Raw genomic sequence first — 48,477 nt, forward strand, 5'->3', positions numbered from 1 at the left:
AAGTTACTCGAAACTTAAAAAAACGAAATCGAACGAAGTGGATGGATTCCCGCCTGCGCGGGAATGACGAGTCAGAAGTTACTCGAAACTTAAAAAAACGAAATCGAACGAAGTGGATGGATTCCCGCCTGCGCGGGAATGACGATTGATACGTTTCGATATAGTGGATTAACAAAAATCAGGACAAGGCGACGAAGCCGCAGACAGTACAAATAGTACGGAACCGATTCACTTGGTGCTTCAGCACCTTAGAGAATCGTTCTCTTTGAGCTAAGGCGAGGCAACGCCGTACTGGTTTTTGTTAATCCACTATAATTTATTGAAGATGGCTGAAATTCAAAGTTACAGAAATTTATAAACAAAAAACAGCAACCCGCCGCCGTCATTCCCGCGAAAGCGGGAATCTAGTCCCTTGACCTTAAGATAATCTTTAATTCGTCATTCCCGCAAAAGCGGGAATCCGGAAGCGAAAAGCCGCAGGAATTTGTCGGAAAAAACAGAAACCTCTCCGTACACCCGAAATGTTTCAGACGGCGCATCTTGGGGCGGATAAAAACCCGACCCGATATTTTTTATAATTTTCAATAAGTTTTCATTGAGCAAATGAAATTTTATTTTTCAACTGACAGAAAGAGGATGTTATGAAGTTTTTAGACCGTGAGGCAAGCATTGCCAAGCCGGGTTTCAACCGTTGGCTCGTACCGCCCGCAGCATTGGCGGTGCACCTTGCCATTGGGCAGATTTACGCCTATTCCGTATTCAACGCACCGCTGACCAAACTTATCGGCATAACCGAATCGGCGGCCGGAGATTGGAAGCTGACGACCGTAGGTTGGATTTTCAGTATCGCACTCGCGATGCTGGGCGCGTCGGCCGCCCTGTTCGGCACATGGATGGAACGGGTAGGGCCGCGCAAAGCCATATTTGCCGCCGCCTGCTGTTTCAGCCTGGGCTTCTTCGTATCCGCATTCGGCGTGAGTACGCACAACCTCTTCCTGCTTTATTTGGGCAACGGCGTCATCGGCGGCGTAGGCTTAGGCTTAGGCTACATCGGGCCGGTTTCCACACTGATGAAATGGTTTCCCGACAAGCCGGGTATGGCGACCGGTTTGGCGATTATGGGTTTCGGCGGCGGTGCAATGCTGGCCTCGCCGCTTTCCGTATCACTGATGAACGCCTTTTCAAACGCCGCTTCGGTCGGGGTTGCCGAAACCTTCGCCGTATTGGGTCTGCTTTACCTCGCACTGATGATGTTCGGCGCGTTTACCATCCGCGTACCTGCCGACGGCTGGAAACCTGAAGGCTATACCGCGCCGAAAACGCAAAACAAGCTGGTCAGCAGCAATCATGTCAACGTGTCCCAAGCCATGAAAACGCCGCAGTTTTGGCTGTTGTTCTGGGTATTGTGCCTGAACGTAACCGCCGGCATCGGCGTATTGGGTCAGGCATCTGTGATGATTCAGGAACTCTTTTCCGAAACCTCCGCAGGCAGGCATGCGGCAGTCGGCGCAGGTGCGGCGGCAGGCTTCGTCAGCCTCCTTAGCCTGTTTAACATGGGCGGACGCTTTTTGTGGTCGAGCGTTTCCGACAAAATCGGACGCAAAAACACCTACACCATCTTCTTCGTACTCGGTTCGCTGCTGTATTTCGCCGTTCCCTCCATCGGCGAAGGCGGCAGCAAAGCCCTGTTCATCATCGGCTTTTGCGTGATTATTTCCATGTACGGCGGCGGATTTGCCGCCATTCCCGCCTACCTGAAAGACCTGTTCGGCACCTATCAGGTCGGCGCGATTCACGGGCGCATCCTGCTGGCCTGGTCAACCGCCGCCGTCATCGGCCCGGTACTGGTCAATTACATACGCCAAAGCCAAATCGACAGCGGCATACCGGCGGCACAGGCATACAGCGTAACCATGTACATCATGGCGGGCCTGCTGATTATCGGTTTGTTGTGCAACCTCGCCGTCAAATCCGTACACGAAAAACACCACGAAAAAGACATCAAAACCGCCGCACGCAGCGGCAACCCCGATGACGAAACCGCCATATCCGACGCTTACCTTGTGGGCGAAAAAGTTTCCGGCGGCGGCATATCGGTCTGGTGGCGTTGGGCATTGGCCGTCATACCACTCACCTACGGCGTGGTGATGGTCTTTGTCAAAGCACTCGACCTTTTCTCCTGAAAACGCCCGAATAAAATGCCGTCTGAAACAGCAGATGTTTCAGACGGCATTTTTGTGTTTTGGTGGGTTTAGGCTTTTTTGCGGCGGTATTCTCCCGGCAGCAGCATTTCCGCCCATTTGAGGATGTTGGCGACTTCGGCGGGGTTGAGTTCGTAGAACTGTCCGCGTTTGAGGCGGTTGGGCAGTCCGATGGGGCCGAAGCCGACGCGCACGAGGCGGCTGACGGTGAGGCCTTGGCTTTCGAATATGCGGCGCACTTCGCGGTTGCGGCCTTCTTTAATTACGACGTTGTACCATTTGTTCGCGCCTTCGCCGCCTTGTTCGTAGATGCGTTCGACTTTTGCCAAGCCGTCTTCGAGCATCACGCCTTCTTCGGTGAGGCTGCGCATTTGTTCGGTGGTCAGTCCGCCCAGTACGCGCACGGCGTATTCGCGTTCAACTTCGAAGCTGGGGTGGGCGAAACGTTGGACGAGTTCGCCGGAGGTGGTGAGGATCAGAAGGCCGCTGGTGTTGATGTCCAAGCGTCCGATGGCGACCCAGCGGCTGCTGGCGGCCTGCGGCAGACGGTCGAAAATGCTGACGCGGCCTTGCGGATCGTCGCGGGAAACGATTTCGCCTTCTTGTTTGTAATACAGGATGATGCGCGGTAGGCGGTCCGCCCATTTGAGCTTGATGATGCTGCCTTTGACGGTAACGTGGTCGTCGGGGGTGACTTTGTCGCCCAGTTGCGCGGTTTTGCCGTTGACCGTTACCCAGCCGTTGTTGATCCATTCTTCCATTTCGCGGCGCGAGCCGACGCCGGACGCGGCGAGCACTTTTTGCAGGCGTTCGGGTTCCATGCGCGATAGGTCGCTGCGGCGTTCTTTCAAATCGCGTGCGTGTTCCATAATTTTTTGGTTGGGATTGCGGACGACGAGTTTTTTGGCTTTGGCGGCGCGCTGTTTGGGGGCGTTTTGTGGCTTGATGCCGTCTGAAGCTTTTTGTCCGTAAGGTTGGGATGCGGTTTTGCCCGTTTCGTTTTTGGGACGGGCTTTGCTTTTGGAAGGTTTGGCGGTTTTCTTGGCAGACGGGGCTGCGCCGTCGCGCCATTGGCGTTTGCTGGTGGGCTGTTTGGACATCATTTTTCCTAACTCGCCTGATAAGGCGGTTCTTCTGCGGCGTGTGCGGCAGGATGGGTTGATAAAATGCCGCCCTCGGTCGGACGGTTCGCTATTGTACCTGATGCGGCGTGTTTGCGGATGAAATCGTCGCTGCGGCTTTTGGGACAAAGTTTGTGCAACGGTTGAAATCGGTTTGTGTGCGGGGGTAGAATCTTTCAAATGATATAGTGGATTAACAAAAATCAGGACAAGGCGACGAAGCCGCAGACAGTACAGATAGTACGGCAAGGCGAGGCAACGCCGTATTGGTTTTTGTTAATCCACTATTAAGAGGAGCGGTAAATGGATTTGCACAATATTCGGGAAGATTACAGCAAACGGGAATTGTCGGAAGGCGATTGCGCCGACAATCCGATCGAGCAGTTTGAGCGGTGGTTGGAGGAGGCGGTACGCGCACAGGTCAACGAGCCGACGGCGGTCAATGTGGCGGCGGTCGACGGACGCGGCAGACCCAACAGCCGTATGGTGCTGCTGAAGGAAGTTAATTCTGAAGGTTTTGTTTTCTTTACGAATTATCACAGCCGCAAGGGGCGTTCGCTGGATGCTCATCCATTTGCGGCGATGACGTTTTTCTGGCCGGAGCTGGAGCGTCAGGTGCGCGTGGAAGGGCGTGTTGAAAGGCTGGCGGAGAAGTTGTCGGACGAATATTTTGAGAGCCGCCCGTATCAGAGCCGTTTGGGTGCGTGGGCAAGCGCGCAGAGCGAGGTAATTCCGAACAAGGCGGTATTGGTGGCAAAGGCGGCGGCGGTCGGACTCAAACATCCTCTGCACGTTCCCCGTCCGCCGCATTGGGGCGGCTATATTGTGATTCCCGATTTGCTTGAGTTTTGGCAGGGCAGGCCGAGCAGGCTGCACGACCGCATCCAATACCGTTTGCTGGATGGCGGCTGGATACGCGAGCGGCTGTCGCCTTGAACAGGAAAAAACATATGCCGTCTGAAAACCGGAATCGGGCTTCAGACGGCATTTTTTATGGGGAAAATACGGACGGGAAGTTTTTTGTGTTCCGAACGGAAAGCCTGAATCCTCTTTTGAGGTTATCTAAAACAAGATTTAATTCAGTCATAAGCTTCTCATGATGAAAAATGTAAACATGGTTTTCTATAACTTATTCTATTAATTATGTATTCAATAAACTCAAATCATCATTTGTTGGAATGGTAAGGTGATTTTCATTATTTCTAAATTCCCCATTAACATATTCTGAGAATGCACATGTTTTGCAGCAATAAACTAATCTATTAGTCTCGATTTCCTTCCATAAATCAAAACCATAGGTGCCATGGCAAATATTACATTCCATATCTGGTTCTTGAATAATAAATAAATTCTCTAAAAAATTTTGTAGCGATTGATAAATATATGAATTATTTCTTTGCATGGAAATATCTATTTGCCGTTTAAGAGCTTTTAAATCGTAAAAACTAATTAGTGATTTTTTTATCGGATAATTAGGGATATCTAAAATTTCTATATTCATAAATTTAGAAATATTTGAATGGTGATCTAAAAATTCTTTCTCTAAACTAGGATAATCATGTAACCATTTAAGAATTAAAGTTGCGAGTAAGATATGATCTACATTATTACCTATACCCTCTATTTTTTCTTTTAAAGAAAGTATTATTTTTTTTGCATAATTACTGCCTTTTACTATACCGGGGAATTATGATGAGGACGGCGTGAATGCGTCGGAGAAAAACAAGTTTTCCGGCAGCTTATGCTGTTGCACAAACAGATTCTTTGCTTGTTCGGTCATAGCCGGAGAGCCGCAGGCAAATACTTCGTATTCCGACAGGTCGGGATGGTCTTGTGCCGCGATGTCTTGTACGTGCCCTTTTCTTCCTTGCCAGTCCTCTCCGGGGCGGGACAATACGGGGGTGAAGCGGGCGTTTTTCAGACGGTCTGCCAACCCTTGTGCTTCTTCGAGGGCATACAAATCATCTTGATGACGCGCACCCCAGTAAAGATGGACGGCGCGGTTGCTGTCTTGGCGGATAAGGTCGAGCAGGATGCTGCGGATGGGGGCGTAGCCTGTGCCGGTTGCCAGCAGGATGACGGGTTTGCCGCTATCTTCCTGCAAGGTAAACGAACCGAGCGGGCCTTTAACGCGGACGATGCCTTTTTCTTTGACTTTGGGTTCGCTGCCGAAAATCATTTCCGAGCAGATACCGTTTTCGCGCCTGCGGATGTGCAGTTCCAAAATGCCTTCTTGGTCGGGCGAATTGGCGATGGAGTAGCTGCGGCTGACGTTGCCCGGCAGCAGTAAATCAATGTATTGCCCGGCATAGAAGGCAAACGGCGGGGCTTTGGGCAGGGCAAGTTTCAAGAGGGCGACATCGTGTTTGAAAACCATACTTTCGATGCGTGCTGGCATGGTGCGGACGGGGAGGGCGTTGGGGTTGTAGCCGGGGATGTTGAGGCTGATGTCGCTTTGCGCGGTGGTGCGGCACATCAAAATCTTGCCTTGCGCTTTTTCTGCTTCGGATAAAGCCTGTTCGGAGTGTCCGCCCATTTGAATATCGCCGCTGACCAGTTCGGCTTTGCATTGCCCGCAGACACCGTTTTTGCAGGAATGGGGCAGATTGAGGTTTTGACGGGCGGCAGCGGCCAAAACGGTTTCTCCGTCGTTGGCGACAAAGGTGGTTTGGTCGGGCAGTGTAATGGCGTGGTTCATGGAATATTGTTTTTTATGCTGTTTTAATGTGGTCAGACTGTGAAAGTGCCGTCTGAACGTCGGATCTGGGTTTCAGACGGCATCTTGCTTATCAGGCAAGTTTGGCTTTGATCAGCTCTTGAACCTGCGCGGGATTGGCCTTGCCTTTGCTGGCCTTCATCACTTGCCCCACAATCGCATTCAGGGCTTTTTCGTTGCCGGATTTAAACTGTTCCACGGCTTTGGCGTTGTTGGCCAGCACTTCGTCCACCATGGCTTCAATCGCGCCGGTATCGGTCATCTGTTGCAAACCGTGTTTTTCAATGATTTCGGCAATGGTGGCTTCGGGTTCTGCCCACATGGCTTCAAAGGCTTTTTTCGCTAACTTGCTGCTTAATGTGCCGTCGGCGATTTTGCCTACCAGCGCGGCGAGGCGCGGAGCGGTAATCGGGCTGTCGGCAAGTTCCATGCCTTCTTTGTTCAGCGTGGCGGCGAGTTCGCCGTTCATCCAGTTGGCAGTCGGCTTGCCTTGTCCGCTTGCTTTGGCGGCTTCTTCAAAATAGGCGGCCTGTGCGCGGCTTGCGGTCAGCAGGCGCGCGTCGTATTCGGACACGCCGTAATCCGCCACGAAACGCGCTGCCATTTCTTTCGGCAGCTCGGGCATTTCTGCTTTGGCTTTTTGCATTTGGGCGTCTGAAATGATGACGGGCAGCAAATCAGGGTCGGGGAAGTAGCGGTAGTCGTGCGCATCTTCTTTCAGGCGCATTACGCGGGTTTCGCCTTTTTCAGGATCAAACAGCATCGTCGCCTGCTGTACTTTGCCGCCGTCTTCCAAAATCTCGATTTGAGCTTCCACTTCATAATTAATCGCCTGCTCCAAGAAACGGAAGGAATTGAGGTTTTTAATCTCGCGGCGTGTGCCGAACTCTGCTTGGCCTTTCGGGCGAACGGATACGTTGGCATCGACGCGGAACGAGCCTTCCGCCATATTGCCGTCGCAAATGTCCAGCCAGGTTACCAAGCTGTGCAAGGCTTTGGCGTAGGCAACGGCTTCGGCGGCGGAACGCAATTCCGGTTCGGATACGACTTCCAATAAAGGCGTGCCGGCGCGGTTCAAATCGATACCGGTCGTGCCGTTCAAGCCTTCATGCACGGACTTGCCTGCGTCTTCCTCCATATGGGCGCGGGTTACGTTGATGGTTTTCACATCGTCACCGACCACGATTTCCAATTTGCCGTGTTCGACAATCGGCAAATCCAACTGGCTGATTTGATAGCCTTTGGGCAAGTCGGGATAGAAGTAGTTTTTACGGTCGAACACGTTTTTCCGGTTGATTTTCGCATCCAAAGCCAAACCCAATTTGATGGCTTTTTCAACGACTTCTCGGTTCATTACCGGCAGTACGCCCGGCAAAGCACATTCCACCACGCTGGCGTGCGCGTTGGGTTCTGCGCCGAATGCGGCCGATGCGCCGCTGAAGATTTTGGATTTGGTGTTTAATTGGACGTGGATTTCCAAGCCGATTACGGTTTCCCAGGTCATAAGAGCTTCTTTCTTTAACATATCAATTCGATGGACGGTTCGACGGGCCGGCTTCCTGTCCGGATGCCGTCTGAAGCGCGTCCTGCCCCTTGTTGAAACAGGCGGTCATTTCCGCAACCATCTCATCCAGCATTTGGTAACGCTTGCGGTACATCGAGCGTTTTTTGCTTTCGATGTCGGCAAGGTCTTTGCGGGCGGGGGTTTGGGGGAGATGCCAGTAGCCGTCCCGCTCCAAACTTGCGCCGTATTCCTGCCAGAATGCGTCGTAATTCATTTTGACGCGCTTTTTAAGTTTCCAGCGTAATTTGACCTGATGTTTTTGTGCAATGCCTATCGCGCCGTCCAAGCCGAGTACGGCGGCGAAATATTGCAGTGCGGTTACCATCAGTTGTTGGGGACGCAAGCCGTGAAGTTGTTTGGTTATGCGGCGGACGGTGTCTTTGGCTTCTTCACCCGCCGGCCCTTGTACGGAGGCTGCCAGCAGGTGTGTGCCGACAAAGGCGAAGGTCGCCATATACAGCCGGTTGTTTGCTTCATCGCGCAAAGATAAAGACCACGCGCCTTCTTCGACGCAGTTGTCGTTGCGGTTGAGCCACAAGCTGATGCCGTCTGAAAGGTGCGCCAAGACCAGATGGAAGCGGTAGTCTTCCATTTGGTGCAGAATGTCTGTGCCGAACAGTTTTTCCGCCATGAGAAAATCTGCCGTCATCGCATCTAAACGGCGTTTGCAGTTAAAACGCCTGTCAACAAATTCGCGCAGCAGCGGATAAGCATCCTGCGGGCAGTGGAGGAACAGCCCCTGACGGATAGGGGAGGCGTTGACAAACTGCTCGAAGGCGTAAATTTCTTTTTTTCCGAAAAATTTTCGCAATGTGTATTTTAAATGTTGCAGCCGATATAAAGGGGCATAGCTGTAAACGGTGCGAAAATCGGGGAAGGTAAAGGTGCGGTTCTGCTTCATTCGGGTCGTTTGCCGTGCCAATCGCTGTTGAGTTGGATTTGATGCGCCGCACCGAGGATTTTGGCTTCGGCGAAGTAGTTGCCGATAAGCTGTACACCGATGGGCAGTCCGCCGCCGCTGAAGCCTGCGGGCAGGGTCAATGCGGGCAGTCCTGCGAGGTTGACGGCGATGGTATAGATATCGCTCAAGTAGGTTTCAACCGGCGAAGCATCCGCTCCGATTTTGGGGGCGGCAGTGGGTGCGGTCGGCGCGAGGATGAGGTCGCACCGTGCAAATGCCGTCTGAAAATCATCGGCAACAAGGCGGCGCAGTTTTTGGGCTTTGAGATAGTAGGCATCGTAGTAGCCGTGCGACAGTACATAAGTGCCGATCATGATACGGCGTTTGACTTCGCTGCCGAAACCTTCGGCGCGGGTTTTGCCGTACATTTCTTCCAAATCGCTGAATTGGGCGGCGCGGTGTCCGTAGCGCACGCCGTCGTAACGTGAAAGGTTGGTACTGGCTTCTGCGGAGGCGAGGACGTAGTAGGCGGGGATGGACAGCTTGGTTTGCGGCAGGGAAACTTCGACCAATTCCGCGCCTTGGGCTTTCAGCAAATCAATGGTGTTTTGCAATGCCGTCTGAACATCGGGTCTGTTGCCTTCGCTGAAGTATTCTTTGGGCAGGCCGATTTTCAAACCTTTGAGCGGTTGGTTCAAATCGCGGGTGTAGTCTTCTTTTTCGCGCTCGAGGCTGGTGGAATCTTTGGGGTCGAAACCTGCCATCGCGTTTAACAGAATCGCGCAGTCTTCGGCAGTTTGCGCCATCGGGCCGGCCTGGTCGAAGCTGGAGGCGTAGGCGACCATACCGAAGCGGGAAACCGTGCCGTATGTGGGTTTGATGCCGGTAATGCCGCAGTGCGATGCGGGTTGGCGGATGGAGCCGCCGGTATCCGAACCGAGTGCGGCAGGGGCAAGGCGTGCGGCAACGACGGCTGCTGAACCCCCTGACGAACCGCCGGGGACGTGTTCGTGATTCCACGGGTTTTTGGCCGCGCCGTAGAATGAGTTTTCATTGGTCGAACCCATAGCGAACTCGTCCATATTGGTGCGGCCGAGCGTTACCATGCCTTCGTCGAGCAGGTTTTGGACAACGGTGGCGGTGTAGGGGGAGATGAAGTTGTCGAGCATTTTAGAAGCGCACGCGCTGCGCCAGCCGGTTTGGCAGAAAATGTCTTTGTAGGCGACGGGTACGCCGGTAAGCGCGGAGGCGTTGCCCTGCGCGATGCGTTCGTCGGCGGCACGGGCTTCTGCGAGGGTTTTATCTTGGTCGATAGTGATATAGCCGTTAAGGGCGGGATTTTTTTCGGCAATGGCGGCGAGGTATTCGTTTGCCAGTTCGACGGCGGAAATCTGTTTGGACTGCAACAGGACGCTTGCCTGTTTCAATGTGTATTGTGTCATAAATCTTCCATCCCTAAAGGGTTTCAGGCGGTATTTTTTCTGATGCCGTCTGAAGCATATTCGGATTATTCTTCGATAACTTGCGGTACGATGTACAGACGGTTGCGTACTTCCGGTGCGACCGCCTGATATTCGGCGGCGCGGTCGGTTTCGGTTACTTCGTCTTCACGCAGGCGCAGGGCGGCTTCGTGCGGGTGCGCCATCGGTTCGATGCCGTCTGTGTTAATGGTTTGCATCTGTTCGACCATAGCGAAAATGTCGTTTAATTCTTGAAGCGATTTTTCTTTTTCTGCCGCAGTCAGGTGCAGTCGGGAGAGTCGGGCGATTTTGTCTACGTCGGCAAGTGTCAGTGCCATGAAAAGCATCCTTGTCTGATGGTAAAGATACCGTCGTTCGGGTATGATGGGGCGTATTGCTTGAATTTTTAATTATAACGGAAAAATCTGTTGTAGCGGCAATTTGCGGCATCGAATGCCTGCCGCACGGGTTTGAAGGAGGGGAATAATGGGATTGGGTGTGGAAATCGGCAAGCTGATTGTGGCTTTTTTGGTGCTGATTAATCCGTTTAGCGCGTTGTCGCTTTACCTTGACCTGACCAACGGGCACAGTACGAAGGAGCGCAGGAAGGTCGCGCGGACGGCCGCCGTTGCCGTGTTTGCCGTGATTGCGGTATTTGCGCTGATCGGCGGTACGCTGCTGAAGGTTTTGGGCATCAGCGTCGGTTCGTTTCAGGTCGGCGGCGGAATTTTGGTGTTGCTGATTGCCATTTCGATGATGAACGGCAACGACAATCCCGCCAAGCAGAATCTCGGCGCGCAGCCGGAAACGGGGCAGGCGCGCCCCGCCCGCAATGCCGGAGCGATTGCCGTCGTGCCCATCGCCATACCGATTACCATCGGCCCGGGCGGTATTTCAACCGTGATTATTTATGCATCGGCGGCTAAAACATACGGCGACATCGCGCTGATTATCGCGGCCGGTTTGGTGGTCAGTGCGATTTGTTATGCCATTTTAATCGTTGCCGGGAAGGTCAGCCGCCGGCTGGGCACGACGGGGCTGACGATTTTAAACCGCATTATGGGTATGATGCTGGCGGCGGTATCGGTGGAGATTATTGTGTCGGGACTGAAAACGATATTCCCGCAACTGGCAGGTTGATTCGATGTTTCACAGTGTCAATGTATTTACGGGCGAAACGCTTTACCGCCGCCCCGCCCAAGATTATGCGGAGTTTGAACGGCAACTGGCAGGTTTGAAAATGCGCGGCGGGGCGTTCGCGCAACTGGGCGTAACCGAACGTGCCGCGCGTCTGAGGCGGTTTGCCGACCGTTTGGAGGCGGAGAAAGAGCGTTTTGCGGAAATGGTGTGTGAGGAAGTCGGCCGCTGCCTGCACGAATGCCGCGCCGAAATCGGCAAGTCTATCGAGCTGATACGCTATTACGCCCGCCTTGCCCCCGAACTGCTTGCCCACAAAACCATTGCGACGCAGGCGAGTTTGAGTCAGGTAAGGTTTGAGCCTTTGGGCGTGGTGTTTGCCGTTATGCCGTGGAATTACCCCGTCTGGCAGGTATTGCGCTTTGCCGTACCTGCCGTTTGCGCGGGCAATGCGTGCGCCGTCAAACCCGCGCCCAGCGTGGCACGCGTCAGTCAGGCGTTGTTCGATTTGGTTTCAGACGGCATTCCTTTGGCAGGCGCGTGGCTGGATGAGGCAGACACGTTCAAGGCGATTAAAGATACCGATGCGATGGCGTTTACCGGTTCGACGCATACGGGGCGCATCCTTGCGGCACATGCGGGCGCAAACCTCAAGAAAACCGTCTTGGAGCTCGGCGGCAGCAACGCCTTTATCGTGATGCCCGATGCCGATTTGGAACGCGCCGCCGCAGAAGCCTGTTATTCCCGTTTCCGCGATGCGGGGCAATCGTGCAACGCCGCCAAACGCATCATCGTAACCGAAGCCGCAGCCGATCGTTTTATCCCGCTGTTTCTTGCCGAATGCGCCAAATTGAAAATGGGCGACCCCAAACATCCCGATACCACGCTTGCACCGCTGCACCGAGAAGATTTGCGGAACCGGGTTCACGGGCAGGTTGAAGATGCCGTTTCAAACGGCGCGGTATGCCTGGCCGGGGGCAAAGTCCCACAGGGGCCGGGATGGTTCTACCCCGCGACGGTTTTAGACAGGGTAAATCCTGCCTGCCGGGTTTGGCACGAAGAAGTATTCGGGCCGGCCGCCCTGATTTTGCGTGCTGCAAACGAAGAACACGCCATCGCGCTCGCCAACGATTCCCCGTTCGGGCTCGGTGCCTGCATTTATACCGCCGATACCGAACGCGCCTGGCGGTTTGCCGAAAAAATACAGGCGGGATCGGTGTTTATCAACCGCCATACCAGCAGCGATTTGCGCCTGCCTTTCGGCGGAGTCAAAGATTCCGGTTACGGGCGCGAACTGTCCGAATTCGGGCTGTACGAGTTCGTCAACGTCAAAACCTACTGGCAGAAATAAACAAACCCCGTGCCGCTTCAGACGGCATCGGGGTTTTGATAGATGGGTCAACGGCAGTATTTGTTCACATCGTTATTGTATTTCCGAATCAAATCATCCTTGTTTTTCGCATTTGAATTTCCCACCGCCTTCAGGTTCATTTTTGAAATCCGGCAGTTTTCTTCTTTGTTCTGCTGTTCGGTTTCGGCAATTTTTTTCTTTTCTTTCTCAAGCTGCCCGTTTTTTTCGGCAATATCCTTTTCGTTTTCTTTCGCACTGTCCGCATTCTTATCGACGGCAGGTTTGGGCTTGACCGCCGGTTTGGTTTGGCGCGTCCGTAGGTTGAGGATTTGGCTCTGGTCGGGATGAAGCTGTTTCGGAACATCCGAATAGCTGTTGCCGCCGCCGTCTTTCCAAGTAAAGACGGCGGCTTCGGCAGGCGGGACGGGCAGGAAAGAGGCGAGGGTAAACATAATGACGGATAAAGAAAAGTTCATCGGGGTTTCCTTGATGGTTGACTGCCCGGGCAGAATCGGGATTGGTTCGGGCGGTGTCTTTTCCGGGTTCGGGTCAAAGCAAAGAAGACACTCTGCCTTAATATGGTGCTTTATATATTGGGGTAAAACAGATTCCCAAAAATATCATTGGAATATGCTTATGCTACCGTATATTTCGGCAAAGAAAAAGAAAATTGCAGCCTAGTGTGTATAAAATCCGATGGGCGCGTGCTTCTGCCTTTGGTGTTGAATCGGTTGAATCTGCGGTATTTTGATATTTTTATAGTGGATTAACAAAAATCAGGACAAGGCGACGAAGCCGCAGACAGTACAAATAGTACGGAACCGATTCACTTGGTGCTTCAGCACCTTAGAGAATCGTTCTCTTTGAGCTAAGGCGAGGCAACGCCGTACTGGTTTTTGTTAATCCACTATAATTGATGAAATGCCGTCCGAAAGCTTTGAAAAGGGTTCAGACGGCATTTTGTTCAAACCGGTTTATTTGCGTTGCAATACGGCGGCGAAGAAGCCGTCGGTTTGGTGTTTTGCCGAATCGAGGCGCAGGTATTTGCCGGTATCCAAATCGATTTTCAAACCGGCAAGCAGTTCGGCGCAGTTGACGGGTTCAAACTCGGGATGTTCGGACAGGAAACGTTCGACTTGCAGCTCGTTTTCTTCCGGCAGCACGCTGCAAGTGGCGTACACCAAGCGTCCTTGCGTTTTCACCAGTTTGGAGGCGGCATCGAGGATGCTGTGCTGCTGTTCCAAAAGTTTGGCGACGGTCTCGGCGGATTGGCGGTATTTGAGGTCGGGATTGCGGCGTAAAGTACCCAAACCGGAGCAGGGCGCGTCCACCAACACGCGGTCGGCTTTGCCTGACAGTCGGGCGATACGGGTATCGTGTTCGCTGCTGATGCGTTCGGGGTGGATGTTGGTCAGTCCGGCGCGGGTCATACGCGGTTTGAGGTTGGCAAGGCGTTTTTCGGCGATGTCGAAGGCGTAGATTCTGCCTTTGTTCGCCATTTGCGCACCGACAGCCAAGGTTTTACCGCCGGCGCCGGCACAGAAATCGACAATGATTTCGCCGCGTTTTGCGCCCACCAATAAGGCAAGCAGCTGGCTGCCTTCGTCTTGGACTTCCAGTGTGCCGTCCAAAAACAGTTCGTGTTTGTTAAGCGCGATTTTGTTTTTCAGGCGGATGCCCCAAGGCGAATAAGGCGTTGCCTCTGCATCGCCACTTTCAGCTTGCAATAATGGCAGCACTTTATCTCGTTTGCCTTTCAAGGTATTGACGCGGATGTCGAGCGGGGCAGGTTGGTTGATGCTGCGACCGAAGGCGAGGATTTCTTCTTCGCGCCAATGCTGTTGCAGCTGTTCCACCAGCCATTGCGGCAATTCTGCGGCGGTATTCAGGCCGTCTGAAAATTCGGTTTTACGGGCTTTCAAATTGCCGAGGAACTCTGTTTCTTCTTCATCAAGCAGGTCTTTGATTTGGCTGATGTTGGTACTTCTGCCGAGAACCAGTGCGGCGAGTGCGGCTTTGCGCGGCTGCGCGTGCGGACGGCGCAGGGCGGTACTGATTTTTTGATAGTGGCGCAGCGCGGCAAAGGCGGTTTCGGCGATTTCGTGGCGGTCTTGGCGGCCGAGCTTTTTGTGTTCGCGGAAATAGGCGGAGAGGACGGCATCGGAAGGCTGTTTGAAAGTCAGCATTTCAGCCAAAACTTTGGCGGTATGGTCGAGTTGTGCGGCGTTCATAATGTAATGGGTTCTCTTACTGTGGGTTATTCATAATCAATCTAACGTCCTTAAAATAACAATAGCATCTTTATCATTACTTAGTATTCTATCCGCAATAAGAAAGATGTGTTAAAAGTGCGCAATCGGGATTTGTCTAAATTTCTCCGTTAACTACAAAGGCAGCCTGAAAAAAGTTCTATTTTCAGGTCGCTTGAACAGCATCCGATATAATCACATCAGCGATTTCATTTTGTAATCACTCCCCAAAACATGAGGAAAAAAACAAAATTTATTTTCTTCGTTCAGCATATCTATCCTAAATATGCCATCACTCCATTGAGTTTTTAATTTGTATTTCGCTCTTGTTAAATGTTTTTCTGTTTGCCGATTTCTTTTGCTAATGTAAAAAATACTCTACCACTCTCATTGGTTAAAGTTTTCAAGTATTCATCAACATCAGTAACATTAATAACAACTGTTTCATTTGTATGTTTATTAAATTCTAAATCAATAATAATATTCCCATTAACCAATATTTCATATATATCTTCTTCTTCAGGCAGCATAGACAAACAATAAGCACTTGAAGCTGAAAACTCTTTTTTCAGATACTGAAGAAGAAAAGTATTTTTAATTAAAATATTATTAAATTTATCTAATGATTGCTTGACTTCTTTAGTTGTCCAATTTTTAACATTATTCTTCATTGTATTCTACCTGGGGTCGTAGTTATTAAATTACCATACTTATTTGTTTGGATCGTCATAATATTAGTTGGCATGTTGTTGTTATATTTATCATATCCAATATCCTTATTAACTCGGATGACTCTTTCATAAATTGTATGGGAAATGAGATTTCCATCACTAAGCCTCTCAATAGATATACGCGTTAATGTTGGGAAAGGGTTTCAGACGGCCTTCATAATGCGTTCGATTTCGTGCCAAAAGCCGTCGGGGCGCAATTCCAAAACGGCAATCAAGCCTTGGTCGATACGGCGAATTTCGGCTGCGTTCGATGTTTCAGTTTCGGCGACACGCGCAGGTGGGAGATAGGCCATACGGTCGAGCAGATGGTAGCGGGCTTCTTGGCATTCACACGTATATTCCGCCCAGTCTTGAATATAGATGCCGCGCCAGCCGTATGGGTTAAGTGGCGGCTCAAAAGCATGGAAACCTTGTGGAAAAAATCCGATGCCGCGCACGACGGACGCGGGTTTTACGTCAAGCGGCAAACCGTGCCGCCGCAAGGTTCGGATGCCGTCTGAAGTGTGCGGCAGACCGAGTTGGGCAGTCAGCTTGGCGGCTTTTCCCAACAGCGTGTCTTTGGGGTTGAGTCCGCGCATGTCTTCGGGTTTGCCCGTGCCGCTGCCGTAGTATTTGCAGGTCAGCTCGATATGGTAGGGCTTGCCGTTAAGCCTTGCCACAAAATCCGCCGCGCCTTGCGTATTGCCGTCCGAACCGGAAACCGTGAGGTTGTGCGCGAGCAGTTCGGCGTGCGGCGCGTTGGCAAACCAAAATGCCGACAGTTCTTCGGCGTAAATGCCCAAGCGGTGTCCGAACGGGGCGCGTCGGGCGAGGTGTTCCGTCAGCGGCGCGGGATCGGTATCCAATGCCAAAAGGTAACGGAAACCGCGTTCCCCCAGTAGTTCGCGCATGCCCAATTCGCAACCGCTTTGCCACAAAGGCGGCGCGGTTAGCAGCGAGGCTAAATCCCGCACGGCAGGGTCGGTCAGTTTCCACCACAGGGCATCGAGGGCGTAGTTCATGGTTTTCCTGTTTCTGTATTTTGATTTTTCCTGAAATGCCGTCTGAAAAGCGGATTCAGACGGCATGTGCTTAGGATTGCCCGTCCTTCAGACGCTGTTGCAGCGTATTGAAAAAACCGCGCAGGATATCGATGTCCTCCGTTTGCGTGTTAGCACGACCGAACAGGCTCTGCATACGGCGCATCAGGCGTTCGCCGTTGCGGCGGTTGAAAAAGCCGATGTCGTTCATCACGCTTTCCATATGGGCGACCATACCTTTAATTTGTTCGTGGGTCGCGGCGTGGTCTTCCTGTTGCAGGTGGGTCATGGGCGAATCGGTTTGGCTGAAGATTTCGTAGCACACGACTTGCACTGCTTGGGCAAGGTTGAGCGAGAAATAGTCGGGGTTGCCGTTGATGGTCATCAGGCGGTTGCACGCACGGACTTCTTCGATGCTCAAGCCGAAAGTTTCGTTGCCGAACACGAGTGCGACCTGTTCGCCGCGTTGCGCCGCCTGCAACAGCTCGGGAACGAGTGCGCGCGGCGTTTGCAGCGGGGCGGTGATTTCGCGGCGGCGGCTGGTCAGGGCGCAGGCGATGGTGGTGTCGGCAAGGGCTTCGTCCAAAGAAGCGGCAATGGTGGCATTTTCCAAAACGTCTGCCGCGCCGGAAGCGAGGATGAAACTTTCTTCAGGCAGTGTAAAACTTTGCACGTCATCGGGATTGAAAACGGGCGGGTTTTCCGTCATCGGCGTTGCCATCAGATTGGGGGCGACGATGGTCAGTTTGTGCAGACCCATTGTTTTCATCGCGCGCGCGGCAGAGCCGATGTTGGCGGGATGGCTGGTACGCGTGAGGACGATGCGGATGTTGCCGAGATAGTCGGGCAGGGCGGGTTTGAGGGCAGTCATGTTCGGTTTTCGGTCGGAATGGAATAGGGTATAATGCGCCGTCTTTTTCATTCGGACGGTCAAATGCCGTCTGAACTGTTCTTTAACAACGTCGGAAATTTAACGTTGCGCTTGAAGCAGACACGCGTCAGGCGGTATTTTACCCGATTTGGCAGTGTTTACCCCAACCAAATAAACTCCGATTTTGCCGCTCCGAAGGACTGCGCGTCCGAACCGGCGGTATGCCACCCTTAAGGAAATCTGATGAATCCGTTTTTGAATACAGCCTTTAAAGCCGCCCGCCGTGCCGGTCAGATGATGATACGCGCCGCAGGCAACCTCGATGCCGTCAAAATCGACAGCAAAGCCTTCAACGATTTTGTTTCCGATGTTGACCGCAATTCCGAAATCATCCTGGTTGAGGCTTTGAAAGAAGCCTATCCGCACCACAAAATCACTTGCGAAGAAAGCGGCTCCCACGGCAAAGCCGCAGCCGAGTACGAATGGATTATCGATCCGCTCGACGGCACGACCAATTTCCTTCACGGACATCCCCAATACGCCATCTCTATGGCACTCCTGCACAAAGGCGTGTTGCAGGAAGCTTTGGTGTACGCCCCCGAACGCAACGACGTTTATATGGCTTCGCGCGGTAAAGGCGCGTTGCTCAACGACCGCCGCATCCGCGTTTCCAACCGCATCGAATTGAACCGCTGCCTGATCGGTACGGGTTTCCCCGTCGTCGATCAAAGCATGATGGACAAGTATCTGGCGATTCTGAAAGACTTTTTGGCAAAAACCGCCGGCGGACGCAGGGAAGGCGCGGCTTCTTTGGATTTGTGCGCCGTAGCAACAGGACGTTTTGACGGCTTTTTCGAGTTCAACCTCAAACCTTGGGATATTGCCGCCGGTGCATTGATTGTCCAAGAAGCAGGCGGCATCGTAACCGATATGACGGGTGAAGACGGCTGGCTGGAAAGCGGCGATATTGTCGCCGCCAATCCTAAAGTGCTGGCGCAAATGTTAAAAATCATTTCCGCACACGTTTAATCCGAGTCTTTCCCGAAGGAGGGGAAGAATAGAATGCCGTCTGAAATACCCGACCGTATTTCAGACGGCATTTTGCTTTTAAGCGGAACAATCTTTTGGTCGGATATTGTCGGTTCGTTAACTTTTCCTTTATTGCCGCCTAAAGCGCGGGGTGACGGCACACCCTGCCGGTGTGGTATAAAGTACACACTTGAAAATAGAAATAAACCGATATTTGGTAGGCAGATAGATTAAGCGTATGGATTCGTTTTGTAATGGGTTTGATTATCAAATATAATGCGCGCACAAAATATCCTTTGGGTTTTATCTTTTCCAATTCAAATTTGAACAATCAATAAGGAGAGCGTTTTCATGAACAAAAAACTTGCCTTAATGCCGTTGTTGATTTTGAGCGCGTTTTCGTCTGCCGCCGACAATGTTCCGCAGCAGGGCGAACTCGGACAGGTTCATGTCCGCGCCGATGCCAAACGCGTCAAAGCCGCCCGTTCCTACTCCATCGCCAGCGACGGCGATTTGCGCGACCGCGTGAACTTGGGTTTGTTGGGTAAGGCCAACGCCTTTACCGCGCCAATTACCGTCGTCAATTACGATCAAAAAGTGCTGGACGACAACGCTTCGCGCACACTGGTGGATACGGTTGCCAAAACCGATGCTTCCTCCATGCAGTTCGGCGGCGAGAGCAATACGATTCAAGGCGTATATGTACGCGGTTTACAGCTTGATGCGCGCCAGTTCAGCGTAAACGGTTTGGCAGGGCTTTATTCTTATTATCATACGCCGACTGCCGGTGTTGCTTCGGCACAGCTGATTAAAGGAGCTTCAAGCTCAACGGTCGGTATGGATCCGGAAGGCGCGGCAGGTTCTTCGGTCAATATTGAAACCAAAAAAGCATCCGATGGGGGTAACCGCAAAATCGGTTTGGCAGTGTTCGCTAAAAATCGTACCGAAGGTGCAATCGATGTCGGTCAGCGTTTCGGCGAAGACAAACAGTTCGGTATCCGATTCAACGGCAAAATCCGCCAAGGTGAAACTGCCCGCAAAGGCTACAAGGAAGACAATCAGGAATTTGCCCTGAATACCGATTATCGTGGCGAAAAACTGCGCCTGTCTTTCGATTCTATGTACAACCACCGCAATACGGAAGGCGGCCGTGCGCGTGTTCAGGATATGCAGAATCTGGATTTTGCCATGCCGTCTGCACCAAGCGGCAAAACGCTCTTGGTTCCCTCATGGCAGGAACAGACCACCAAAACCGCAACCAATGCCGTAACCTTCGAATACGATACCGACTACAATACGCAGTTCAGCGGCGGTTTGGGCTATATGGAATCCGTGTATAAAGGTTCGTTTACCCAAGTCATCATGAAAAAACGAGCCAACGGCGGGCATTTGGGCAACTATACCGCACAGGAGGCGCAACCTTTCAAATTCCGTTCGCGCACGACCAGCGGCAATTTGAAAGCGCGCGGTGAATTTGAAACCGGTCCGGTCGTACACAACTGGTCGGCTTCCTACGACTACATCAAACGCCACCGCGACCATGACCAGGGAACGCGCAACGGCGATGCCTTGGATACCAATATCTACCATCCTGTTTTCCCTGCAACGCACAGGGATAACCCGGCAAATGTCCAAGGTACGGAGCATACAACCTACGAAACACCGAGCCTGGCTGTTTCCGATACTTTGGGTTTCGTCAACAATACCATCCGAATGACTGTCGGCGGACGTTACCAATGGGTAAAACAGACCGCACATCCGAACCTGACCGGCAATGCGGTAACCGATGCAAACCGCCGTCATACTGCGGTAAAGTTCAGTAAGAAACGTTTCAGCCCGATGTTTGCAGCGGCTTGGGTGCCTAATACCGGTATGGTCGTGTACGGCAACTATATGCAGGATTTGGAACCGGGTGCGACCAACGAAGATACCGGCGAGATGTCCAAGCCGCGTGTCAGCAAACAGGTTGAAGTGGGCGTGCGCAAAAACTGGGGCGATGCCGTAATCAGCCTAAACGCCTTCCAAATCGTCCGTCCGGGCTATTGGCGCAACACGCAAGAGCAACACGGTAAGGAAATCAACCGTGGTATCGAGTTCAATGCCTATGCAAACCTGATGGGTAAAACGCTGCGTCCAAGTTTCGGCATGATGTACCTGAAAGCGCGTTTGAAAGATTATCCGCGCTATAACAATACCCTGACCAACGGCAATCAGGTTGCCAGTCCGCGCGTGATTGCGAAAGCCGGTATCGAGTGGGATACGCCGTTCGTACAAGGCTTAACTTTGAAAGGCAATGTCCAGCACTACGGCAAGTCTTTCCAAGATACCGAACGCCGATATAAACTGCCGTCCTACACTTTGGTTGACGTAGGCGCGCGCTACAAAACCAAGCTGGGCAAAAATACTTTGACCGTCAGCAGCTCGGTAGAAAACCTGTTCAATAAAAACTATTGGCAGGTACAGCGCGGGCAATACGACCGCAGCTTCGCCGTCGTCGGTATGCCGCGTACTTACTGGCTGAAAGCGGAATTGGATTTCTGATTTCCCCACATCCGGAAAATGCCGTCTGAACAGGTTTCAGACGGCATTTCTTTTAAAGAAATATGGCGGGATATGCTTAAATAATGCTATTCTAGCGTCTTTGAAACCTGCTTGTTTAAAGTGATGAAAAAACCTTTGATTTCGGTTGCGGCAGTATTGCTCGGCGTTGCTTTGGGGACACCTTATTATTTGGGTGTCAAAGCAGAAGAAAGCCTGACGCAGCAGCAAAAAATATTGCAGGAAACGGGCTTCTTGACCGTCGAATCGCACCAATATGAGCGCGGCTGGTTTACCTCTACGGAAACGACGGTTATCCGTCTGAAACCCGAGTTGCTGCATAATGCGCAGAAATACCTGCCGGATAACTTGAAAACAGTGTTGGAACAGCCGGTTACGCTGGTAAACCATATCACACACGGCCCTTTTGCCGGCGGATTCGGCACGCAGGCGCACATTGAAACCGAGTTCAAATACGCGCCTGAAACGGAAAAAGTTTTGGAACGCTTTTTTGGGAAACAAGCCCCGGTTTCCCTTGCCAATACCGTTTATTTCAACGGCAGCGGTAAAATGGAAGTCAGTGTTCCCGCCTTCGATTATGAAGAACTGTCGGGCATCAGGCTGCACTGGGAAGGCCTGACGGGGGAAACGGCTTATCAAAAAGGTTTCAAAAGCTACCGGAACGGCTATGATGCCCCCTTGTTTAAAATCAAGCTGGCAGACAAAGGCGATGCCGCGTTTGAAAAAGTGCATTTCGATTCGGAAACTTCAGACGGCATCAACCCGCTTGCTTTGGGCAGCAGCAATCTGACTTTGGAAAAATTTTCCTTAGAATGGAAAGAGGGTGTCGATTACAACGTCAAGTTAAACGAACTGGTCAATCTTGTTACCGATTTGCAGATTGGCGCGTTTATCAATCCCAACGGCAGCATCGCACCTTCCAAAATCGAAGTCGGCAAACTGGCTTTTTCAACCAAGACCGGGGAATCAGGCTCATTTATCAACAGTGAAGGGCAGTTCCGTTTCGATACGCTGGTTTACGGCGATGAAAAATATGGCCCGCTGGATATCCATATCGCCGCCGAACATCTCGATGCTTCTGCCTTAACCGTATTGAAACGCAAGTTTGCACAAATTTCTGCCAAAAAAATGACTGAAGAACAAATCCGCAATGATTTGATTGCGGCAGTCAAAGGCGAGGCTTCCGGATTATTTACCCATGACCCGGTACTAAACATTAAAACGTTCCGTTTCACCCTGCCTCAGGGAAGAATTGATGTGGGCGGAAAAATCATGTTTAAAGACATGAAGAAGGAAGATTTGAACCAATTGGGACTGATGTTGAAGAAAACCGAGGCAGACATCAGAATGAGTATTCCTCAAAAAATGTTGGAAGATTTGGCGGTAAGTCAGGCAGGCAATATTTTCAGCGTCAATGCCGAAGATGAGGCGGAAGGTAGGGCAAGTCTTGACGACATCAACGAGACCTTGCGCCTGATGGTGGACAGTACGGTTCAGAGTATGGCAAGGGAAAAATATCTGACTTTGAACGGCGACCAGATTGATACTGCCATTTCTCTGAAAAACAATCAGTTGAAATTGAACGGTAAAACGCTGCAAAACGAACCGGAGCCGGATTTTGATGAAGGCGGTATGGTTTCAGAGCCGCAGCATTAATGGTTCAAATGCCGTCTGAAATGTTCAGGCGGCATTTTGTTGTATTGGAAACTGCCGTTTTCAACCATTCCTTCAGATAAGCCGTGTCGGATTCGTTTTTATAGTGGATTAAATTTAAACCAGTACGGCGTTGCCTCGCCTTGCCGTACTATTTGTACTGTCTGCGGCTTCGTCGCCTTGTCCTGATTTAAATTTAATCCACTATAGGCCGGAGGAAATATTTTAATCCGCTGTAAAATAGAAAATGCCGTCTGAACATTTCAGACGGCATTTTCTCAAATAAACCTTATCGGCTGTTTATTCAGTCGGATTTATTTTTTCTTTTGCGGAGGCAGGTCGGTACAAGTACCCAATGCCACTTCCGCAGCCATACCGATGGATTCGCCCAAGGTCGGGTGCGGGTGGATGGTTTTGCCGATGTCTGCCGCGTCGCAGCCCATTTCGATGGCAAGGCAGACTTCGCCGATCATATCGCCACCGTTCGGACCGACAATGCCGCCGCCGATGATGCGGCCGGTTTCGGCATCAAAAATCAGCTTGGTAAAGCCGTTGTCGCAACCGTTGGCAATCGCACGGCCGGAAGCCGCCCACGGGAAGTTGGCTTTGGTGATTTTGCGGCCGGAGGCCTTGGCGGACAATTCGGTTTCGCCCACCCACGCCACTTCGGGAGAAGTGTAGGCAACGCCCGGAATGACGCGCGCGTCGAAGTAGGCTTTGTGGCCGGCGCAGTTTTCGGCGGCAACGTGGCCTTCGTGAACGGCTTTGTGCGCCAACATCGGCTGACCGACGATATCGCCGATGGCGTAGATGTGCGGCACATTGGTACGCATTTGTTTGTCCACTTCGATGAAGCCGCGATCGGTTACGGCAACGCCTGCTTTTTCCGCGCTGATGAGTTTGCCGTTGGGCGCGCGGCCGGCGGCAACCAATACGGCATCGTAGCGTTGCGGCTCTTTCGGTGCGTTCGCGCCTTCAAAGGTAACGTAAACGCCGTCTTCTTTCGGCTCGACGGCAACGGTTTTGGTGTTGACCATAATGTTGTCAAAACGGTATTCGTTTTGTTTTTGCCATACTTTCACCAAGTCGCGGTCCGCACCTTGCATCAGGCCGTCCATCATTTCAACCACATCCAGACGCGAACCCAGCGTGCTGTAAACCGTACCCATCTCGAGGCCGATAATGCCGCCGCCGATAATCAGCAGTTTGCCCGGTACTTCTTTCAGAGCCAATGCGCCGCTGGAATCGATGATGCGCGGATCTTCAGGGATAAACGGCAGTTTGGTTACGCGGCTGCCTGCTGCAATGATACAGTTTTTGAAGGCAACGATTTTTTTCTCGCCGGTAGGCGTTGCTTGTTCGTACACGTCGCCGGCAGTCAGCGATACCTCCAAGTGGTGCGGATCTAAGAATTGGCCGTCGCCTTGGATAACGTCCACTTTGCGGCCTTTCGCCATACCTGCCAAACCGCCGGTGAGGCGGGAAACCACGCCGTTTTTGTAGGCGCGCAGCATATCGATGTCGAGTTCAGGCTCGGGGTATTTGATGCCGTTTGCAGCCAAGTGGCGCACTTCGTCGATAACGGCGGCATTGTGCAACAGGGCTTTGGAAGGGATACAGCCGACGTTCAGGCAAACGCCGCCCAAGGTTTTATAACGTTCGACGATGGCGACTTTCAAGCCTTCGTCGGCAGCGGCGAATGCGGCAGAATAACCGCCGGGGCCGCCGCCCAATACGACTACGTCGTATTCGGCATCGGCAGAGCCGCCGAATTGCGCGGTTTGCGGTGCAGGAGCGGCGGCTTTGGGTGCTTCTTGTGCCGGGGCGGCAGCCGCTTCGGCTTTAGGAGCGGCAGCCGCGCCTTCGGCTTCAACGACGACAATCAAGCCGCCTTCGGAGATTTTGTCACCGACTTTGACTTTCACTTCTTTGACCACGCCAGCAACTTCGGCAGGTACGTCCATAGTCGCTTTATCGGTTTCCAAAGTAATCAGGGTATCGTCAACGGCGATGGTGTCGCCCACGTTTACTTCAACCGCGATAATATCTACATTTTCGTGTCCGCCAATGTCGGGCACTTTTAATTTAACTAAGCTCATGTCTCATCTTTCTGAATGATGTTCAAACTTCCTTTTCAGACGGCACAGGCCGCTATGCCGTCTGAAGCCGATCGGGTTACAGGGTAATGCGGCGGAAGTCTTTCAACAGCTTCGCCAAGAATACGGTGAAGCGCATACCGGCCGCACCGTCGATGACGCGGTGGTCGAAGGACAGGCTCAACGGGCACATCAGGCGCGGGGCAAACTCTTTGCCGTTCCAAACCGGTTTGATTTGGGATTTGCACACGCCCAAGATGGCGACTTCGGGAGCATTCACAATCGGCGTGAAGCCTGTACCGCCGATACCGCCCAAGCTGGAAATGGTAAAGCACGCGCCTTGCATTTCTTGCGGTTTGAGCTTGCCTTCGCGGGCTTTTTTGGACAATTCGGTCAATTCTTGGCTGATTTGTTTCAAACCTTTTTGATCCACGTCTTTGATGACGGGAACAACCAAGCCGTTCGGCGTATCGGCTGCGAAACCGATGTTGAAGTAGTTTTTCAGCACCAGGTTGTCGCCGTCCAGTGAGGCGTTGAATTCGGGGAAGGCTTTCAGCGCGGAAACAGAGGCTTTGATGATGAACGCCAACGGGGACAGTTTCACGCCTTCGCGTTCCCATTCTTTGTTCAGCTGTTTGCGGAATTCTTCCAGCTCGGTCATATCCGCTTCTTCGTGTACGGTAACGTGCGGAATCACAACCCAGTTGCGGGACAGGTTTTGACCGGAGATTTTCTTAATGCGGGACAGTTCTTTAACTTCGACATTGCCGAATTTGGAGAAGTCCACTTTAGGCCACGGCAGCAAGTCCAGACCGCCGCCCAAAGACGCGCCGGCTGCGGCAGGTTTCGCCGCACCGCCCTGCATTACGGATTTCACAAAGGCTTTAATGTCGTCGCCCATGATACGGCCTTTCAAGCCGGTGCCTTTGACTTGGCCCAAATCCACGCCCAATTCGCGCGCCAGTTTGCGTGCGGAAGGGCCGGCGTGTGCTTTGGCGAAAGCGGCTTCGTCGATTTTGGCGGCGGCAGGAGCAACCGGTGCAGGTGCGGCGGCCGGAGTGGTAGGAGCTGGAGCGGCAGCCGGTGCAGGTGCGGCAGCTTGAGCGGCAGGCGCAGGGGCTGCTGCGGCAGAGCCGGCGGTTTCTACTTCGATAATGGCAGAGCCTTCGGACACTTTGTCGCCGACTTTTAAGAATACGGCTTTAACGACACCGGCAGCGGTACAAGGTACGTCCATTGTCGCTTTGTCGGTTTCCAAAGTAATCAGCGTGTCGTCTTCGGCAACGGTGTCGCCCACTTTGATTTCAACGGCGATTACATCCACATCGGTATGGCCGCCGATATCGGGGACGGCTACTTGAACGGTTGCACCGCCTGCGGCAACGGGTGTGGCGGCAGGTGCAGGTTGTGTTTCAGCGGCAGCAGCTGGGGCGGCTTCGGCAGCGGCGGTACCGGTTTCAACGGTCAGAATTACGCCGCCTTCGGAGATTTTGTCGCCAACTTTGACTTTAACTTCTTTCACGACACCAGCCGCATCGGCAGGTACATCCATCGTGGCTTTGTCGGTTTCCAAAGTAATCAGGGTGTCGTCAACGGCGATGGTGTCGCCCGCTTTAACTTCTACGGCGATGATGTCGACGTTTTCGTGACCGCCGATATCGGGGACTTTGATTTCTACGATACTCATTTGAGTTCCTTTAATCTTTTTCAGTTGGATGCCGTCTGAAAACTGCTTCACGCGGCATCGGTACGGTTTGTCTGTTCAAACCATTCGGGCATTCGGTTTTCAGACGGCCTGATGTCTGAATGGGGCAAACAGACCGTCTGAAACATCAATCAGCGTTTCCAGCTAGGGGCTGAATCGGCTTTGATGCCGTATTTCTCAATGGTTTGTTGAACGGTTTCTTTGCTGACTTTGCCTTGTTCCGCCAATGCGGCCAATGCTGCCACGGCAACGTTGTAGCGATCCACTTCAAAGAAGCGGCGCAGGTTGGCGCGGCTGTCGGAACGGCCGAAACCGTCAGTGCCCAAGACATGGTAGTCGTTCGGGATGTAGGCGCGGATACGGTCGGCATAGCTGCGGATATAGTCGGTAGCGGCGATAACCGGACCGTCATGACCTTGCAGTTGAGAGGTAACGAAAGGCACTTTTTCAGCTTCCAGCGGATGCAGGCGGTTGAAGCGTTCGGTTTCGATGGCGTCGCGGTGCAGCAGGTTGAAGGACGGGCAAGACCAGATGTCTGCTTCCACGCCGAAGTCGGCTTTCAGCAGCTCGGCACCGGCAATCACTTCTTGCAGAATCGTACCGGAACCCATCAGTTGGACTTTCTTGTCGCCTTTGCCGCCGGCTTTCAGCAGGTACATACCTTTCAAGATGTCTTGTTCCGCACCTTCGGGCATATCCGGATGGGTGTAGTTCTCGTTCATCAGGGTAATGTAGTAGAACACGTCTTCATTATTGGCATACATACGGCGCAGACCGTCTTGTACGATGACGGCCACTTCGTATTGGAAGGTCGGATCGTAAGTGACGCAGTTCGGAATCAGATCCGCTTGAACATGGCTGTGGCCGTCTTCGTGTTGCAGGCCTTCGCCGTTCAGAGTCGTACGGCCGGCAGTGCCGCCCAACAGGAAGCCGCGCGCGTGCATATCGCCAGCCGCCCAAGCCAAGTCGCCGATACGTTGGAAACCGAACATAGAATAGTAAATGTAGAACGGAATCATCGCGAAGTCGCTGTTGGCGTAGCTGGTCGCAGCCGCAATCCAGTCGGCCATCGCGCCCGGTTCGTTAATACCTTCTTGCAAGATTTGACCGTCAACGGATTCTTTGTAGAACATCAGTTGGTCTTTATCTTGAGGGGTATATTGCTGACCTTTCGGATTCCAAATGCCGTATTGGCGGAACATACCTTCCATACCGAAAGTACGGCTTTCGTCGGGAACGATAGGTACGACACGTTTGCCGATTTTTTTGTCTTTCAGCAAAGTGGATAGGATGCGGACGAATGCCATCGTGGTCGAGAACTCGCGTTCACCGCTGGATTTGAGTTGTGCGTCGAATGCCGACAGCTCGGGCACTTCCAATACTTCCTGCGTCGGTTTGCGTTGCGGCAGGTAGCCGCCCAAAGCATCGCGGCGTGCGTGCAGGTATTTGTATTCTTCCGTATCAGGGGCAAAAGACAGGTAAGGCAAATCGCCGCTTTCGATTTGCTCGTCGGTAACGGGAATGTCGAAACGGTCGCGGAATTGTTTCAGGGACGCTTTGTCCATTTTTTTGGCTTGGTGGGCAACGTTCTGACCTTCGCCGGATGCGCCCATACCGTAACCTTTAATGGTTTTCGCCAAGATGACGGTAGGTTTACCGTCGGCATGGTTCGCTGCGCGGTCGTAGGCGTTGTACACTTTTTGAGGATCGTGGCCGCCGCGGTTCAATGCCCAAATTTCGTCATCGGTCATATCGGCAACCAATGCTTTCAGTTCGGGCGTATTGAAGAAGTGTTCGCGCACATACGCTCCGTCTTTGGATTTGTAAGTTTGGTAGTCGCCGTCCAAGCATTCTTCCATGCGTTGGCGCAGGATACCGTCTTTGTCTTTTGCCAAGAGGCGATCCCAGCGGCGTCCCCAAATGACTTTGACGACATTCCAGCCGGCGCCGGCAAAGTTGCCTTCCAATTCTTGGATGATTTTGCCGTTACCGCGTACTGGACCGTCCAAGCGTTGCAGGTTGCAGTTGATGACGAAAATCAGGTTGTCCAAGCCTTCGCGTGCAGCCAGCGCGATTGCACCTTGGGATTCGGGTTCGTCCATTTCGCCGTCGCCGCAGAAACACCATACTTTACGGCCTTTGGTTTTTGCCAAGCCGCGTGATTCCAAGTATTTCAGGAAACGCGCCTGATAAATCGCCATGATGGGACCCAAGCCCATGGATACGGTCGGGAACTGCCAGAAGTCGGGCAAGAGGTGGGGGTGTGGATAGGAAGGCAGACCGTGTCCGTCCACTTCTTGGCGGAAGTTGTTCAGTTGATCTTCGGTCAGACGGCCTTCGACGAATGCGCGTGCATAGATGCCCGGGGCAACGTGACCTTGGAAGAAGACCAAATCGCCTTCTTCACCTTCACCTTTGGCTTTCCAGAAGTGGTTGAAACCGACTTCGTACATGGTGGCGGCAGATTGGAAAGATGCGATGTGCCCACCCAGTTCCAAATCTTTCTTGCCGGCGCGCAATACGATGGCGGCGGCGTTCCAGCGCACGAATGCGCGGATGCGGTGTTCGATGTTTTGGTCGCCCGGAATGCCTTTTTCGTTTTCAACCGAAACGGTATTCAAATACGGGGTGGTCGTGCCGTGTGGCATACGTACGCCTTTGTCGCGGCAGTATTTGACCAGGTTTTCCAAGAGGTATTGCGCGCGTTCGCCGCCTTCATATTCGAGGACGGAGCTTAACGCGTCCAGCCACTCTTGGGTTTCGATAGGGTCAACATCGTGTAATTGGGTGGACATAGTATCTATCCTTTATGTTGAGTGTTTAATCGGCAGGGAGGGTGTAGCCAACCCCTTTATTTTCGTTTGTGAAAAATAATAAGCAAAAACGAAAATTTCTAAATCAAACCGAAACAAAACAATTTAAGTCCAATGTTTTCAAAAAATTATAAAAGTCTTGGAAACAAGGGAAAACTTGAAAAAAATGTTCGGTCTGCTCCACACGAAATCCTATCAGCAATCGGGTCTGCTGGCAAATAACCATGCTTTTAAAAGCAGGTTTTATACTGAAGTTGGCGTTTGGTAAGGCCAAGTCTTTTTGATTTTGAAATATTCTGTTTGATTTTGGCGATATTTTTTCGGAATTGTGGGATATCGAATCATTATGTCTCTGCCGGCAATTTTCCTATTACAGAAAATCTATACACAAGCTTTGTGGATAACCGTGTTGATAAGCCACGGCTTGTGTTAAAAAAGTCTTACGCAACAAATGTACGCTTATTTTGATTAAAAAATAGGCACATTTAAATCTATAAAAATCATGTGATTATGTTCAATATGATGTTTCTGGTCATGTTTTTGTCGTCTGTTATGGGATTTGTCCCGCGCTTGGGGCAGGGGGTGAATTTTGGAGGTTGGTGCAAAACCTGCTTTTTTCGCGTTACAATCTGCACCCGATTTACTTTTGAATCTGCCTGTTTGGAAAAATACTTTTATGAAAGCCAGCCAATTCTTTATCTCTACTTTAAAAGAAGCCCCTGCTGAAGCCGCGCTTGCCAGCCACAAGCTGATGATTCGCGCCGGCCTGATTAAAGCCAACGCGTCCGGCCTTTATACTTGGATGCCGATGGGGCTGCGCGTGTTGCGCAAAGTTGAAAATGTCGTGCGCGAAGAAATGGCGCGCGCGGGCAGCGTGGAGTTGCTGATGCCGGTGGTGCAGCCTGCCGAGCTGTGGCAGGAATCCGGCCGCTGGGAATTTTACGGTAAAGAACTGCTGCGCCTGAAAGACCGCCACGACCGCGATTTCTGCATGGGCCCGACCTGTGAGGAAGTCATCGCCGACATCGTGCGCAAAGAAATCAACAGCTACAAACAACTGCCGAAAAACTTTTACCATATCCAAACCAAATTCCGCGACGAAGTGCGCCCGCGCTTCGGCGTGATGCGCGCGCGCGAGTTTGTGATGAAAGATGCTTATTCCTTTCACGCCGACTACGCCTCGCTTCAGACGGCCTATCAAGATATGTACGATGCTTACTGCCGCATCTTTACCCGTCTGGGTTTGGCGTTCCGCCCCGTTGCCGCAGACACCGGCAGCATCGGCGGTACCGGCTCTCACGAGTTTCAAGTGTTGGCGGAAAGCGGCGAAGATGTGATTGCATACAGCGACACTTCCGATTACGCCGCCAATGTCGAGCTGGCGCCGACCTTGCCGCTCAAAGGCGAACGCGCGACCGCTCATGCCGAGTTGACCAAAGTACATACGCCAAACGTCAAAACTATTGAGTCTTTGCTTGAATTCCTGAATATTCCGGTTGAACAAACCCTCAAATCCATCGTGGTTGAAGGCGAAAACGAAGGCGAACTCGTCCTGCTGCTGTTGCGTGGCGACCATGAGTTTAACGATATCAAGGCAGAAAAACTGGCGGGCGTAAAATCGCCACTGACCATGGCAGATCCTGCCGCCATCCGCGCGCAGTTCGGTGCAAACGGCGGCTCGCTCGGCCCTGTCGGCTTCACAGGCAAAGTCTATGCCGATTTCGCCACCGAAAAAGGCGCGGACTGGGTTATTGGCGCAAACGAAGACGACTACCACTATACCGGCTTCAACTTCGGCCGCGATGCCGCCGAGCCTGAATTTGTCGATTTACGCAATGTCATCGAAGGCGACATCAGTCCTGACGAACAAGGCCGTCTGAAACTGGCACGCGGTATTGAAGTCGGCCACGTTTTCCAATTACGCGACAAATATACCAAAGCCATGAACGTCAGCTTCTTGGATAACAACGGCAAATCCCAAATCATGGAAATGGGCTGCTACGGTATCGGTATTACCCGCGTTGTGGCCGCCGCCATCGAGCAAAACAACGACGAAAAAGGCATTATCTGGACCAAAACAATGGCACCGTTTGAAGTTGTGATCGTGCCGATGAACTACAAAAAATCAGATGCCGTACGCGAAGCCACCGATAAAATCTACGCCGAACTGCTGGCCGCAGGCGCGGATGTATTGTTGGATGACCGCGACGAACGTGCAGGCGTCTTGCTGAATGACTCCGAGCTGTTGGGTATTCCTCACCGTATCGTGATCGGTGATCGCGCCTTAAAAGAAGGTAATGTCGAATATGCCGAGCGCCGTGACAACGAAGTGCAGGCAGTTGCAATCGGAGAAATTGTTGCGCGTGTAACAGCTTCATTAAATGGGTAAGCTTGGTCAAATGCCGTCTGAAAATAATTTCAGACGGCATTTTTATTTGGGGAGAAAGTGAAGTGGCTTCAGTATTTTTAGAAGGAGAAGCAGTCGAGGTCGGCAATATTTTCTGCATCGGCAGGAATTATGCCGCCCATATCGAAGAGTTAAAAAACGAAATACCTTCCGAACCTGTGGTGTTTATGAAGCCGTCAGGCAGCATTTTGAACAGCGGCGGTACAATCTTGCTGCCCGAGTTCAGTAGGGATGTGCAGTTTGAGTGCGAGCTTGTGTTGCTGGTCGGTAAGGATTCAGACGGCATGGGCGAGGGTGAAGATATTTTGGGATGTGTCGCAGGATATGGTGTAGGGTTGGACCTTACGGCACGGGATATCCAATGCCGTCTGAAGGAAAAAGGGCTGCCTTGGTTGAAGGCAAAGGGATTTAGGCATTCTGCATGTGTTTCGGACTTCGTGGCGGCGAGCAAGGTTTCCTGCCAACCCTTCTTTTTTTCATTGAGGCAGAACGGTATATTGAGGCAGCGGGGCAACACGGAAATGATGATTTACCCGCTCAGGATGGTTTTATGCGAGCTGGTTTTGTCCTATGGCTTGAAAAAAGGTGATCTGGTATTTACCGGAACACCTTCAGGTGTAGGGAAAATCAGCGAGGGGGACAGATTGGAACTGGAATTGGACGGGCTTGCAGAAGCTTTTTTTACGGTAGCCCGAAAATAAGGCAGACTTATTCGTTGCGTCCGTTGAAAAATTCTTCCGAACCACCTTCGAAGAAACTTTGCAGGATTGCCTGTGCGGCTACTTGGTCGAGAACGGATTTCCTTTTTTTGCCAAAAACTTGTGCTTCTGAAAGCAAGCCTTCCGCGTAGACGGACGAGAGGCGTTCGTCCACCCAATAGACAGGAAGCCCGAATCTGCCGTGCAGCCTGCGTCCGAACTTGCGCGACAGGTGCGTCATTTCGTGTTCCGTGCCGTCGGTATGCACGGGCAGTCCGACGACAAAATAACGCGGCTGCCATTCTTGAACCAGCTTGGCGATTGCCGCGAATTTTTCATCGTTGCTGCTGCCGGTAACGGTGGCCAGCGGATGGGACAGCCCCAATTCCGCATCGCCCTGTGCCACGCCGATGCGCGCTTCGCCGAAGTCGAATGCCAGTGCCGTTCCTTTTGGAATTTTATGCATGACCGGCTCCCGAAGACAGGGCGAGCGGGTCGATGCCGAGTTTGGCGAATGCGGCGGCGTAACGGTGTTCGTAGGGGATGTCGAACAGGATATGTTCGTCGGCGGGAACGGTCAGCCACGCATTGTCGGCAAGTTCGCGTTCGAGCTGGCCTTTTCCCCAGCTTGAATAGCCGATACTGATTAATATTTTGTCAACCGCGCCTTCGCGTGAAATATTTTCAATCACGTCTCGGGAAGAAGTCAGCGCGATATTGTCCGAAACGCCGATACTGCTTTGCCAGTTGCCGATCGGGGTATGCACGACATAACCTCGCTCGACTTGCACCGGGCCGCCCATCATCACGCTGTCGTGCTGCATTCGGAAAGGGATGTTTTTGCCGGTGGCGGAAAAAATCATGTCCATCGTAATCGGAGAGGGTTTGTTGATGGCGATGCCGAGTGCGCCGTCTTCATCGTGTTTGCAGATATAGACGACCGATTGTGCAAAAAACGCGTCTTCCATATCGGGCATGGCGACGAGAAAGTGGTTGGACAGGTTCATATCAGCGTTTGTCGGGATTTTCTATCGGGTTGGAAATAATGCAGGCGCCAGCAAGCATTTTGCCGGAAGTGCCCGCTTGAGGCATATTGGTTTGCAGGTTGCTGCCGAAACAGGAAACCGCGCTTAAGGAATTTTTCGGCGAGCCTTGGACGATTTTATCGCTGTAAACCAAATAAGCGAAAGTTTTACGTTTCGGATTATAATAACGGATAATCTGCCGACTCTTGAACGCGAAGCTCGTACCGTGCTTGAAAACTTCTTTCGGTTTGCGCACGGCGGTTTCATCAAAAGAAATCGAAGATGCCGTCTGAACGCACGAAACCGATGCGTCGGACGCGTCTTCTCCCGCCTGTCATGCTCCACTCATGCAGAAGCACGTTGCCGTCCCAGGCATAGCGATGGCATGTGTCGTGCGTCTCTTTAAGGATACGCCTGCCCAAGGCATCGTACTCAAACCTTATGGTGGCACCTTCGGGTGTGCGTACGCTCCTGAGCATGCCGTTGCCGTACCACTCGTAGGCGGTATCTCCCTCCTGCCAGCCATAATGAGCCTGCAATTACTTGTCATTGAGGGAACTAAGACATTGCGAGTACTCTTGATTTTGCCGAAAAGGTCATTATTCCGGTGGCAAAGCCCCAAAACAACTATTGTGACCATCAATTGCTTCTTTTAATACTGGCAATTTTTCATATCCAATTCTTTTAATTCCTGATTTTTTTATTTGTTTTAAAATTTCGTCATTCACAATAATACCTGTTAAAGCGCTTGGAAAGAAAGTGAGATTTGGGATAGATTTATCCACAATATACCAACTATTTAATGGCAAAGGAAAATATAAAACGACTCCGCACTTTTCACATATACTACAAGTTGATTCTTTCCCTCCCCTTATATAAATTCTAAATTTTGGAACAACTGAAATGTATTCTTTGGATACAGTTTTGTTTACATCATAAACCTTTCCTACAAAATATACATTCTCAATATTTTGAATGCCCAGTAATGAAACAATATCTTTATGTAACATTCCAATAAATGTACCTCTTGCGTAGGTAATTGGAGCAAAACTTTTTTTTATTTTTTCATTTAGAAAGACATCAATTGCTGTATGTTTAATGATATTTCCACAATCGCACATTATATTCTCTTGTTTCAATTGATCTATCCAAATGTCATCTCCTTCGGGAACATTTTGTGTGGGGTCGCTAATTTGATAAAACATTTTTTCCATTATGGGTGTACTTTAAAATTTCCTTTATAGATATAATGAAGCTATCAAAATAGGTTTCAGACTATATAATAGATATGGAGGAACTCCTTCTTTCTTAACGGCTCAAGTTATCTTAGATGAAATCTATAAATCTTATCAAGATAACAAACCTGTAAATATCAAGAAATGCCTAAATCATTAATATTCTTTTTAATTACATTCATTTTTTTGCTTTTTGGGTGTACAAGAAATAATGTGTCGTCAGATCATCAAATGTTAGAGCATTTCAATCTCTACGAGTCTGAATTTGAGAGATTGAGAAAAATTTCTGTTAAGTACGATGGATTTCATTATCCCCCTTATGACGAAACAGATAGTACAGCCTATGTTATTTCATCTAAAGATAAAAAGGAATTGGACTCTTTAATCAAGAGACTGGATATTATTAGTATACAGTATGATGGGATATCAGAAGTATGCTTGCTCTTTCATACATGGGGTGTTTCTATCAGCGGAGGGTACAAGGAGTATGTCTATACTCCAAATCTTGAGGACCATATAAAGAACTACGATAAAGAGGTTGCCTTAGATCCCAGCACTGAAATGTATATCGTAGAAAGAATTACGGAGGAAGATTTGGATCAAGTTGCTCAAAGATATTCTGCAAATATAGAGTTATATCGTCCTATAAAAAATGGTTGGTATATACATCTCAGTCGAGAGAATTGATTCTTGAGATGTATGCTATTCTTTTATATTGATAAGCACGGATATAGTTATTATACTTGGCAACCCGAACGGCGCGTGCCGTTTCTGCAACGCATACATTATAAAGAAAGCCATGTCCAACGAAAACCGTACCTGTTCCTTTTGCGGAAAATCCAAATCACACGTCAAACATTTAATTGAGGGCGAAAACGCCTTTATCTGCGACGAGTGCGTCTCAAACTGTATTGAAATATTGTATGAAGACGGAAATGACGGCACGTCTTCGGAAAGTGTCGGACAGACATCGGAAGAGCCCGGCAAGCTGCCCACACCCGCCGAAATCGTCGCCAACCTTAACGACCACGTTATCGGTCAGGAACAAGCCAAGAAAGCCTTGGCGGTGTCGGTGTACAACCATTACAAACGCCTGCGCCACCCGAAAGCCGGAGCTAATGTCGAATTGTCGAAATCCAACATCCTGCTTATCGGCCCGACCGGATCGGGTAAAACCCTGCTGGCGCAATCTTTGGCGCGTAAACTGGACGTACCGTTCGTGATGGCGGATGCAACCACGCTGACTGAAGCAGGTTATGTCGGCGAAGATGTCGAGCAAATCATCACCAAGCTCTTGGGCAAATGCGATTTTGATGTCGAAAAAGCCCAACGCGGCATTGTCTATATCGACGAAATCGACAAAATTTCGCGCAAAAGCGACAATCCGTCCATCACGCGCGACGTGTCCGGCGAAGGCGTGCAGCAAGCCTTGCTGAAACTGATTGAAGGCACGGTGGCAAGTGTTCCGCCCCAAGGCGGCCGCAAGCATCCGAATCAGGAATTTATCAACGTCGATACCACCAACATCCTGTTTATCTGCGGCGGCGCGTTTGCAGGTTTGGAAAAAGTAATCCGTCAGCGCACAGAGAAAGGCGGTATAGGTTTCGGCGCGTCCGTTCACAGCAAGGACGAAAATGCCGACATTACCAAACTGTTCGGCATCGTCGAACCGGAAGATTTAATCAAATTCGGCCTGATTCCGGAATTAATCGGACGTTTGCCTGTGATTGCAACTTTAGAAGAACTGGATGAGGACGCGCTGATTAATATTTTGACCGAGCCGAAAAATGCTTTGGTCAAGCAGTACCAAGCTTTGTTCGGTATGGAAAATGTCGAGTTGGAATTTGAAGAAGGCGCATTGCGTTCCATCGCGCGGCAGGCAATGGAGCGCAAAACCGGCGCGCGCGGCCTGCGTTCCATCGTCGAACGCTGCCTGTTGGATACCATGTACCGCCTGCCCGATTTGCAAGGCTTGAAAAAAGTGGTGGTCGGTAAGGCAGTTATCGAAGAGGGCAGGGAACCGGAATTGGTGTTCGAGTCCTGATGGCAAGCAAAACTGCTTCGGAACGCCGAACCACGTTTCCGAAGCGGTTTTTTGTTTCTGATGCCGTCTGAAGCCTTCCCGCCTTCAGACGGCATCTGTTTTCTGCCTAAGCGCGGTTTGCGGCGGCAAATTCCGTCAGCGCGTGTTCCAGACGCGCCAAACCTTCCGCCATATCCTCATCGTTCAACAGCAGCGAAGGCGCGAAACGCAATACGTCCGCACCTGCAACCAAAATCATCACGCCGTGTTTCAAGGCGGCGGCGACGATTTCGGATGCGCGTCCGCGATAAGGTGCATCCAACACGCAGCCGAGCAGCAGCCCCATCCCGCGAACTTGCTTAAACACGCCCGTTTGTTCTCCCAAAGACCGCAATGCCGTCTGAAGTTTCTGCCCCTGACTGCGGACGTTGTGCAAGGTTTCCGGCGCGTTGATGATGTCGAAGACGCGGCTGCCGACCGCACACGCCATCGGGTTGCCGCCGAAAGTCGATCCGTGCGTGCCGGGTTGGAAGGCGGCGGCAATCTTTTCTGTCGCCAGCATCGCGCCGATCGGAAAGCCGCAGCCCAAGGCTTTTGCCGAACTCAAAATATCGGGAACAATGCCGTAATGTTCATAGGCAAACAGCCTGCCCGTATGCCCCATCCCGGTTTGAACTTCGTCCAAAATCAATAACGCATTGTGCCGGTCGCACAGACGGCGTGCCGCCTGCAAATATTCCGCAGTGGCGGGCAGGATGCCGCTTTCGCCCTGTATCGGCTCGATGATGACCGCGCAGGTCTGTTCGCCGACGGCAGCTTCCAGCGCGGCAATATCGTTGAACGGAACGTGCGTAATGCCTTGGGGCAGCGGTGCATAATCCTTGCTGTATTTCGGCTGGCCGCCGACGGACACGGTAAACAGCGTGCGTCCGTGGAAACTGTTGATACAGGCGACGATTTCGCTTTTGCCTCCGCCGAAACGGTCGCGCGCATATTTCCTTGCCAGCTTCAACGCCGCCTCATTCGCTTCCGCGCCCGAGTTGCAGAAAAAAACCTTGTCGGCAAAACTGTTTGCAACCAATTTTTGCGCCAATTCCTGTGCCGGCCGCGTCGTATAGATATTGGAAATGTGCCACAGCTTGTGCATCTGCGCGTTTAAAGCATCGACAAGGGCAGGGTGGCAGTGTCCCAGCGCGTTAACGGCGATACCGCCTGAAAAATCAATATATTCACGCCCTTCCGTATCCCAAACGCGGCTGCCTGAAGCGCGTTCGGGAATCATCGGGGCAAAGGCGAAATTGGGGGTCAGATAGTTTTGCATAATTGCTCCTGATTGCGGTTTTGTTCGGGATTATGCACCGTTTTTCAAGGCGGATAAAGGGAAATTGCCGACAATATCGGGCAGCGGTAAAAATAAACCAGAATATTTTCAATCAGATAGATGAAAAATCAAAAAAAATTCGATAAAATGCTTGAGGTGAGGCAGCGTTTTGATTTAGACTCTCCCCAATGTTTTTATCTTCAGACGGCATTTCATCATGCAAGGCAAAATGTTTACAACCGCTTACTGCTATTGGTACCACACAGACGTGCGGTACTTTTTTGCGCTTGCTTGAAATCCATCCCATACGCAAAACAGGCCGCTCGAAAACGGGGCGGCTTTTTTGTTATCTTCACACAGGTCGCCCGATTCGGCAACACACGACAGAATCAGGAAAATGACCATGAATGCAATGCCCCAAACCGCCGTACAAAACGAAACCCTGCACACTTGCAGCATTATTGTCGATGATGCACAGGATTTTTCCCCCATGCTTCTCGATGCAGGGCGGGATGACACACTCATCAGCGAATCGATGATTCCGCAAATCCGCACCGTTGCCGCCCTGATAGCCGCCGAACGGCACGACTTCAGCCGCAGCAGCCCCGCCGAGTTTACCGATGCCGCCGATTTTTTTGCCGCACGGATTCTCGTATTGGGTGTGCGACGCTTTCATCTGGACGTATCGCTGCTTCAGATTTTGAAAACCGCAAACAAGCGCGCCCGCCGCTTTGCCGAAAAACACCGCCTGTTTTTCACACCCGCACAAGCCGAATTGGGCCTGAACAAACACAAAAACCGCCGCCTGCTGACCGTAGAAACCGAACACGAAGTCGAAAACAAAGGCAACCCAGTCGCCAACAGCCTCGCATTTGTCCGCAAATTGCACACCCTGCCCCTGTAAACATCACGATTTGCCGGCAGAATGCTTGCCAAAATTCCCGACGGCGATACAATAAAACCGATTTTCCACCCAAACAGGATACACATGAAAAAAATCATCGCCTCCGCGCTTATCGCAACATTCGTACTTACCGCCTGCCAAGACGACACACAGGCGCGGCTTGAGCAGCAGCAGAAACAGATTGAAGCCCTGCAACAGCAGCTCGCACAGCAGGCAGACGATACGGTTTACCAACTGACTCCCGAAGCAGTCAAAGACACCATTCCTGCCGAAGCACAGGCAAACGGCAATAACGGTCAGCCCGTTACCGGCAAAGACGGGCAGCAGTATATTTACGACCAATCGACAGGAAGCTGGCTGCTGCAAAGCCTGGTCGGCGCGGCGGCAGGCGCGTTTATCGGCAACGCGCTGGCAAACAAATTCACACGGGCGGGCAACCAAGACAGCCCCGTCGCCCGTCGCGCGCGTGCCGCCTACCATCAGTCCGCACATCCCAATGCGCGCACCAGCAGGGATTTGAACACGCGCAGCCTCCGTGCAGAACAACAGGCGGCGCAGGCGCAGCGTTACCGCCCGACAACGCGCCCGCCCGCCAATTACCGCCGACCGGCCATGCGCGGTTTCGGCAGGAGGCGGTAAACCCGTCGCGCCATGCCGTCTGAAGGGCTTTCAGACGGCATTTTTGTATTTGTTTGAGGGGGCATTGTTATGTCGCTGTTTGATTTTCAGACGGCATTTCCTTTCCAAGCGTTTGATGTCGGGATGGCAATTCTGATTTACGTGCGTTGGCAGGGCGGCATTGTCATGCCGCCGTTGGGTTTTCAGACGGCATCATATCGAACAGTCAAGCCGTAGGGCGAGCATTCTTGCCCACCGTTGCAAGGGCGGGATTTGGTGGGCAGGAATGCCCACCCTGCATCTGAAACCCTTCCGTGTCATTCCCGTGCAGGAAGGAATCTAGATATTTGAATTTACAGAAAATTTCAATCGTTGCCAAAGCGGAAAAGGGTTTTTATAGTGGATTAACAAAAATCAGGACAAGGCGACGAAGCCGCAGACAGTACAGATAGTACGGAACCGATTCACTTGGTGCTTCAGCACCTTAGAGAATCGTTCTCTTTGAGCTAAGGCGAGGCAACGCCGTACTGGTTTAAATTTAATCCACTATATTGCAGATTAATCCTTTGGGTATCAAAGCGGGGCGGTGCTGAAACATTGCAAAAATGCCGTCTGAAACTCGAAATCGGTTTCAGACGGCATTGGTTTATGCGGCAGGTTGGGGCTTAGCGGTCTTTGTAACGGCGTTCGCTTTTGCCTGCAAAAGAATCGCCGGCTTTGCGTTTGCCTTTGAAGCCTTCGCCGTTTTTTTTGAAACCGTCTTTCTTAAAGCCTTCTTTCTTGAAACCTTCGCCGCGCGTTTTGCCGCCGAAGTCTTCTTTGCCCGGTTTTTTATCGCCGCGCCAACCGCCGGATTTGCGTTCGCCCCAGCCGCCTTTGCCTTTCGGTTTGCCGCCGGCCGGTTTGCGTTTGCGTGTCGGTTCCATGCCTTCGATGGTCAGTTCGGGCAATTTGCGGTTAATGTATTTTTCGATTTTGTGCACTTTGACGTATTCGTTCACTTCGGCGAAGGTAATCGCAATACCCGTGCGGCCTGCGCGACCTGTACGGCCGATGCGGTGGACGTAGTCTTCCGCCTGTTTCGGCAGGTCGTAGTTGATGACGTGGGTAATGGTCGGTACGTCGATACCGCGTGCGGCAACGTCGGTGGCAACCAAAATTTTGCAGCGGCCTTTGCGCAAATCCATCAGCGTGCGGTTGCGCCAGCCTTGCGGCATATCGCCGTGCAGGCAGTTGGCGGCGAAACCTTTTTCGTACAATTCATCCGCGATGACTTCGGTCATGGCTTTGGTGGACGTGAAAATCACGCATTGGTCGATGTTTGCGTCGCGCAGGATGTGGTCGAGCAGGCGGTTTTTGTGGCGCATATCGTCGCAATAAAGCAGCTGTTCTTCGATTTTGCCTTGGTCGTCCACGCGTTCGACTTCGATGACTTCAGGGTCTTTGGTCAGTTTGCGCGCGAGTTTGCCGACCGCGCCATCCCAAGTGGCGGAGAACAATAAAGTCTGACGGTCAGTCGGGGTGGCTTCGACGATGGTTTCAATGTCGTCGATAAAGCCCATGTCCAACATACGGTCAGCTTCGTCCAAAATCAGCACTTCCAAGCGGTCAAAATCGACTTTGCCGCTTTGCATCAAGTCCATCAGACGGCCCGGCGTGGCAACAATCAGGTCAACCGGCTTGCTCAGGGCACGGGTTTGGTAGCCGAACGATGCGCCGCCGACGATGCTGACGGTGCGGAACCAACGCATATTTTTGGCGTACGCCAGCGCGTTTTTCTCGACTTGCGCCGCCAATTCGCGGGTCGGCGTCAACACCAACGCGCGCGGGCCTTTGCCCGGTTTTTCGCTGCGTTTGGTCAGCCGCTGCAACGTCGGCAGCAGGAAGGCGGCGGTTTTGCCGGAGCCGGTTTGTGCCGAAGCCATAATGTCGCGGCCTTCCAAAGCAAACGGAATGGCTTGCGCCTGAATCGGGGTCGGGCTTTCGTAACCCTCGCTGCTCACGGCGGACAAAATGTTTTTATCAAGGTTCAAATCGGCAAATTTAATAGACATGGCTATCCTAAAGAGACAACAACGCGCACGTCTGAACGGTTCTCAGACGACCTGAAGCAAAGGAAAGTAACGATACGGGGAATGTGAAGTTACAGGGTTGTCGCAAGCGGCTTGCTTGTGGTTTACATCGACGACAACCTGCACAGAAAGGCTTGACAAATATGCAAGCAACAAAAGAAACGCGCCAGTAAGGGCGGTTTAGGTTGGAAGGCGATGGCTTCGTATAACAAGATAAGCGGCGGATGGTATAGGGTTTGCCCGAAACGGTCAAGCAATCGGGCGTTAATTACAGTAAAATTGCCGTTTTCCACTTTATTCCGCCTGAAATCAATGACCGACATCACACCGTTTGCCAACCGCTTGGGCAAAAACATCAAACACCTTATGAAATGGGCGAAACGCAACGGCATCGAAGCCTGGCGCATTTACGACCGCGACATCCCCCAATTCCCCTTCGCTGTCGATGTTTACGGCGACCAAATCCACCTTCAGGAATACGATACCGGCTGGCTGATGCAGCCCGAAGAATATGAAGCGTGGCTTACCGAAGTATTGGAAGCCGTCGCCTTCGTTACCGGTTTTGCACCCGAACAAATCCACCTCAAACGCCGCGAACGCCAAAAAGGCTTACAGCAATACGAGAAAACCGGCAAAACCGGCGACGATTTCGTCATCACCGAAAACGGCCGCAAGTTTTGGGTCAACCTTGATAAGTATTTGGATACGGGGCTTTTTTTGGATCATCGAAACACGCGCAAAAAAGTCGGCGAAACGGCGGCGGGCAAACGTTTTTTAAACCTGTTTTCCTACACTGGCAGCTTCACCGTCTATGCCGCCACCGGCGGCGCGGCATCCAGCGAAACTGTCGATTTGTCCAACACTTATCTCGATTGGGCGAAACGCAATTTTGAATTGAACGGCATCGATACAGAACGGCACAAAATCGTCCGCGCCGACGTGTTCCAATACCTTCAGACGGCATATGGGGAAGGCAGGCAGTTCGACCTCATTGTGATGGACCCGCCCAGTTTTTCCAACAGCAAGAAAATGTCCGACATCCTCGACATTCAGCGCGATCACAAAAAGCTGATTGACGGCGCGGTGAAGCTGCTCGCTTCAGACGGCATTTTGTACTTTTCCAACAACCTGCGCAGCTTCGTCTTAGACGACTTGGTATCGGAACAATACGCCGTAAAAGACATTTCCAAACAATCCGTTCCCGAAGATTTCCGCAACAAAAAAATCCATAGGTGCTGGGAAATCCGTAAAAAGGCTTAAAATAAAGGCTGTGTTTTAGTAATCTGTTGATTTCAATTATTTGCAAGGGAAAAGACAATTATTTTCTGGTTAGGAATAAACCTATCCTGTTGAATATATTGAAGCCAAGTACGCTTATCAACACTATATTAAAACACAGCCTAATGCAGTTAGACATACTGGTCAAAATGTATTAAAAAAAGGACGTTAATCAAGGAAATGAATAATGAAAAAATTAAATATCTGGAGAGATGAAGGAAAAGTTTCTGCTTTAATCATTGAAAAATTTGCAGAAAATTTAGGTGTAACATTCCCTAGATCGTATATATATTTGATAAGTGAACATGATTATTTATATCCCGAAGAAGATTGTTTTATTTTTATTGATAATAATAAGAATACAGATGACAGAAATATTTTATTTTTAGGATATAAAAAAGATGCCTCCTGTCATGAAAATATCTATACCTATTCATGCATTGATGATGAATATGGCTATGGAAACCAAGTTGTTGCATTTGGAATAAGTGCAAATGGCGATTATATTTGTTTTGATTATCGTAAAAATTCAAGTAATCCATCCATCGTACTTATGTATCATGATGAATTTTACGAAGATGAACTAGGTAATACCAAGATGATTACAGTTCCCATCGCACCTGATTTTGATAGTTTTATAGATAAACTTTATCAAGATGTAGATTAACTGGCACTACTAACCAGCATAGCCTGTGTAACCAACCAAAAAAGTGAAATGGTAGGATGTGCATTCATGCACACGCGGTTTTGGTTTCGCTGAACTCCGTTTCAGGCTCCTTAAAACCACTTACCTTTCCTTTTTACTTTAACTAATCGTAACCCTAAACTATGCCCACTCCCCCCTAAACATCCTCTCACCCAAGCTCTATCCCAGTGAGCCATATAACGAAAGCGAAGCACCCGGTGCTATCACTTGGTTGTGGTATCAGTCGCCTAAGCATCGCCAAGTGTCTATTGCGGAGATGATGGCTTATGTGTTGCCTGTGTAAAAAAAAAAGAAAATCAACTCACCGGAAAAACCAAGCAAAAGGAAATAAGCAATGGATACGAATAACTATGACAAAATTATGCCATTTAAGCCTGAAAACAAAGAGAGTGAGCTAAAAATCGCCGTAAGATTCCAACGAAGATTAATACCATCAAAAATTGTATATTTTTATACAGGTTTTATGGGATTATTGGTTTTTTTACAGAAATATCAAATTCTTCATATTTCTAACTTCAATGAATTAATGGATTGGCTCATGCTGTTATTTGTATTGCTCGGTGTATATAGTGTGATTTCTACAGTTTTTTTAACTATTTGCCCCTATTGCCACAGATTTCAAAAACAGTTTAATGGGAAAGTAATCAGCGTCGATAATCAAGAAATAGCTTGCAATCAAGGAGTAGTTCCATTTATTCATTATTGTAATCGATGCAATGCCCCGCTTTCACCAAAAGCAGTAACAGATTATTATGAAAATAAAGCGTGAACGTACATGGTAGATGGTGCTTACACCCACGCGTTCCTTGCTTTGCTTTTTACTTATTTTCAGGCAGCCTTAAAACCACTTACACTTACTTTTTTGTTTGGCTGTGTTTTAGTAATCTGTTGATTTCAATTATTTTCAAGGGAAAAGACAATTATTTTCCGGTTAGGAATAAACCTATCCTGTTGAATACCTTGAAGCCAAGTATGTCTATCAACACTATATTAAAACACAGTCAAAATAAAAAAAGCCGCCGGAATCTTCCGGCGGCTTTTCGATTGCGCTTTATCAGGCGATGGAGGCTTCGACAAAGGCAGTCAGCTGACCTTTTGCCAATGCGCCGACTTTGGTGGCGACGACTTCGCCGTTTTTGAACACCATCAGGGTCGGAATGCCGCGCACGCCGAAACGGGACGGGGTGTCTTCGTTGTCGTCGATGTTGATTTTAACCACTTTCAGACGGCCTTCAAATTCGGCGGCAATGTCGTCCAAAATCGGGGCAATCATTTTGCAGGGGCCGCACCACGGAGCCCAAAAGTCCAGCAGGACGGGGAGGTCGGATTTCAAAACATCTTGCTCGAAAGCGGCATCGCCGGTGTGTACGATTAATTCGCTACTCATTATTTTTCCTTTTCGGTTGGGATTGGCACGATAGCGTGCAGGATAGGGCTTGGGCATAAAAATTTCAAGTGGGCTGGCGGGATAATAGTTTTTCTGTACCGCCCCAATCGCCTTTGCAAATTCTAAAAAACGGTTCGGACAGTATTTTATTTCTGAAAATTACTTTTATTATCAAAATGTAAGGAATACGTTTGAGGCTGTACATAAACGCGCGGGCGGTGTATGCTCCGTTTAAATAGATTCTTAAAGTATGAATGTTCAAAACCAAACCCGAAACCCTATAAAAGGAACACTGCGATGACTGATTTTTCCGTTTGGGAAACTGCTCCCTTTGGTGCGACTGTTGATCATATCCTGCAACGCTACCACAATGTACACCGTGCACAATTTGAAGAATTGGTACCGCTGGCGCAAAAAGTGGCCCAAGTTCATGCCGATACCTTTCCGGCGGAAATTGCCGGGCTGCTCGCCTATATGCAGAACGAACTGCTGATGCATATGATGAAAGAGGAAAGGATGCTGTTTCCGATGATTAATCAGGGTGTCGGCCGGGGGGCGGCGATGCCCATCAGCGTGATGATGCACGAACATGAAGAACACGACCGCGCCATCGCACGGCTCAAAGAGCTGACCGATGATTTCCACGCGCCCGAAGGGGCTTGCGGAAGCTGGACGCGCCTTTACGCGCTGGTCAAAGAAATGGTGGACGACTTGAACGACCACATTCATTTGGAAAACGATATTCTGTTTGCCCGCGTACTTGCTTCTTAAGGGACGCGTCCGGATATTTCAATGCCGTCTGAAATACGGTTTTCCGTTTCAGACGGCATTTTCATGTTTCAGCCCAGCAATTCGGGCGGAATGCGGCACACGGGAATCGGGTTGATTTTGTGCTGCATCGCGCGGTGCAGCCGCGTATAGATTTTCAGAACTTCGCGCTGCCGCCCTTCAAAATCTTCGGGTTTGCGCGTGCCGTACACGCCCATTGCCCACTCCAGTTCGGGATAGCTTGCGCCCATCTGTTCCTCGTCGGTGCGTTCCGTATCCCACAGACCGTCGGTCGGCGGGGCTTTTTGAATCGCCTCGTCCACGCCCAATGCTTCGGCAAGCCGGTAAACCTGGGTTTTGGTCAGGTCGGCAATCGGGCTGATGTCCACGCCGCCGTCGCCGTATTTAGTAAAAAATCCCACGCCGAAATCTTCAATCTTATTACCTGTCCCCGTAACCAGCAGTCCGTGTATCTGCCCGTAGTAGTACAGGGTCAGCATACGCAGGCGGCTTCTGGCGTTGGCGAGGGAAAGCGGCTGACTGTCAAATGCCGTCTGATGAACGCCGACGGTTTGTTCAAAGGTCTGGAAGGTGTCGGTCAAATCGACCGTTTGCGCGCTTACATTGGCATATTGCCCTTGCAGGTTGCGGATGTGCCGCCTTGCCCGCTCAAGCTGGTCGTGGTGTTGGCGTATCGGCATATCCAGAAGCAGCGTGGTGCGGCCGGTGCGGGCGGCGAGTGCGGAGACGACGGCGGAATCGATGCCGCCGGAAACGCCCACGACAAACCCTTTTGCATTTGCCTGAGCAGCGTATTCGTCCAACCATCGGACAATATGTGTGATAACTGCCTGCGTATCCATTTTTCCTCCTGTTGAAAATATCCGCATCATAGCCTGCCGGCGGTGCAATTTGAATAGATTGCGGGCGGGTTGATGAATATTTTTCCCATTCCCCGCTTAAAAAAGTCATACGGGAAAAGGCGGGCGGCAAGATGGCGCGTGTTATAATATTGTTGACAATTTAGGCGGCCCGATGTCGCCTTGGGCTTCAAAACACATTCATATTTTTTATTATTTGATTGATTCGATGTCTGATTTTTTTCATTCTGACGTGTTGTCCGTTTCCGAGTTGAACGCATTTGCCAAAAGTCTTTTGGAAAACCACCTTGCCGGTTTGTGGATTGCGGGCGAAGTGTCCAACCTGACTCGCGCCGCCAGCGGACATTATTATTTCTCGCTTAAAGACAGCCGCGCGCAGGTGCGTTGCGCGATGTTCAAAGGTGCGGCAGCGCATTTGGCGAAGCCTTTGAAAGAAGGCGACCATATCGAAGTGTCGGGCAAAATCAGCATTTACGAGGCGCGGGGCGAATTTCAGATTACCGTGAACGAAGTACGGCTCAAAGGTTTGGGGCAGCTTTACGAAGCCTACGAGCGGTTGAAGGCGCAGTTGCAGGCGGAAGGCGCGTTTGCGGCGGAACGCAAAAAACCTCTGCCTGCCCGACCGCAATGTATCGGCATCGTAACCAGTTTGGCGGCGGCGGCATTGCGCGATGTTGTAACCACCTTGAAACGCCGCGCGCCCGAAATTCCCGTTATCGTTTATCCGACACCCGTTCAAGGTACGGGCAGTGAATTGCAAATTGCCCAAGCGATTAAAACCGCATCGCAACGCGCCGAATGCGATGTATTGATTGTCTGTCGCGGCGGCGGCAGCATTGAAGACTTGTGGGCGTTTAACGAAGAGCCGGTCGTACGCGCCATTGAAGCCTGCACGATTCCGGTCGTCAGCGGCATAGGCCACGAAACCGATTTCACGCTCGCCGACTTCGTCGTCGATATGCGCGCGCCCACGCCGACCGGTGCGGCGGAACTGGTCAGCCCCAACCGCCAAGAATCGCTGCACCGCCTCGCCCAAGCGCAAGGCCGTCTGAAAACCGTTTTGGAACAACGCTATTTCGATGCCAGCCAAAAACTCGACTGGCTGGCGCGGCAAATCCGTCATCCGCGCCAAAAACTCGACGAACAGCGCACCTACATCCACAAACTGGCGCAAACCCTGTCTTACTCGATGACGCAAAACGTCCGCGCCCACACCGCCCGTTTTGAACGCCAAACCCAAGCCCTGCAACATTGCCGCCCCGATATTTCCGTTTGCAAAAAAAACATCGACCGCTTTCAGACGGCATTGCCCGCCGCCTTCAGCCAATTGCTCGCCCGCCGCCGCCAAAGTCTGGCTGCCCAAGCCGCATTGCTCGAAGCCGTTTCGCCGCAGCACATTCTGGAACGCGGCTTTTCCGTCGTCAAAAACACACGCGGACAAGTCATCCGCAACGCCGATGTTTTGAAGCAGGGGCAGAAGCTGCACATTACCTTTGCCGACGGCGAAACCGACGTGCGCGTAAGCAAAGAACAAGGGCAGCAGGATTTGTTTGATTGTATTTAAACCCAATCGGAAAAACCGCTCCCCCGCCGCCGTCATTCCCGCGAAAGCGGGAATCCAGTCCCTTGACCTTAAGATAATCTTTAATTCGTCATTCCCGCAAAAGCGGGAATCCGGAAGCGAAAAGTGGTGGGAATGTATTAGAAATGACTGAAACTCAAAAAAACAGATTCCCGCCTACGTGGGAATGACGAGTCAGAAGTTACTCGAAACTTAAAAAACGAAATCGAACGAACTGGATGGATTCCCGCCTACGTGGGAATGACGAGTCAGAAGTTACTCGAAACTTAAAAAACGAAATCGAACGAACTGGATGGATTCCCGCCTACGCGGGAATGACGAGTCAGAAGTTACTCGAAACTTAAAAAAACGAAATCGAACGAAGTGGATGGATTCCCGCCTGCGCGGGAATGACGA

At 51.1% G+C, this 48,477-nt stretch carries 46 protein-coding genes and 1 pseudogene; 22 read left to right on the forward strand and 25 right to left on the reverse strand.

Going from position 1 to position 48,477, the window contains the following annotated elements; genetic code table 11:
- The first annotated feature begins 641 nt into the window (after window positions 1-641).
- Window positions 642-2,183, forward strand: coding sequence for an L-lactate MFS transporter (locus tag RDY34_RS08415; protein WP_003752478.1), 1,542 nt, complete (start codon window positions 642-644; stop codon window positions 2,181-2,183).
- Between the two features lie 68 nt (window positions 2,184-2,251).
- Here the strand turns inward: RDY34_RS08415 and RDY34_RS08420 are convergent, their stop codons facing one another.
- Window positions 2,252-3,301 carry a pseudouridine synthase gene (locus RDY34_RS08420; protein ID WP_301912006.1) on the reverse strand — a complete coding sequence of 350 codons (1,050 nt, stop codon included), beginning with the start codon at window positions 3,299-3,301 and terminating at the stop codon, window positions 2,252-2,254.
- Window positions 3,302-3,309: 8 nt separating this feature from the next.
- The gene (locus tag RDY34_RS08425; RefSeq protein WP_308073057.1) at window positions 3,310-3,462 is read right to left on the reverse strand and encodes a hypothetical protein; all 153 of its coding nucleotides are present in this window, start codon (window positions 3,460-3,462) and stop codon (window positions 3,310-3,312) included.
- 163 nt (window positions 3,463-3,625) lie between these two features.
- Between RDY34_RS08425 and pdxH the strand changes: the two genes are divergently transcribed.
- A complete protein-coding gene (gene pdxH, locus RDY34_RS08430; protein WP_308073059.1) occupies window positions 3,626-4,258 on the forward strand; it encodes a pyridoxamine 5'-phosphate oxidase in 633 nt (210 codons plus the stop codon).
- A gap of 14 nt (window positions 4,259-4,272) precedes the next feature.
- Window positions 4,273-4,422: a hypothetical protein gene (locus RDY34_RS08435; RefSeq protein ID WP_192879957.1), complete on the forward strand. Its 150-nt coding sequence runs from the start codon at window positions 4,273-4,275 to the stop codon at window positions 4,420-4,422.
- Between the two features lie 41 nt (window positions 4,423-4,463).
- Here the strand turns inward: RDY34_RS08435 and RDY34_RS08440 are convergent, their stop codons facing one another.
- The 6 genes from RDY34_RS08440 to gatC all read right to left on the reverse strand — a co-directional run bounded on the left by RDY34_RS08440 (window position 4,464) and on the right by gatC (window position 10,301).
- Window positions 4,464-4,823, reverse strand: a complete 360-nt coding sequence (locus RDY34_RS08440) for a hypothetical protein (protein ID WP_228378036.1) — start codon at window positions 4,821-4,823, stop codon at window positions 4,464-4,466.
- A 186-nt stretch (window positions 4,824-5,009) separates the two neighbouring features.
- On the reverse strand, window positions 5,010-6,020 hold the full coding sequence (locus RDY34_RS08445; RefSeq protein ID WP_003713668.1) for a 2Fe-2S iron-sulfur cluster-binding protein: 1,011 nt from the start codon (window positions 6,018-6,020) through the stop codon (window positions 5,010-5,012).
- A gap of 91 nt (window positions 6,021-6,111) precedes the next feature.
- On the reverse strand, window positions 6,112-7,542 hold the full coding sequence (gene gatB / locus RDY34_RS08450) for an Asp-tRNA(Asn)/Glu-tRNA(Gln) amidotransferase subunit GatB (RefSeq protein ID WP_308073060.1): 1,431 nt from the start codon (window positions 7,540-7,542) through the stop codon (window positions 6,112-6,114).
- Between the two features lie 22 nt (window positions 7,543-7,564).
- A complete protein-coding gene (locus RDY34_RS08455) occupies window positions 7,565-8,503 on the reverse strand; it encodes a VirK/YbjX family protein (RefSeq protein WP_308184535.1) in 939 nt (312 codons plus the stop codon).
- Window positions 8,500-9,945 (reverse strand): Asp-tRNA(Asn)/Glu-tRNA(Gln) amidotransferase subunit GatA, encoded by a 1,446-nt coding sequence (gene gatA / locus RDY34_RS08460; RefSeq protein WP_308184536.1) that lies wholly within the window; start codon window positions 9,943-9,945, stop codon window positions 8,500-8,502. Before gatA ends, RDY34_RS08455 begins: the two co-directional genes overlap by 4 nt.
- Window positions 9,946-10,010: 65 nt before the next feature.
- A complete protein-coding gene (gene gatC / locus RDY34_RS08465; protein WP_002220840.1) occupies window positions 10,011-10,301 on the reverse strand; it encodes an Asp-tRNA(Asn)/Glu-tRNA(Gln) amidotransferase subunit GatC in 291 nt (96 codons plus the stop codon).
- A 148-nt stretch (window positions 10,302-10,449) separates the two neighbouring features.
- On the opposite strand from gatC, the gene RDY34_RS08470 reads away from it, so the two are divergent.
- Together RDY34_RS08470 and RDY34_RS08475 are read left to right on the forward strand one after the other, a co-directional pair.
- Window positions 10,450-11,103, forward strand: a complete 654-nt coding sequence (locus RDY34_RS08470) for a MarC family protein (RefSeq protein WP_308184537.1) — start codon at window positions 10,450-10,452, stop codon at window positions 11,101-11,103.
- A 4-nt stretch (window positions 11,104-11,107) separates the two neighbouring features.
- Window positions 11,108-12,451 carry an aldehyde dehydrogenase family protein gene (locus RDY34_RS08475; protein ID WP_308074778.1) on the forward strand — a complete coding sequence of 448 codons (1,344 nt, stop codon included), beginning with the start codon at window positions 11,108-11,110 and terminating at the stop codon, window positions 12,449-12,451.
- A 47-nt stretch (window positions 12,452-12,498) separates the two neighbouring features.
- On the opposite strand, the gene RDY34_RS08480 is transcribed toward RDY34_RS08475, so the two are convergent.
- The 5 genes from RDY34_RS08480 to RDY34_RS08500 form a co-directional block, all read right to left on the reverse strand.
- Window positions 12,499-12,927: a DUF4124 domain-containing protein gene (locus tag RDY34_RS08480; RefSeq protein WP_308074777.1), complete on the reverse strand. Its 429-nt coding sequence runs from the start codon at window positions 12,925-12,927 to the stop codon at window positions 12,499-12,501.
- 498 nt (window positions 12,928-13,425) lie between these two features.
- The gene (locus RDY34_RS08485; protein ID WP_308074776.1) at window positions 13,426-14,682 is read right to left on the reverse strand and encodes an RsmB/NOP family class I SAM-dependent RNA methyltransferase; all 1,257 of its coding nucleotides are present in this window, start codon (window positions 14,680-14,682) and stop codon (window positions 13,426-13,428) included.
- A 347-nt stretch (window positions 14,683-15,029) separates the two neighbouring features.
- The gene (locus RDY34_RS08490; protein ID WP_002213243.1) at window positions 15,030-15,371 is read right to left on the reverse strand and encodes a hypothetical protein; all 342 of its coding nucleotides are present in this window, start codon (window positions 15,369-15,371) and stop codon (window positions 15,030-15,032) included.
- A 203-nt stretch (window positions 15,372-15,574) separates the two neighbouring features.
- Window positions 15,575-16,432 (reverse strand): DUF1853 family protein, encoded by an 858-nt coding sequence (locus RDY34_RS08495; RefSeq protein ID WP_308074779.1) that lies wholly within the window; start codon window positions 16,430-16,432, stop codon window positions 15,575-15,577.
- Window positions 16,433-16,502: 70 nt separating this feature from the next.
- Window positions 16,503-17,321 carry an RNA methyltransferase gene (locus tag RDY34_RS08500; protein ID WP_308074775.1) on the reverse strand — a complete coding sequence of 273 codons (819 nt, stop codon included), beginning with the start codon at window positions 17,319-17,321 and terminating at the stop codon, window positions 16,503-16,505.
- Window positions 17,322-17,384: 63 nt separating this feature from the next.
- Here RDY34_RS08500 and RDY34_RS08505 point away from each other — a divergent pair, with 63 nt between their 5' ends.
- The 5 genes from RDY34_RS08505 to RDY34_RS08525 all read left to right on the forward strand — a co-directional run bounded on the left by RDY34_RS08505 (window position 17,385) and on the right by RDY34_RS08525 (window position 22,565).
- Window positions 17,385-17,555, forward strand: a complete 171-nt coding sequence (locus tag RDY34_RS08505) for an RNA-binding protein (protein ID WP_308074774.1) — start codon at window positions 17,385-17,387, stop codon at window positions 17,553-17,555.
- Window positions 17,556-17,564: 9 nt separating this feature from the next.
- Complete coding sequence (locus RDY34_RS08510) at window positions 17,565-18,350, forward strand: inositol monophosphatase family protein (protein ID WP_308074773.1); 786 nt, start codon at window positions 17,565-17,567, stop codon at window positions 18,348-18,350.
- A gap of 33 nt (window positions 18,351-18,383) precedes the next feature.
- A complete protein-coding gene (locus RDY34_RS08515; RefSeq protein WP_308074772.1) occupies window positions 18,384-18,584 on the forward strand; it encodes a hypothetical protein in 201 nt (66 codons plus the stop codon).
- A 117-nt stretch (window positions 18,585-18,701) separates the two neighbouring features.
- On the forward strand, window positions 18,702-20,891 hold the full coding sequence (locus RDY34_RS08520; RefSeq protein ID WP_308074771.1) for a TonB-dependent receptor: 2,190 nt from the start codon (window positions 18,702-18,704) through the stop codon (window positions 20,889-20,891).
- A 123-nt stretch (window positions 20,892-21,014) separates the two neighbouring features.
- The gene (locus RDY34_RS08525; protein WP_308074770.1) at window positions 21,015-22,565 is read left to right on the forward strand and encodes a YdgA family protein; all 1,551 of its coding nucleotides are present in this window, start codon (window positions 21,015-21,017) and stop codon (window positions 22,563-22,565) included.
- 311 nt (window positions 22,566-22,876) lie between these two features.
- Here the strand turns inward: RDY34_RS08525 and lpdA are convergent, their stop codons facing one another.
- The 3 genes from lpdA to aceE form a co-directional block, all read right to left on the reverse strand.
- Window positions 22,877-24,661: a dihydrolipoyl dehydrogenase gene (gene lpdA, locus RDY34_RS08535; RefSeq protein WP_308074769.1), complete on the reverse strand. Its 1,785-nt coding sequence runs from the start codon at window positions 24,659-24,661 to the stop codon at window positions 22,877-22,879.
- Window positions 24,662-24,737: 76 nt separating this feature from the next.
- Entirely contained in the window at window positions 24,738-26,345 is a 1,608-nt protein-coding gene (gene aceF, locus RDY34_RS08540; RefSeq protein ID WP_025456807.1) for a dihydrolipoyllysine-residue acetyltransferase, read from the reverse strand.
- A 149-nt stretch (window positions 26,346-26,494) separates the two neighbouring features.
- Complete coding sequence (aceE, locus tag RDY34_RS08545; protein WP_003752527.1) at window positions 26,495-29,158, reverse strand: pyruvate dehydrogenase (acetyl-transferring), homodimeric type; 2,664 nt, start codon at window positions 29,156-29,158, stop codon at window positions 26,495-26,497.
- 694 nt (window positions 29,159-29,852) lie between these two features.
- Between aceE and RDY34_RS08550 the strand changes: the two genes are divergently transcribed.
- Complete coding sequence (locus RDY34_RS08550; RefSeq protein WP_003752531.1) at window positions 29,853-31,565, forward strand: proline--tRNA ligase; 1,713 nt, start codon at window positions 29,853-29,855, stop codon at window positions 31,563-31,565.
- A 62-nt stretch (window positions 31,566-31,627) separates the two neighbouring features.
- Window positions 31,628-32,284, forward strand: a complete 657-nt coding sequence (locus tag RDY34_RS08555; protein WP_025456808.1) for a fumarylacetoacetate hydrolase family protein — start codon at window positions 31,628-31,630, stop codon at window positions 32,282-32,284.
- A 7-nt stretch (window positions 32,285-32,291) separates the two neighbouring features.
- Here RDY34_RS08555 and ruvX read toward each other — a convergent pair whose 3' ends face one another.
- The 5 genes and pseudogenes from ruvX to RDY34_RS08580 all read right to left on the reverse strand — a co-directional run bounded on the left by ruvX (window position 32,292) and on the right by RDY34_RS08580 (window position 34,520).
- On the reverse strand, window positions 32,292-32,747 hold the full coding sequence (ruvX, locus tag RDY34_RS08560; protein WP_003752535.1) for a Holliday junction resolvase RuvX: 456 nt from the start codon (window positions 32,745-32,747) through the stop codon (window positions 32,292-32,294).
- Entirely contained in the window at window positions 32,740-33,288 is a 549-nt protein-coding gene (locus RDY34_RS08565) for a YqgE/AlgH family protein (protein ID WP_003752538.1), read from the reverse strand. The genes ruvX and RDY34_RS08565 overlap by 8 nt, the downstream gene beginning before the upstream one ends.
- A gap of 1 nt (window position 33,289) precedes the next feature.
- Window positions 33,290-33,631, reverse strand: a pseudogene (locus tag RDY34_RS08570) (CreA family protein); the annotation flags it as partial.
- On the reverse strand, window positions 33,573-33,845 hold the full coding sequence (locus tag RDY34_RS08575) for an RHS repeat domain-containing protein (RefSeq protein ID WP_003752542.1): 273 nt from the start codon (window positions 33,843-33,845) through the stop codon (window positions 33,573-33,575). The pseudogene RDY34_RS08570 and the gene RDY34_RS08575, both read right to left, overlap by 59 nt.
- Before the next feature lie 60 nt (window positions 33,846-33,905).
- On the reverse strand, window positions 33,906-34,520 hold the full coding sequence (locus RDY34_RS08580; RefSeq protein WP_301817723.1) for a hypothetical protein: 615 nt from the start codon (window positions 34,518-34,520) through the stop codon (window positions 33,906-33,908).
- 252 nt (window positions 34,521-34,772) lie between these two features.
- Here RDY34_RS08580 and RDY34_RS08585 point away from each other — a divergent pair, with 252 nt between their 5' ends.
- Together RDY34_RS08585 and clpX are read left to right on the forward strand one after the other, a co-directional pair.
- Window positions 34,773-35,228 carry a DUF4948 family protein gene (locus tag RDY34_RS08585; protein ID WP_007172853.1) on the forward strand — a complete coding sequence of 152 codons (456 nt, stop codon included), beginning with the start codon at window positions 34,773-34,775 and terminating at the stop codon, window positions 35,226-35,228.
- Window positions 35,229-35,340: 112 nt separating this feature from the next.
- Window positions 35,341-36,585 carry an ATP-dependent Clp protease ATP-binding subunit ClpX gene (gene clpX, locus RDY34_RS08590; protein WP_308073049.1) on the forward strand — a complete coding sequence of 415 codons (1,245 nt, stop codon included), beginning with the start codon at window positions 35,341-35,343 and terminating at the stop codon, window positions 36,583-36,585.
- Between the two features lie 106 nt (window positions 36,586-36,691).
- On the opposite strand, the gene RDY34_RS08595 is transcribed toward clpX, so the two are convergent.
- The gene (locus tag RDY34_RS08595) at window positions 36,692-37,885 is read right to left on the reverse strand and encodes an aspartate aminotransferase family protein (protein WP_308074768.1); all 1,194 of its coding nucleotides are present in this window, start codon (window positions 37,883-37,885) and stop codon (window positions 36,692-36,694) included.
- A 403-nt stretch (window positions 37,886-38,288) separates the two neighbouring features.
- On the opposite strand from RDY34_RS08595, the gene RDY34_RS08600 reads away from it, so the two are divergent.
- Complete coding sequence (locus tag RDY34_RS08600) at window positions 38,289-38,789, forward strand: hypothetical protein (protein ID WP_304670195.1); 501 nt, start codon at window positions 38,289-38,291, stop codon at window positions 38,787-38,789.
- An 84-nt stretch (window positions 38,790-38,873) separates the two neighbouring features.
- A complete protein-coding gene (locus tag RDY34_RS08605) occupies window positions 38,874-39,428 on the forward strand; it encodes a hypothetical protein (protein WP_304670196.1) in 555 nt (184 codons plus the stop codon).
- A 644-nt stretch (window positions 39,429-40,072) separates the two neighbouring features.
- Here RDY34_RS08605 and RDY34_RS08610 read toward each other — a convergent pair.
- Window positions 40,073-41,461 carry a DEAD/DEAH box helicase gene (locus RDY34_RS08610; protein WP_308073052.1) on the reverse strand — a complete coding sequence of 463 codons (1,389 nt, stop codon included), beginning with the start codon at window positions 41,459-41,461 and terminating at the stop codon, window positions 40,073-40,075.
- 330 nt (window positions 41,462-41,791) lie between these two features.
- On the opposite strand from RDY34_RS08610, the gene RDY34_RS08615 reads away from it, so the two are divergent.
- From RDY34_RS08615 to RDY34_RS08630, 4 genes are all read left to right on the forward strand, one after another.
- Window positions 41,792-42,739 (forward strand): class I SAM-dependent methyltransferase, encoded by a 948-nt coding sequence (locus RDY34_RS08615; protein WP_003751643.1) that lies wholly within the window; start codon window positions 41,792-41,794, stop codon window positions 42,737-42,739.
- 205 nt (window positions 42,740-42,944) lie between these two features.
- A complete protein-coding gene (locus RDY34_RS08620) occupies window positions 42,945-43,424 on the forward strand; it encodes an SMI1/KNR4 family protein (RefSeq protein ID WP_003751641.1) in 480 nt (159 codons plus the stop codon).
- A gap of 181 nt (window positions 43,425-43,605) precedes the next feature.
- Complete coding sequence (locus RDY34_RS10710) at window positions 43,606-43,746, forward strand: toxin-activating lysine-acyltransferase (RefSeq protein WP_500862366.1); 141 nt, start codon at window positions 43,606-43,608, stop codon at window positions 43,744-43,746.
- Between the two features lie 51 nt (window positions 43,747-43,797).
- Window positions 43,798-44,232, forward strand: a complete 435-nt coding sequence (locus RDY34_RS08630) for a hypothetical protein (protein ID WP_003751633.1) — start codon at window positions 43,798-43,800, stop codon at window positions 44,230-44,232.
- Window positions 44,233-44,517: 285 nt separating this feature from the next.
- Here the strand turns inward: RDY34_RS08630 and trxA are convergent, their stop codons facing one another.
- Entirely contained in the window at window positions 44,518-44,850 is a 333-nt protein-coding gene (trxA, locus tag RDY34_RS08635) for a thioredoxin TrxA (RefSeq protein ID WP_308074767.1), read from the reverse strand.
- A 297-nt stretch (window positions 44,851-45,147) separates the two neighbouring features.
- On the opposite strand from trxA, the gene dnrN reads away from it, so the two are divergent.
- Entirely contained in the window at window positions 45,148-45,621 is a 474-nt protein-coding gene (dnrN, locus tag RDY34_RS08640; RefSeq protein WP_115437514.1) for an iron-sulfur cluster repair protein DnrN, read from the forward strand.
- A gap of 68 nt (window positions 45,622-45,689) precedes the next feature.
- On the opposite strand, the gene nadE is transcribed toward dnrN, so the two are convergent.
- The gene (gene nadE, locus RDY34_RS08645) at window positions 45,690-46,511 is read right to left on the reverse strand and encodes an NAD(+) synthase (protein ID WP_003751624.1); all 822 of its coding nucleotides are present in this window, start codon (window positions 46,509-46,511) and stop codon (window positions 45,690-45,692) included.
- 196 nt (window positions 46,512-46,707) lie between these two features.
- Between nadE and xseA the strand changes: the two genes are divergently transcribed.
- Complete coding sequence (xseA, locus tag RDY34_RS08650; RefSeq protein WP_025456749.1) at window positions 46,708-48,063, forward strand: exodeoxyribonuclease VII large subunit; 1,356 nt, start codon at window positions 46,708-46,710, stop codon at window positions 48,061-48,063.
- Window positions 48,064-48,477 lie beyond the last annotated feature (414 nt).

The sequence above is a fragment of the Neisseria polysaccharea genome, from assembly GCF_963392925.1.
GTDB classification, from domain to species: domain Bacteria; phylum Pseudomonadota; class Gammaproteobacteria; order Burkholderiales; family Neisseriaceae; genus Neisseria; species Neisseria polysaccharea.

What these genes read in the sequence shown, in the direction of transcription:
- RDY34_RS08415 (WP_003752478.1), top strand. Translation starts at nt 642, where the DNA reads ATGAAGTTTTTAGACCGTGAGGCAAGCATTGCCAAGCCGGGTTTCAAC.
- RDY34_RS08420 (WP_301912006.1), bottom strand. Translation starts at nt 3,301, where the DNA reads ATGTCCAAACAGCCCACCAGCAAACGCCAATGGCGCGACGGCGCAGCC.
- pdxH (WP_308073059.1), top strand. Translation starts at nt 3,626, where the DNA reads ATGGATTTGCACAATATTCGGGAAGATTACAGCAAACGGGAATTGTCG.
- RDY34_RS08435 (WP_192879957.1), top strand. Translation starts at nt 4,273, where the DNA reads ATGCCGTCTGAAAACCGGAATCGGGCTTCAGACGGCATTTTTTATGGG.
- RDY34_RS08440 (WP_228378036.1), bottom strand. Translation starts at nt 4,823, where the DNA reads ATGAATATAGAAATTTTAGATATCCCTAATTATCCGATAAAAAAATCA.
- RDY34_RS08445 (WP_003713668.1), bottom strand. Translation starts at nt 6,020, where the DNA reads ATGAACCACGCCATTACACTGCCCGACCAAACCACCTTTGTCGCCAAC.
- gatB (WP_308073060.1), bottom strand. Translation starts at nt 7,542, where the DNA reads ATGACCTGGGAAACCGTAATCGGCTTGGAAATCCACGTCCAATTAAAC.
- RDY34_RS08455 (WP_308184535.1), bottom strand. Translation starts at nt 8,503, where the DNA reads ATGAAGCAGAACCGCACCTTTACCTTCCCCGATTTTCGCACCGTTTAC.
- gatA (WP_308184536.1), bottom strand. Translation starts at nt 9,945, where the DNA reads ATGACACAATACACATTGAAACAGGCAAGCGTCCTGTTGCAGTCCAAA.
- gatC (WP_002220840.1), bottom strand. Translation starts at nt 10,301, where the DNA reads ATGGCACTGACACTTGCCGACGTAGACAAAATCGCCCGACTCTCCCGA.
- RDY34_RS08470 (WP_308184537.1), top strand. Translation starts at nt 10,450, where the DNA reads ATGGGATTGGGTGTGGAAATCGGCAAGCTGATTGTGGCTTTTTTGGTG.
- RDY34_RS08475 (WP_308074778.1), top strand. Translation starts at nt 11,108, where the DNA reads ATGTTTCACAGTGTCAATGTATTTACGGGCGAAACGCTTTACCGCCGC.
- RDY34_RS08480 (WP_308074777.1), bottom strand. Translation starts at nt 12,927, where the DNA reads ATGAACTTTTCTTTATCCGTCATTATGTTTACCCTCGCCTCTTTCCTG.
- RDY34_RS08485 (WP_308074776.1), bottom strand. Translation starts at nt 14,682, where the DNA reads ATGAACGCCGCACAACTCGACCATACCGCCAAAGTTTTGGCTGAAATG.
- RDY34_RS08490 (WP_002213243.1), bottom strand. Translation starts at nt 15,371, where the DNA reads ATGAAGAATAATGTTAAAAATTGGACAACTAAAGAAGTCAAGCAATCA.
- RDY34_RS08495 (WP_308074779.1), bottom strand. Translation starts at nt 16,432, where the DNA reads ATGAACTACGCCCTCGATGCCCTGTGGTGGAAACTGACCGACCCTGCC.
- RDY34_RS08500 (WP_308074775.1), bottom strand. Translation starts at nt 17,321, where the DNA reads ATGACTGCCCTCAAACCCGCCCTGCCCGACTATCTCGGCAACATCCGC.
- RDY34_RS08505 (WP_308074774.1), top strand. Translation starts at nt 17,385, where the DNA reads ATGCCGTCTGAACTGTTCTTTAACAACGTCGGAAATTTAACGTTGCGC.
- RDY34_RS08510 (WP_308074773.1), top strand. Translation starts at nt 17,565, where the DNA reads ATGAATCCGTTTTTGAATACAGCCTTTAAAGCCGCCCGCCGTGCCGGT.
- RDY34_RS08515 (WP_308074772.1), top strand. Translation starts at nt 18,384, where the DNA reads ATGCCGTCTGAAATACCCGACCGTATTTCAGACGGCATTTTGCTTTTA.
- RDY34_RS08520 (WP_308074771.1), top strand. Translation starts at nt 18,702, where the DNA reads ATGAACAAAAAACTTGCCTTAATGCCGTTGTTGATTTTGAGCGCGTTT.
- RDY34_RS08525 (WP_308074770.1), top strand. Translation starts at nt 21,015, where the DNA reads ATGAAAAAACCTTTGATTTCGGTTGCGGCAGTATTGCTCGGCGTTGCT.
- lpdA (WP_308074769.1), bottom strand. Translation starts at nt 24,661, where the DNA reads ATGAGCTTAGTTAAATTAAAAGTGCCCGACATTGGCGGACACGAAAAT.
- aceF (WP_025456807.1), bottom strand. Translation starts at nt 26,345, where the DNA reads ATGAGTATCGTAGAAATCAAAGTCCCCGATATCGGCGGTCACGAAAAC.
- aceE (WP_003752527.1), bottom strand. Translation starts at nt 29,158, where the DNA reads ATGTCCACCCAATTACACGATGTTGACCCTATCGAAACCCAAGAGTGG.
- RDY34_RS08550 (WP_003752531.1), top strand. Translation starts at nt 29,853, where the DNA reads ATGAAAGCCAGCCAATTCTTTATCTCTACTTTAAAAGAAGCCCCTGCT.
- ruvX (WP_003752535.1), bottom strand. Translation starts at nt 32,747, where the DNA reads ATGCATAAAATTCCAAAAGGAACGGCACTGGCATTCGACTTCGGCGAA.
- RDY34_RS08565 (WP_003752538.1), bottom strand. Translation starts at nt 33,288, where the DNA reads ATGAACCTGTCCAACCACTTTCTCGTCGCCATGCCCGATATGGAAGAC.
- RDY34_RS08580 (WP_301817723.1), bottom strand. Translation starts at nt 34,520, where the DNA reads ATGGAAAAAATGTTTTATCAAATTAGCGACCCCACACAAAATGTTCCC.
- RDY34_RS08585 (WP_007172853.1), top strand. Translation starts at nt 34,773, where the DNA reads ATGTTAGAGCATTTCAATCTCTACGAGTCTGAATTTGAGAGATTGAGA.
- clpX (WP_308073049.1), top strand. Translation starts at nt 35,341, where the DNA reads ATGTCCAACGAAAACCGTACCTGTTCCTTTTGCGGAAAATCCAAATCA.
- RDY34_RS08595 (WP_308074768.1), bottom strand. Translation starts at nt 37,885, where the DNA reads ATGCAAAACTATCTGACCCCCAATTTCGCCTTTGCCCCGATGATTCCC.
- RDY34_RS08600 (WP_304670195.1), top strand. Translation starts at nt 38,289, where the DNA reads ATGAATGCAATGCCCCAAACCGCCGTACAAAACGAAACCCTGCACACT.
- RDY34_RS08605 (WP_304670196.1), top strand. Translation starts at nt 38,874, where the DNA reads ATGAAAAAAATCATCGCCTCCGCGCTTATCGCAACATTCGTACTTACC.
- RDY34_RS08610 (WP_308073052.1), bottom strand. Translation starts at nt 41,461, where the DNA reads ATGTCTATTAAATTTGCCGATTTGAACCTTGATAAAAACATTTTGTCC.
- RDY34_RS08615 (WP_003751643.1), top strand. Translation starts at nt 41,792, where the DNA reads ATGACCGACATCACACCGTTTGCCAACCGCTTGGGCAAAAACATCAAA.
- RDY34_RS08620 (WP_003751641.1), top strand. Translation starts at nt 42,945, where the DNA reads ATGAAAAAATTAAATATCTGGAGAGATGAAGGAAAAGTTTCTGCTTTA.
- RDY34_RS08630 (WP_003751633.1), top strand. Translation starts at nt 43,798, where the DNA reads ATGGATACGAATAACTATGACAAAATTATGCCATTTAAGCCTGAAAAC.
- trxA (WP_308074767.1), bottom strand. Translation starts at nt 44,850, where the DNA reads ATGAGTAGCGAATTAATCGTACACACCGGCGATGCCGCTTTCGAGCAA.
- dnrN (WP_115437514.1), top strand. Translation starts at nt 45,148, where the DNA reads ATGACTGATTTTTCCGTTTGGGAAACTGCTCCCTTTGGTGCGACTGTT.
- nadE (WP_003751624.1), bottom strand. Translation starts at nt 46,511, where the DNA reads ATGATGCGGATATTTTCAACAGGAGGAAAAATGGATACGCAGGCAGTT.
- xseA (WP_025456749.1), top strand. Translation starts at nt 46,708, where the DNA reads ATGTCTGATTTTTTTCATTCTGACGTGTTGTCCGTTTCCGAGTTGAAC.